Here is a 55,308-nt window from a genome sequence, read left to right as displayed (position 1 = left end):
TGGCGGACACGTCACCCGACGAAATCGTGGGGGCGACTGAAATTGGCTCCATGCAGACGCGGACAAATGGAGGCGCTTCAGGAGCCGCGCTACCTGCGGGGAAAGTCGCAACTAACAGCCAGAGCGCAAAGGGCGCGGACGCGCTTGCCGCGGCGGCGCCCGGAGCCGCGTCGACAAGCGGAATGGAAGCCGCCACTCAGACGCAACGGTCCACGGCGCGCGCCCTCTCGGCACGCGGCACGCGCCTGATTACCAGCGCGGGCGTCTCGAAGCGCCAGGGCGGCGCGTTCATGCCCGGCGTGCCCGATGTCTCCCGCTTCCCGGCGCGCGTATGGACGCGTCTGCACAACAAGTACTGGCGCAGTCTGCGCCCGGACCTGCTGACCTACGCACCCGGCGGCGGCCTCGCGCTGCTTCGCCACGTACTGGCCGACTACCTGCGCACTTCGCGCTCGGTGCGCTGCTCGCCGGAGCAGATCATCATCACGACGGGTATTCATCAGTCCATCGACCTGGCCGTGCGTCTGCTCTCCGATCCCGGCGACACCATCTGGACCGAAGACCCGTGCTACTGGGGCGTACGCAGCGTGCTGCATGTCTCGGGCCTCAACACGCGGCCGATCGCCGTGGACAGCGAAGGGCTCAACCCGTCGGCGGGCGACTTCGCCGCGCCGCCGCCGCGGCTCATGCTCGTCACGCCTTCGCACCAGTACCCGCTCGGCATGGTGATGAGCCTCGCACGCCGGCGCATGTTGCTCGAGTACGCGCGCCAGCATCAGTGCTGGATCATCGAGGATGACTACGACAGCGAGTTCCGTTACGGCAGCCGTCCGCTTGCGTCGTTGCAGGGGCTCGATACGGCGGGGCAGGTGATCTACGTGGGCAGCTTCGGCAAGACGCTGTTTCCGGGCCTGCGCGTGGGTTATCTCGTCGCGCCGGAAGCGCTGGCGGAAAGCTTCGCGACCGCGAGCGCCGAGCTGTATCGCGAGGGGCAATTGCTGCAGCAGGCTGTGCTCGCAGAGTTCATCGCCGAAGGCCATTTCACCTCGCACATCCGCAAGATGCGCGCGCTTTACGGCCAGCGCCGCCAGGTGCTGCTGGACGCCGTTGCGCGCCGCTACGGCGACGCGTTGCCCGCGATGGGCGGCGACGCGGGCCTGCACGTCGTGATGCAGTTGCCCGAAGGCAGCGACGACCGCGCCGTGGCCGAAGCCGCGCTCGCGCGCAATATCGTCGTGCGGCCGCTTTCGGGGTATTACTCGTCGCGCGAGCGTGCGAATTCGGGCTTGCTGATCGGCTACGCCTGCGTGCCCGACGAGGAGATTGCACCGGCGTTCGACACGCTCGCCGAGGCGATCGATACGACGTTGCCCGCGTTCGTATGAGCGAAGCGGTCGCTGCGGCGCAGGCCAATCACAGCCGGATCAGCACCGCCCCGCAAGTCACGAGCGCGAGCCACCATGCGGCGCGCCGTGAGCTTCTCGTTCATGAAGAGCCAGCCGATCAGCACGGCGAAGCGCGGGTCGTCGAGGCCGCAATCGTGTGATTATTCCAGCGTACGCGTATGGCCGCCAGAAATAGGGAAAAGCCGCACGAGCCGTCGTTGTGTTTCTATTCGGCTCGCGCGGCTTTCGAGGGAGCGCGTCAGATCACGCGCGCACGCAGTCTTGCGGAGATCAGATCGATGGCCGTGACCACGACGATCACCATGATGAGCACGGCGCTGGTCTGCTGATAATCGAACGAGCGGATTTCCTCATACAGCACGACGCCGATGCCGCCCGCGCCCACCATGCCCACCACCATCGCCGAGCGCACATTCGACTCGAAGCGGTAGAGCGCATACGAGATCCACAGCGGCATGACCTGGGGCAGCACGCCGTAGACGATCTCGTCGAGCGGCGAGGCGCCCGTCGCGCGCACGCCTTCCACGGGGCGTGGGTCGATGGCTTCCACCGCTTCCGCAAAGAGCTTCGCGAGCACGCCTGTCGTGTGCACCCACAAGGCGAGCACACCGGCGAACGGCCCGAGGCCCACGGCTACGATGAAGAGCATCGCGAACACCATCTCGTTGATGGCGCGGCACGCGTCCATCAAACGGCGCACGGGATGCAGCACCCACGCGGGCGCGAGATTGTGCGCCGACATGAGCCCGAACGGCACTGCGCAGACGATGGCGAGTGCCGTGCCCCACAGCGCCACCGCGATCGTGACCCACATCTCCTGGGCATACGTGCGCCATTCCGTAAAGTCCGGCGGGAAGAAGCCGCGCGCGAACGTGCTCATATTCGCTGAGTCGGAGAAGAGGTCGAGCGGGCGCATGTCGGCGCCGCGCCACGCCACGCCGAGGAGCACGAACACGATGGCCCAAAGCGCGAGCGAGGACCAGCTGCGCTTGCCTGTGAGGCCGCGCGCCGCCAGGGCGGCCGCTTGCGGCGCGGCGGCGACGTTCGGCGTCGCCGCCGGCCCGGCAGCGGGCCTTGCGACTTCTGCCTGCGGCACGGCGCGTGAGCTGTCGAAATCCATCGCGCCCATTACTGCTTCGCAGGTGCGGCGAGCGCGCCGATCTTCGCGTCGATGGCCGCGATCTGGCTCTTGCGGTCGTCGTCGGAGAGATGCGTGTCGGCGGCGATCTTCTCTTTCTGCTGGAACAGCGCGACCTGGCGGATCGGCAGGAGCTGCGCGTCGGTGGCGGGCGCGAAGCCTGCGTAGCCGGTGATATCGGCCATGATCTTCTGCTCGCGCGGATCGGTCTTGGCGTAGTGGTAGAAGAAGTCGCGCAGCTTCTGCTTGGTGGCCTCAGGCAGATCCTTGCGAAACACGAGCGGATCGGACGGAATGAGCGGCGAGGTCCACAGCACGCGCACCTGGGCAAAGCGGTCCGGGTGCTTCTGTTGCAGCGTGGAAAGCTCGATGGTGTTGTTGGTGGCGATGTCCACCTTGTTGTTCACCACGGCGAGCAGGTTCGCTTCGTGGCTCGAAGGCAGCACGGTCTTGAAGTTCGTCGCGTTCACCGAAACGCCGTGCTTCGCGAAGAGGTAATAGCCCGGAATCAGCGTGCCCGAAGTCGAATTGGGGTCGCCCCAGCCGAGCGTCAGATCCTTCGTATTCTTGAACACATCGTCGATCGACTTCACACGGCTGTTCACGTTGGTGATGAGCACCGACTTGTAGCCGGCATCGCCGTTCGCGTAGAGCACCTTCGCGAAGATCTCGCCATTCGAGCGGTCCACGGCTTCCATGGCCGAAGCGTTGCCGAAGTAGCCGATCTGCACCTTGTTGAAGCGCATGGCTTCGATGATGCCCGAGTAGTCCGTAGCAAAGAACGCATTCACATGCAGGCCGGTCTGCTTGTTCAGGTCGTCGATGAACGGTTGCCAGCGTTGCTTGAGCACCGCCGACGAGTCGGTCGAGATGATGCCGAAGCTGAGATCTTCCGCGTGAGCGGCCGCGCTGCCGAGCGAGGCAAACGCGACGGCGCCGGCGGCGCACCAGGAGAGCATGGAGCGGAACAGGTTCATTGGGGCGGTCCGTGGTGAGTAAAAACGTTGCGGGTTGGAAAAGGGTTGGGTTGCGTGATCAGGCCGCGCGAGGCTGCGCGCCGAAGCACGTTGCCGCGGACGGCGCAGCATCGGGTTCGAGCAACTCGCGCGCGGCGTTGCCATAAAGCTGTTGCAGCAGCGCGGGCGTGAGCGCCGACGATGCGCCGTCGTACACCACGCGCCCGTCGCGCAGCGCGATGGTGCGCGGGCAGTACTCCATGGCGATATCCACCTGATGCAGCGAGACGACCACCGTCAAGCCGTGATCGCGATTGAGCATGCGCATCATGTCCATCACGCGGCGCGACGATGCGGGGTCGAGCGAGGCGATGGGTTCGTCGGCGAGAATCAGGCGCGCGCGCTGCACGAGTGCGCGGGCGAGCGCCGCGCGCTGCTGCTGGCCGCCCGAGAGGTTCGAAGCGCGCTCGGCGGCCTTGTGCGCGATGCCGACCTCGCCGAGCGCGGCCAGCATCAGCTCGCGTTCGGCGCGCGGAAAGCGGCCCGTGAGGCGTCGCCACAACGGCAGCCGCGACAGCGCGCCGATCAGCACATTCGTTTCGACCGTGAGGCGATGCACGAGATTGAACTGCTGAAACACGAAGCCGATGTCGCGGCGAATGCGGCGCACTTCGCGCACGATGCGGCCGTCCTGCTGAATAGGACGACCAAGAATCTCGATGCGCGAAGGCTGCGGGTCGGAAGCCGTGAAGCCCGCAATATGGCGGAGCAGGGTCGATTTGCCCGAGCCCGATGCGCCGATCAGCGCGACCATTTCGCCAACGCCTACGCGCAGGTTGATTTCGTCGAGTGCCTTGCGGCCGCTGTCGAAGCTTTTCGAGAGGCGTTCGATGCGTATGGCGTCCATAACAATCCGTCGCTGTGTAGTCGAGGGCTCATTCTAGGAAGGGACTGTGACGGTTGAGTGAAGGTGTCGCGACGTCTAGACGACTACATGTCTTGCGGCCTTCTGGCCGCGAAAAAATCGCGAGAGATGTGACAGCCACATGACGCCAAACATCTGTCATGCTCAATATCATGGGAAGCGGCTATATTGGTGGGCAACGTACGTGCTGTCCCTGGTTTTCCTGACTTATTGCTGACTCATTGTCGACAGAGGTGGCACTCGGAAGGCAGTTGTAGACAAAGCGGCCGCACGCGGCGGCGCGACCTGGGCGGCCCCACCTAGGCGGCCCCATCCAAACAAGCGACGAAACCCGGCGCCATATGCAGGCACTGAGCTTCCTACCCGATAGCTTCGAGGAATACGAGGATCTCAAGATGATCCTCGATGCCGGCGCACGCTGGCTCGACATTCGCAGCGAGGGCGAAGTCGAGGTGCGCGGCCGCACGTTTCCTCTCTACGTGGCGGCCATCGGCTCGCGCGATCCGGCCGCGCCCGGCATTGGTTTTTTCGGGGGCATCCATGGGCTCGAGCGCATTGGCTCGCAGCTCGTGCTCGACTACATGCGCGCGCTCGTGGGGCGTCTTGCCTGGGACGAACTGCTCCTGCGCCAACTCGAGTCCGTGCGCATCGTCTTCGCGCCGATTCTCAATCCCGGCGGCATGTGGCTCGCCACGCGTGCAAATCCGAACGGCGTCGACCTCATGCGCAACGCGCCGCAGGACGCCGACGAGCGCGTGCCCTTTCTTGCGGGCGGCCAGCGCGTCGGCTCGTGGCTGCCGTGGTATCGGGGGCGGCGCGGCGCGGCCATGGAGATCGAGGCGCAGGCGCTCCTGAAGATCGTCGACGAAGAACTCACGCGGCGCCCGCTTTCCTTCGCGCTCGACTGCCATTCCGGTTACGGCTGGACCGACAGCATCTGGTTTCCATACGCACGTACGCGCCGTCTCATCCGCCATCTGCCCGAAATGTACGTACTCAAGACGATGTTCGAGCGCGCGCATCCGCATCACGGCTACACCTTCGAGCCGCAGAGTCACCAGTATTTGCTGCACGGCGACTTGTGGGATTGCGCATACGATCGGGCGCCCGACAGCAACATCTTCCTGCCGCTCACGCTCGAATTGGGCTCGTGGTTGTGGATCAAGAAGAACCCGCGTCAGATCTTTTCGCGCCAGGGCATGTTCAATCCGCTCTTGCAGCATCGCACCGCGCGTGTGTTGCGGCGCCACGCGAATCTGTTCGAGTTCCTCACGCGCGCCGCGTATTCCTCGCAGCGCTGGCTGCCCGAGGGTGTGATCCGCGATGAGGTGCTGAAAAGCGCGATCGGGCACTGGTATCGCAAGCCGGGCACATGAGCGAACCGTGGATCCTGCTGCGCGGCCTCACGCGCGAATCGCGCCACTGGGGCGCGTTCGCCACGCTGCTTGCGGCCCGTGACGGCGTGCTGCCCATCGACCTGCCGGGCAACGGCACGGCGGTGCACGAACGCTCGCCGCTCGCGGTGGACGACTACGTGGACACGCTGCGCGCCCAGGCGCTGCGGTACGGGGCGCGCCCGCCATACCGCGTGCTGGCGATGTCGCTGGGCGGCATGGTGGCGACGGCGTGGGCGCTGCGCTACCCCGACGAAATTGGGCGGCTCGTGCTCGTGAACACGAGCATGCGGCCGTTCAGCCGCGTAGACGAGCGCTTGCGGCCGTCGGCGTGGGCCGCACTCGTGCGCGTGGCGCAGCATTGGGATGGCGGCGACACCGGCGGCATTGCCGAGACGCTGATCCACGGGCTCACCTGTGCGCGCCGCGACACGCTCGCTGCCGACCTCGAAACGTGGCGCGCGATCCGCGCAAGCGCCCAAGTGAGCCGCGCGAACGCGCTGCGCCAGCTCGCCGCCGCCGCACGCTTCAAGGCGCGCGCCGTGCCGCGCTGCGCGGTGCTGGTGGTGTCGTCGCGCGGCGACCGGCTTGTGAACCCCGTTTGCTCCGCGCGGCTCGCGCGGGCCTGGGGCGCGCCGCACGTGGCGCATCCCTGGGCGGGGCACGATCTGCCGCACGACGATCCGCAATGGCTCGTCGATACGCTCCACGCGGGCGACGTCGCCGGGAACGCGGCGGGCCAGGCCGCCGGGCGCGGCTGAGCGGTGCCGCGGCGCGTGCGCGCCGCCCGCATCGCCAGTCCGGCGATTGCCCCATAATACGAAAACTCATCCGGCACTTTCAGGACGATTTCCAGACATGAACGACAAACCCGCCATTGGCGCCGCCGTGCCGCGCCTCACGAGCCTTTCGCACGGCGGCGGCTGCGGCTGCAAGATCGCGCCGGGCGTGCTTTCTGCGCTGCTCGCCCGCAGCACCCCGCTCACCACCGCGTTTCCGAACCTGCTGGTCGGCACCGAGACCGCCGACGACGCCGCCGTCTACAAGCTCAACGACGAGCAGGCCATCGTCGCGACGACGGACTTTTTCATGCCGATCGTCGACGATCCGTACGACTTCGGCCGCATCGCCGCGACCAATGCGCTTTCGGACGTCTACGCCATGGGCGGCAAGCCGATCCTCGCGCTGGCACTCGTGGGTATGCCGATCAACGTGCTGCCGCACGATGTGATCGCGCAGGTGCTGCGCGGAGGCGAGGATGTGTGCGCGGCGGCGGGCATTCCCGTGGCGGGCGGCCATTCGATCGACTCCGTGGAGCCCATTTACGGCCTCGCGGCGCTCGGCGTCGTGCATCCCTCGCGCGTGAAGCGCAACGCATCGGCAAAAGCCGGCGACGTCCTCGTGCTCGGCAAGCCGCTCGGCGTGGGCGTACTTTCCGCCGCGCTCAAGAAGGAAATTCTCGGCGACGCGGGCTACAAGGCGATGGTCGCCGCCGCGACCCTGCTCAACAAGCCGGGCGCAACGCTCGCGGAACTGCCGGGCGTGCACGCCATGACCGACGTAACGGGCTTCGGCCTGCTCGGCCACACGCTCGAAATCGCGCGTGGCGCGAATCTCACCGCGCGCGTGCACTACGCCGAGCTGCCGTGGCTGCCGGGCGTGCAGAAGTTCGTCGACGACGGCGTGTACACGGGCGCCTCGGGCCGCAACTGGGCCTCGTACGGCGACGCCGTCACGCTCGCGCCCAGCCTGCCCGAAAGCGCGCGCACGCTGCTCACCGACCCGCAAACCTCGGGCGGCCTGCTCGTGGCCTGCGCGCCGGAAAGCGTGGACGACGTGCTGGCGATCTTCCGCGCGGAAGGCTTTGGCGACGCCCGTGTGATCGGCGAACTGAGCGAAGGCCCGGCGCGCGTGGACGTCGCGTGAGGGCCGTATGAGCGGAGAATCGCCTAAAGCCATCTTCTACGCGCTCGCTGCGAACTTCGGCATAGCGGTCTGCAAGTACGCTGCCGCGGCGTTCACGGGCTCGGGATCGATGTTCGCGGAGGCGATTCACTCCACGGCCGACTGCGGCAATCAACTGCTTTTGCTGTTCGGCCTGCGCCAGTCGCGCGAGCCGCCCACGCCGCTGCATCCCATGGGCACGGGCCGCGCGATCAACTTCTATTCGCTGCTCGTGGCGCTGCTGCTGTTTTTCGTGGGCGGCGCGTTCTCGGTCTACGAGGGCGTGCATCGGCTGATCGCGCGCGAGCCGTTGCGATTCGTCTATGTGGCGCTCGTCGTGCTCGGCATTTCCGTGGTGCTCGAAGCGTTTTCGCTTTATGGCGCGATGCGTGAAATTCGCAAGGGCGCGCCCACGAAATCGCTGTGGCGCTGGGCGCGCGAAACGCGCGATTCCGACCTGCTCGTCGTGGCGGGTGAAGACATCGCGGCGCTGGCGGGTCTCGCCATTGCGTTCGCCGCCGTGCTGCTCACGGTCATCACGGGCAATCCGGTATGGGATGCGTGCGGCTCGATCGGCGTGGGCATTTTGCTCATGCTGATTGCGTGGTTCATCGCGCGTGAAGTGAAGTCGATGATCGTCGGCGAATCGGCCGGCCCGGAAATGCGGCGCGATATCGAATCGTTCCTGCGCGCGCGGCCCGAAATTCAAAGCATCATCAGCCTCATTACCCTGCAATGGGGCAAGGAGGTGATGGTGGCGGTGCAGTGCGAAATGCTCGAGTACGACCACAGCCGCACCATGGTCGAGGCGATCAACGAGATCGAAGCCGAGCTGCAGGCGCGCTTTCCTCTTGTGCGCTGGGTGTTTTTCGAGCCGGATTTCGTGAACCGGTAGTGCAAGGGCCCGGCGGTTGAAAAAAACGCCGGGCCCTTGCGCATGAGTCACATCTTCACGCGCGCCTCACACTTCAATGCCGAAACGGCGTCCACACGGGCGTGGTGTTGTCCCACTGCTCGAGTTCGGAAGGTACGGTCGGATTCATATTGGACTCCTACGTTTTTTGTCTTGCAATCGAAATGCCGGTGCGTCTTGCGGGCTTATTCGCCCGCCTGCGCAACGCGCTGGGCGCGGTTCGCGCGGCTTTCCTGCAGCGCGATGCGTTGCGCTTGCGTGCGGCCGATCAGGCTTTGCTCGGGGTAGCTCGTCTTGTTAAGCGAGGGCAGCGTGCCGTCGCGATACGCGGCGGCAATTTCCGCCTTCACTTCAGCGCGGGTTTTCGGCGCGCTGTTGTCCTGGGCGAAGACCGAGGCGCTTGCGGCGAGCGAGAGGACGAGCGTGGCGCCAATGGCAGTTGCGAGAGTGCGTTTCATGATCTGCTCCTTTTGTACTGGTGCCACGTGGGTCGCGGCGACAGGAGCAAATGTAGTTGCGCAGCCGTTTGCGATAAACGGCCGGAACGCGAAAGCAATTGTCGAAAATCCGGAACAATCGCTGCGCCGCGCCCGCGAAAGCCTCTGCGGGCGCGGCTTCGAGGGTTGGCGCAGCGCGACGGCGTTACGCCGCTGAGCTTATGCGGCCCATTCCGAAATGACAGGCGTTTCGAGCGCTGGCGCGTTTTCGCGCTCTTCGAGCGTGCGCATCGTGCAGGCCTTGTCGAGCGAGGCGCGGCCGCTCAGCAGTGGGCAGCGGTCGAACACCTCGGCAATCCAGTCCACGAACACGCGCACTTTGGGTGACAGATGGCGGCTGTGCGGATAGACGGCCGAAATCGGCATGGGCAGCGGCTTGTAATCGGGCAGGACCTCGACGAGCGCACCCGACTTCAGGTGCGGCAGCACCATGTAGCGCGGCCCCTGGATCAGGCCGAAGCCTTCGATGCCGCAGGTCACATAAGCGTCCGCGTCGTTTACCGAGACCATGCTCTTGAGCTTGACCTCCACTTCCTTGCCGTCGACGAGAAACGCCCAGTCCATCACGCGCCCCGTACGCGACGAGAAGTAATTCACGGCGCGATGCTCGGCCAGTTCTTCGAGCGTCTGCGGCATGCCGTGGCGCTCCAGATACGACGGCGCCGCGCACGACACGCCTTCGAAAATGCCGATGCGCCGCGCGACCAGCGACGAATCCTGCAGCGCACCCACGCGCACCACGCAGTCCACGCCTTCCTGCAGCAAGTCCACGGGGCGATCGGATAGCCCGAGTTGCAGGTCGATGTCCGGATAGCGCCCGTGGAATTCGCACAGCGACGGAATCACGATGAGCCGCCCGATCGAGCCGGGCATGTCGATGCGCAGCTTGCCGTGCGGTTTGCGGTTGCGATCCTGGAATGTGGTTTCCGTTTCCTCGACGTCCGCGAGAATGCGCACGCAGCGCTCGTAGTACGCGGCGCCATCGGGCGTGAGCGACAGACGGCGCGTGGTGCGGTGCATGAGGCGCACGCCGAGAAACGCTTCGAGATTCTGAATGATCGTCGTGACCGACGCGCGCGGCATGTCGAGCGTTTCGGCAGCACGCGTGAAGCTGTTGGTATCGACGACGCGGGTGAACACCTGCATGGCCTGAAGGCGGTCCATTGCCACTCTCCAAAAAGCTTCGGTCGCACGGCGCGCGGCGTTCGAAACTAACGCCCGCGCAGAAAGAGGAGACAGATTGTTCAGGTGCGCCGAATTGTGTTGCCGGATTATAGGCATTTATTTGCAAGTCTGCCGAACCCACAATTCGCCTCATTCGAATCTACTCTCGCGCATTGCGCCGATTTGACATGGATGTCTTTAAACGCCCAACGTCTTGGACCTCCGCGGAGGAAGCGCCGCTGGCCGAAGTGCCCGCGGCCTTGCCTGCTACCGCGTCCGCCAAGCCTGGCAAGGTGCGCGCGGTGCTCACGACCGACGTGGCGATCGAAGGCTACGCCCAGCAGATTCCGCTGCGGCTGTACCGTCCCGAAGCCGCGAATGGTCTGCCGGTGTTGCTGTATTTCCACGGCGGCGGCTTTGTGCGCGGGTCCATCGAGGAAGCGGATGCGGTGGGGCGGTTTCTCGCAGAACGCTTACCAGCGCTCGTGGTGAGCGTCGGGTATTCGCTCGCGCCCAGGCACCCGTTTCCCGCCGCCCCCGAAGATGCGCATCGCGCGGCGCTGTGGGCGCTTACGCGGGCCCGCGCGTTCGGCGGCAACCCGAAGCGCGTGATCGCGGCGGGCCACGACGCGGGCGGCCAGATCGCCAACGTGCTCGCCTTCATGGGCCGCGATCGCGGCGACGTGAAACTCGCGGCGCAGGCATTGTTTGCGCCGATGCTCGATCCGAGCCTCACGCGTCTTGGCGACGAGGCGCGCCTGGGCTCCGATATCACCGCAAGCGAATGCGCGGCGTGTTATCGCGCGTATCTGCCCGATGCGACGCAGCGCATGCATCCGTACGCGGCGCCGCTCGAATCGCTGCGTCTTGGCGGCTTGCCGCCCACGCTCATCGTGACCGCACAGAACGACGTGCTGCACATCGAAGCGGAGAAGTACGCGAGCCGCCTGATCGACGCGGGCGTGCGCACCCAGGTGGTGCGCTACCCGAGCGTCTCGCACGCGAATCTCGCGGCGCATCCGGCCGCGCTCAGCGAAGCCGTACGGTTTTTCCAATGTTGCTTCGACGCGGGGGCGTCATAGACGAAGCACCCTTGCGGCGGTGCTGCCGAACCAGTGAAGAACAATCAACCATTATTTCTGGAGTCCGACATGTCACTTTTTTCGCAATCCCGAACCCGTATCGCGCTAGCGGTCATTGGCGTGCTGGTGGTCGCGGGCCTCGGCACCCTCGGTGCCATCCGCCTCGACTCGCACCCTGCCGTTGCCGCTGAAGCGCCGCCCGCACCCGAGGTCGACGTCGCACCCGTGCTCAATCGCACGATCACCGACTGGCAGACCTACTCGGGCCGCATGGCCGCCGTCGAGAAAGTGGAGATACGTCCGCAGGTTTCCGGCACGATCGTCTCCGTGAACTTCCGTGACGGCGCGCTCGTGAAGCAGGGCGAGACCCTGTTCGTGATCGACCCGCGCCCGTACCAGGCGGCCGTCGATCAGGCCGCTGCGCAGCTTGCCGCCGCGCAGGCGCGCACGGGCTACGCGCAAAGCGACTGGGAGCGCGCGCAGCGTCTGATTGGCGATAACGCCATCGCCAAGCGCGATTACGACGAGAAGCAGAACGCCTCGCGCGAAGCGAACGCGAATCTCAAGGCCGCGCAGGCCGCCCTCGAAGCCGCGCAGATCAACCTGGGTTACACGCGCATCGTCGCGCCGGTTGCCGGACGTGTGTCGCGCGCCGAGATCACGGTGGGCAACGTCGTATCGGCAGGGGCAAGCGCCGCGCCGCTCACGACGCTCGTTTCCGTTTCGCCCATCTACGCCGAATTCGACGCCGACGAGCAGACCTATCTCGACTACATCAGCCACATGAAGAACGGCTCGAAGGTGCCGGTGGAACTGGGTCTGGCGAACGAATCGGGCTATTCGCGCACGGGCACGATCGAGTCGGTGGACAACCGTCTCGACACCACGTCGGGCACCATCCGCGTGCGCGCGCGCTTCGACAACGCCGACGGCGCGCTGGTGCCGGGGCTCTACGCACGCATCAAGGTGAGCGGCAGCGCTCCGCACCCGGCGCTGCTCGTGGACGACGCCGCCATCGGCACCGACCAGGACAAGAAGTTTGTTTACGTCGTCGATAACAGCGGCAAGATCGCCTACCGCACGGTGCAAACGGGCGGCCAGCAGGGCAACCTGCGCGTGATTCTGGGCGGCCTGAAGGCGGGCGACCACGTGGTGGTGAACGGCACGCAGCGCGTGCGCCCCGGTGAAGCCGTGCGCTCGCACATGGTGCCGATGAATGGCGACCCCGACGCCGATTCGTCCAGCACGGCAGCGAACCCCGGCGCCAAGGCAGCGAAAACGTCCTGACGAGCGGCGGGCGTAGGCGATCGCGGCCTGCGCCTGTGCTTCCGTCAGGATGACTAAGCAGCAAGATTCGCGTCAAATTGAGCGTCATGAACAAGAGCAACCCATGAACATATCGAAATTCTTCATCGACCGGCCGATCTTCGCGGGCGTGCTGTCCGTGCTGATCCTGCTGGCCGGCGTGATCGCGCTGTTCCAGTTGCCGATCTCCGAGTATCCCGAGGTCGTGCCGCCTTCGGTGGTGGTCCACGCGCAGTATCCGGGTGCGAACCCGAAGGTGATCGCCGAGGCCGTCGCCGCGCCGCTCGAAGAGCAGATCAACGGCGTCGAGAACATGCTGTACATGCAGTCGCAAGCCAATAGCGACGGCAATCTCACGCTCACGGTCACGTTTCGCCTCGGCACCGACCCGGACAAGGCCACGCAGCTCGTGCAGAACCGCGTGAACCAGGCGCTGCCGCGCCTGCCGGAAGACGTGCAGCGCCTCGGCATCACGACCATCAAGAGCTCGCCCACGCTCACGATGGTGGTGCACCTGATCTCGCCGGACAACCGGTACGACATGACGTACCTGCGCAACTACGCGCTGCTCAACGTGAAGGACCGACTCTCGAACATCCAGGGCGTGGGCGAGGTGCAGCTGTGGGGCTCGGGCGACTACGCCATGCGCATCTGGCTCGATCCGCAGAAGGTGGCACAGCGCAATCTCACCGCGAACGACGTGGTCAACTCGATTCGCGAGCAGAACGTGCAGGTGGCGGCCGGCGTGATCGGCGCCTCGCCTAGCGTGCCTGGCACGCCGTTCCAGCTCAACGTGAATGCCCAGGGCCGTCTGCGCACGGAAAGCGAGTTCGGCAACATCATCGTCAAGACGAATCCCGATGGCGGCGTGACGTACCTGCGCGATATCGCGCGTATCGAACTGGCGGCCTCCGAATATGGCCTGCGTTCGCTGCTCGACAACAAGCCTGCCGTAGCGCTCGCCATCAACCAGGCGCCGGGGGCGAACTCGCTCGCGATTTCGGACCAGGTGCGCGCGGCGATGAAGGAGCTCAAGCAGGACATGCCCGCGGGCGTGGATTACAAGATTGTCTACGACCCCACGCAGTTCGTGCGCTCCAGTATCGAAGCCGTCGTGCATACGCTGCTCGAAGCGATCGCGCTCGTGGTGATCGTGGTGATCGTGTTCCTGCAAACGTGGCGTGCCTCGATCATTCCGTTGATCGCAGTGCCAGTGTCGATCGTCGGGACGTTCTCCTTGCTGCTTGCGTTTGGGTTCTCGATCAACGCGCTATCGCTGTTCGGGATGGTGCTCGCCATCGGCATCGTGGTTGACGACGCGATCGTGGTCGTCGAAAACGTGGAGCGCAATATCGCCAGTGGGTTATCCGCGCGCGATGCGACCTACAAGGCCATGCAGGAAGTGAGCGGGCCGATCATCGCCATTGCGCTCACGCTCGTGGCCGTGTTCGTGCCGCTCGCGTTCATGAGTGGTCTCACGGGCCAGTTCTACAAGCAGTTCGCCATGACCATCGCGATTTCCACGGTGATCTCGGCGTTCAACTCGCTCACCCTTTCGCCCGCGCTTTCGGCGCTGCTGCTGCGTGGTCACGGCGAGAAGGAAGACTGGCTCACGCGTGGCATGAACCTCGTGCTGGGCGGCTTTTTCCGCCGCTTCAACCGGGTGTTTCATCGCGGCTCGGAAAGCTATGGGCGCGGCGTGAACGGCGTGCTGCGCCACAAGGGCGCGATGCTCGCGGTCTACGTGGTGCTGATCGCCGCCACGGTGCTGATGGCGCGTATCGTGCCGGGCGGCTTCGTGCCCGCGCAGGACAAGGAGTATCTGATCGCGTTCGCGCAATTGCCCAACGGCGCCGCGCTCGACCGCACCGAGAACGTGATTCGCGACATGAGCGCCATTGCGCTCAAACAGCCCGGCGTGGAAAGCGCCGTGGCGTTCCCCGGCCTGTCGGTGAACGGCTTCACGAATAGTTCGAGCGCGGGCATTGTGTTCGTCACGCTCAAGCCGTTCAAGGAACGCAAGGGCAAGGCGCTGTCGGCCGGTGCGATTGCGGGTGCGCTGAACCAGCAGTACGCCAGCATCAAGGATTCGTTCATCGCCGTGTTCCCGCCGCCGCCGGTGCTCGGCCTCGGTACGCTGGGCGGCTTCAAGTTGCAGCTGGAGGACCATGGTGCGCTCGGCTACGAGGCGCTCAACCGCGCGACCCAGGACTTCGTCAAGCGCGCGGCGCAAACGCCGGAGCTGGGCCCGACGTTCACGAACTATCAGATCAACGTACCGCAGCTGAACGTCGATCTCGACCGCACGAAGGCGAAGCAGCTCGGCGTGCCGGTCACCGACGTCTTCGACACGATGCAGATCTATCTGGGTTCGCTCTACGTGAACGACTTCAACCGCTTCGGACGCGTGTATCAGGTGCGCGTGCAGGCCGATGCGCCGTTCCGCCAGCGCGCCGACGACATTCTGCAACTGAAGACGCGCAACGCCGCGGGCGAGATGGTGCCGCTCTCGTCGCTCGTCACGGTGACGCCCACGTACGGCCCCGAGATGGTGGTGCGCTACAACGGCTACACCGCGGCCGACATCAACGGCGGCCCGGCGCCCGGTTATTCGTCGGGCCAGGCACAGGCGGCGGCGGAACGCATTGCGGCTGAAGTGCTGCCGCGCGGCGTGAAGTTCGAATGGACCGACCTCACCTACCAGCAGGTGCTGGCGGGCAATGCGGGCATCTGGGTGTTCCCGATCAGCGTGCTGCTCGTGTTCCTCGTGCTGGCGGCGCTCTATGAGAGCCTGACACTGCCGCTCGCGGTGATCCTGATCGTGCCGATGAGCGTGCTGTGTGCGCTAACGGGCGTGTGGCTCACGCAGGGCGACAACAACATCTTCACGCAGATCGGCCTGATGGTGCTGGTGGGACTCGCTTCGAAGAACGCGATTCTGATCGTCGAGTTTGCGCGCGAGCTGGAGCATGACGGACACACGCCGCTTACCGCTGCCATCGAGGCGAGCCGCTTGCGTCTGCGCCCGATCTTGATGACGTCCATCGCGTTCATCATGGGCGTGGTGCCGCTCGTGCTCTCCAGCGGCGCGGGTTCGGAAATGCGTCACGCGATGGGCGTGGCCGTGTTCTTCGGCATGCTCGGCGTGACCGCGTTCGGCCTGTTGCTGACGCCGGTGTTCTACGTGGTGCTGCGCACACTCGCGGGCGGCAAGATTCACGTCGCGCAGAAGGACAATGCGCGCAAGCCGCAATCGATGGTCGACGCGTAAGGCGACAAGGGAAAATGAACAACATGACTAACGAATCCATCTTGCGCTATCGCGCGAATGCCGCGCCGGGAGGCGGGCATCTCGCGCGTATCACACGAATCGCGGCGAGCGTCGCGCTCTTTGCCTGGCTCGCGGCATGCTCGGTCGAGCCGACCTACAAGGTGCCCGACGCTGCCGTGCCCGCGGCCTACAAGGAAGCGCCGCAGCAAACGCAGAGCACGAATCCGCACGATGTGGGCACGTGGACGCCGGCGCAGCCCGCCGACGGCACCCATCGCGGCGAATGGTGGACGGTGTTCGGCGACCCGACACTCGACAAGCTCGAGCAGCAGGCGCTGGAAGCGAACCAGGACCTCAAGGCGGCGGCCGCGCGCGTGCAGCAGGCGCGCGCCGTGACACAGGCTGCGCGCGCCTCGTGGTTCCCGTCGATCGATGCGGGCTTCGGCCCGACGTATCAGCGCGCCTCGCCGGCTTCGCTGTATTACCCGCAAAATTACAATGTGCCCGCTCAAACGCTGTGGCGCGCACAGGCTACGGCAAGCTATGAAGTCGACTTGTTCGGCCGTGTGAGTTCGAACGTTCACGCGGCGCAGGCGGACGCCCAGCAAAGCGAAGCCCTGTTCCTCTCGGTGCAGCTCGCCTTGCAGGCCGATGTCGCGCAGAACTACTTCCAGCTGCGCCAGTTCGACTCCGATGTCGATCTGTACCGTCGCACGGTGTCGCTGCGCGAAGACGCGCTCAAGCTCGTCGATCGCCGCTTCAAGGAAGGCGACATCAGCGCGCTGGACGTGGCGCAGGCGCGCAACGAACTCGCGAGCGCACGCGCCGACGCGGTGGGCGTCGCACGTCAGCGCGCGGCTTCGGAGCACAGCCTCGCGATCCTGCTCGGCAAGGCGCCCGCGGACTTCACGTTCCCCGAAACGCCGCTCGCACCGGTCGTCGTGCAGGTGCCGCCGGGTTTGCCCTCCACGCTGCTGGAGCGCCGCCCCGACGTGGCCGCCGCCGAGCGCGCCATGGCGGCCGCGAACGCACGCGTGGGGCTCGCGAAGTCGGCGTTCTTCCCGCAGCTCAACATCACGGGTGCAGCGGGCTTCGAGTCGGCCACGCTCGGCGACCTGTTCATGTGGTCGAGCCGCGCGTTCCTGCTCGGGCCGCTCGCGGGTACGGCGCTCACGCTGCCGCTGTTCGACGGCGGCCGGCGCAAGGCGAATCTCGCCCAGTCGCGCGGCAAGTATGAAGAAGATGTTGCGCAATACCGCCAGCAGGTGCTCGTGGCCTTCCGCGAGGTCGAGGACAATCTCTCCGACCTGCGCCTGCTCGACGACCAGATCCGCGAGCAGAACGACGCGGTGAGCGCTTCGCGGCAGTCGGCGCAGCTTTCGCGCACGCAGTACGAGGAAGGCGAGGTCAGCTATCTGAACGTGATCGACAGCGAACGGACGGTGCTCGTGTCGCAGTTGCAGGCCAGCCATCTGCAGGGCTCGCAGGCCGTGGCGACGGTCAACCTGATCCGCGCGCTCGGCGGCGGCTGGGGCGACGCGAAGCCCGGCGACGCTACGCCGCCTCCGCCGGCGCCGCTCGCGGCGCGCTAAGCCGCGCCTTACAGCCCGCATAACTAGCCGCAACGCTCGCCGCCTGTGCATATCGCAGGCGGCGATTTCCTTTGCGCAATCGCTTCGTAGACCCGGCCCCGCCGCCCCCCTATCATCGTCTGGACCCATCTGGAGCCAACGCGATGGGCCCTCATCGCGTCGCTCCTCACTGAACGAAGTCCAACTTCCATCGAGGAACGCGATGATCCGTGCCGTGCGCGCCGTGGGGCGCCCTTCCTTTTTCCAGCGCTTCGGCCTGCTGACGGCAATCGCCGTGTCGCTTGCGGCGGCGGCGCTCGACGCGCACGCCGACACCGCTACGCTCAAAATCGGCATTGCCACCACGCCACAAACGCCCGCGCTCCAGGAAGCGGCGCGCGAGGCGAAGGCGGAGGGCGTGGACGTGAAGATCATCGAATTCACCGACTGGAACACGCCCAACGCCGCGCTGGCGAACAAGGATATCGACGCCAACTACTTCCAGCACAAGCCGTTTCTGGAAAACGCCGAACTGCAGGGCGGCTACAAGTTCGTCGCCATCGCGCCGGGCACGATCATGAAGATCGGCCTGTATTCGAAGAAAGTGAAACGCTTCGAAGATCTGAAGGATGGCGCGACGGTCGCGATCGCGAACGATCCCGTGAACGGCGGCCGCGGCCTCCTGCTGCTGCAGCGCGCGGGCCTCATCAAGCTCAAGCCGGGCGTGGACTATCGCGCCACGACGCTCGACATCGTCTCGAATCCCAAACACCTCAAGATCGTGCAACTCGAAGCGTCGCAACTCGCGCGCTCGCTCGACGACGTCGATCTCGCACAGGGCTACCCGAGCTTCATCAAGCTCGCGGGCACTACCGATCCGAACAGTGCGCTGCTCTTCGACGGCGTCGAGAACAAGGCGTTTGCGATCCAGTTCGTCGTGCGGCCCGAGAGCGTGAACGATCCGCGCATTCGCAAGTTCATCGACATCTACCAGCATTCGCCGGCCGTGCGCAAGGAGCTCGACAAAGCCTTCGGCAACCTCTACGCGGTCGCCTGGTAAAGCGCGCGCAATCTACGCACGAGGAGAGCAGCGATGATGAAATGGTTCGGAGCGGCGCGCTTTATCGAGGCGGGGCCCGCGGCGGGTGAGGCACAGGGCAATGCCGATGCATCGCTGCCTGCGGTGGTGTTCGAAAACGTGGGCAAGACCTACGCGCCAGGCGCGCCGGCGGCGCTCGCGGGCGTCGACTTGCAGGTGGCGCGCGGCGAAGTGTTCGGCATCATCGGGCGCAGCGGCGCGGGCAAGTCCACGCTGCTGCGGCTCGTGAACGGTCTCGAAAAGCCCACGAGCGGCGGCGTGCGAGTGAACGGCGTCGACGTGGGCGGACTCGACGAGCGCGCCCTGGTGGCGCTACGGCGGCGCATCGGCATGGTGTTCCAGCACTTCAATCTGCTTTCCGCCAAGACCGTGCACGACAACATCGCACTGCCGCTGAAAATTGCGGGTGTGCCGAAGGCCGACATCGAGGCGCGCGTGAACGTGCTGCTCGATCTCGTCGGCTTGAGCGAACGACGCGACGCGTGGCCCGCGCGCCTTTCCGGCGGCCAGAAGCAGCGCGTGGGTATTGCACGCGCGCTCGTGCACGAGCCCGACATCCTGCTCTGCGACGAGGCGACTTCGGCGCTCGACCCGGAAACCACGCGCGCCATTCTTGCGCTGCTGCGCGATATCAACCGGCGGCTCGGCGTCACCATCGTGCTCATTACGCACGAGATGGAGGTGATCCGCGACGTTTGCGACACGGTCGCGGTGATCGAGCGCGGCGAGGTGGTGGAACAGGGGCCCGTGTGGCGCGTGTTCGGCGATCCGCGGCACGAAGCGACGCGCGCGCTCTTGCACACGCCCGGCCACGAGTTGCCCGACGATCTGGCGGCGCGTATTCACGCTGAACCGCAAGCAGGCGCGCACGCACTGTTCGACGTGCGCTTCACCGGCGACGAGGCGCAAGAGCCCGACCTCGCCACGCTCGCGCAGGCGTTCGGCGCGCAGGGCGTGCGCTTCGTGCATGGCGGTATCGAGCGTATCCAGGGGCGTGCGCAAGGGCGGCTAGTCGTTTCCGCGCCGGTGCAGAACGCCGCCGAGGCCGCGTCGCTCGCCGAGCGGGCACGTGGTCATGCGAGCCGCGTGGAGGTGCTGGGCTATGTCTGACGTGTGGATCACCGAGCTCCTCGAAGGCATACGCGACACGTTGCTGATGGTCGGCGTTTCGGCGATATTCGCACTCCTGATCGGTATTCCGATCGCGCTGCTGCTCGTCACGACCGCGCGCGGCGGCATTCTGGAGCGACCCGCGCTCAACACCACGCTGGGCGGGCTCGTCAATGCGTTCCGCTCCACGCCTTTCATCATCCTGCTGGTCGCGCTGCTGCCGCTTACGCGCTTCCTTGTGGGTACGACCATCGGCGTGTGGGCCGCCGTGGTGCCGCTTTCCATCGCCGCCATTCCGTTCTTCGCGCGCGTGGCCGAAGTGAGCTTGCGCGAAGTCGATCGCGGTTTGATCGAGGCGGCCCAGGCCATGGGCGCACAGCGCCGCCACATCGTATGGCATGTGCTGCTGCCCGAGGCGCTGCCCGGCATGCTCGGCGGCTTCACGATCACCGTGGTGGCCATGATCGGCTCTTCGGCGATGGCGGGCGCCGTCGGCGCGGGTGGTCTCGGCGATCTCGCGATACGCTACGGCTATCAGCGCTTCGACACGACGGTCATGGTCACCGTGATCGTGCTGCTGATCGCGATCGTCGCGGCGGTGCAGTTCACGGGCGACGCGCTGGTGCGGCGTCTTTTGCGGCGAACCTGAGCGGCGCAAGCCGTTCGACATGACGCGCGCAGCGCCCTTGCTGCGCGCTTCTTTTTTCGGGCATCACATTCGGGAACTATGGGTATGAACGAGGCACAGCGCCCACGCGGGCAGGAACAGGACGCGCGTTTCGCCGCGCTGCTCGAAGCGCTGCGCGCGAGCGCCGCGCAACGCGATCTCGCAGGCGGCCACGCGGCCGCCGAAAAGCAGCGCATAGCCGACGCCGGGCTGCTCACGCTCGCGGTGCCGCGCGAATTCGGCGGGCAGTTCGGCGAGGACGGCGTGCGCTGGAGCGATATCTACGCGACGATCCGCGCGCTCGCGCGCGTCGACAGCGCGCTTGCGCATCTGCTCGGCTTCCAGTGTTTGCAAATAGCGAGCGTCGCATTGTGGGGCAGCGCCGCGCAGCGCACGAACTGGCTGCAAGGCACCGTCGAGCATCGCTGGTGGTGGGGCAATGCCGTGAATCCCATCGACACACGGCTCGTCGCGCAACCGGACAAGGAAGGCGGCTGGCGTCTGCATGGCAGGAAAGGATTCTGCTCGGGCACCTACGGTTCGCAGATGATGACCGTGAGCGCGCACGATCCCGCCACGGGCAGTCCGGTGTTCGCGGTCGTGCCCACCACGCGCGCCGGGATCACGGTGCACGACGACTGGGACCCGATCGGCCAGCGTCAGACCGATAGCGGCACCGTGTCTTTCGAGAACGTGGAGGTCCGCGCCGCCGAAGTATTGCAGCGCCCCGACACACCGCGCGCCACGCTGCGCACACTGGTCTCGCAAGGCGTGCTGACGAATCTCTTCGTGGGGCTCGCCGAAGGCGCGCTCGAAGAGGCGCGCGCCTACGTGCTCGCGAACGGCCGCCCGTGGGTCAATTCGGGCGTGCAGCACGTGGCCGACGACCCGTTCCTGCAGCAGCGCTTCGGCGAAATGCGCGTGCAGTCGCTCGCGGCGGCGGTGCTGGCCGATCGTGCGGGCGCGCTGCTCGACGCCGCGTGGGACGAAGGCGAGGCGTTGAGCGCGGCCACGCGCGCCGGCGTCTCGCTGGCGATTTCGGAGGCGAAGATCGTCGCGCACCGCGCCGCGCTCCAGGGCGGCGAGCAGCTTTTCGAGGCGTGCGGCGCACGCGCCACGGGCGCGGCGCTCGCGCTCGACCGTTTCTGGCGCAATGCGCGCGTGCATACGCTGCACGATCCGCTCGACTACCGTCTGCGCGACGTGGGCCGCTATACGCTCTTGAGAGAAGTGCCGCAGCCGACGCTGTACACTTGAGGGCTCGATCGCGGCACGTGCCGCGACGCGTCAACCCTTGAGGATCGAACCGTTGGAGTTCCGATTACCGACCACGGCAACGGCGCCGTTTTGCCCTTCCGAAGTGCAGGGCAGTATCGAGGTTTCGCCGCGTGCGCCGTTCTGGAAGAAGTTCTGGCAATTCGCTGGTCCTGGCCTGCTGGTGTCGATCGGCTACATGGACCCGGGCAACTGGGCCACCGACATCGAGGCGGGCTCGCGCTTCGGTTACAGCCTGTTGTTCGTGGTCGTCCTCTCGAGCCTCGCGGCGATCGCGCTGCAATGCCTTTCCATGCGTCTTGGCATCGTCACGCAACGCGATCTCGCGGAGCTCTCGCGCGAGCGCTATTCAAGGCCCGTGGCGCTCGGCCAGTGGGTGCTCGCCGAGCTTTCGATCATCGCCTGCGATCTTGCCGAGGTGCTGGGCGGCGCGCTCGCGTTCCACCTGCTGCTGGGCTGCTCGCTGATGGTGGGCGTGGTGCTCACGGCGTTCGACACGCTCATCGTGCTGGGCTTGAAGGGCAAGAACTTCCGCTCGCTCGAGGCGATCATGGCCGGGCTCATCGGCACGATAGGCTTGGGCTACGTGATCCAGCTCGCGCTCGTGAAGCCGCACTGGCCGTCGGTATTCGCGGGCGCGGTGCCTTCGTGGCACGCGATTTCCTCGGCGGAGCCGCTGTATCTGGCGATCGGCATTCTCGGCGCGACCATCATGCCGCACAACCTCTACCTGCATTCGTCGATCGTGCAGACGCGCGCCGTCAAGCGCGACCGTGCGAGCCTCGCTCAGGCCATCGGCCTGTCGCGCCTCGACACGATCGTCTCGCTGCTGATCGCGCTGCTCATCAACGCGGCCATCCTGATTCTGGCTGCGGCAGCCTTTCACGCCAACGGGCACACCCAGGTCACCGATATCGAACAGGCCTACAAGCTGCTCGCACCGATCGTCGGTACGGGCGCGGCGGCGGTGCTGTTCGCGATTACGCTGCTTGCCTCCGGGCAAAGCTCGACGTTCACGGGCACCGTGGCGGGCCAGGTCATCATGGAAGGCTTCCTGCGAATGAAAATTCCGTGCTACCAGCGGCGGCTCATTACGCGCGTGCTCGCGTTGATCCCCGCCTTAGCGGGCGTCGCGCTGCTCGGCAACGGCGCGGTGGGCAAGCTGCTGGTCGCAAGCCAGGTGGTGCTGAGTCTGCAACTGCCGTTCGCACTCTGGCCGCTCATTCGCATGACGAACGATCGTGCGCTGATGGGCGAGTTCGTGAACCGGCTCCCCACGCGGTTGCTGGCGTGGTTCCTGTTCGTCGTGATCTCGGCGGCGAACCTGTGGCTCGTCTGGCAGACGTTCAGCGGAAACTAAAGAAGGGAAAGGTGTAACAGGCGCGCGCCATAGAGGCGGCACGCAGAGGCGGCAAGCAAAAGCGGCAATCGGAAAGCGCTTCGCCGTCCGGTGCGCTCAGGCACCGGACGGGTTCGCGTCTTGGTCTCGCGTCCGGTTAGTCCGGATCTGCTCTCCTACGCTTACGCAGCCTCGGCAATGCCATCCGACGTTACCACTGCCGGAAGGTCGCTCTCGGTCTGCTCGGCGCCCCGTCGCGCTGCAGCCGACTTTTTCGTCTTGCCGGCTCGCGAAGGAGGCTGGCATGCGCCGCACACGACGTTGTGCTGAAGGTCGTGGCGATGCGCGACGAACTTACCGCCGCAACGGCAGCAAGGCGTCAACTGCAGAATATCGGCATCGAAAAATCGCACCAGGGTCCACGCACGCGTGAGGTCGAGCGCCGGCTCGGCCCCGCTGTGGCGGCAGTGTTCCAGATACAGCCGGAACCCCTTGGTGAGCGCGTCGAGATGCGAGCAACGCGCTTCGTTCTTGAGGAACAGGTACGTGTTATAGAACAGCGAGGCGTGGATGTTGGCCAGCCACGTCATGTACCAGTCCGCCGAGAACGGCAGCATACCTTTGGGCGGCGATACGCCACGGATCTCGCGATACAGGCGGATCATGCGGTCGCGCGAGAGCGTGAGTTCGCTTTCGAGCACCTGCATGCGCGCGCCCAGCTCGATCAGTGCGATCGCGCGGAATACTTCCTGAGCGTCTTCGGTGAGGCTGCGCCGCGTAGTCATGGACGTCACCCTCAGGCGAATTGACCAGCCGGCTGTCCCGCAAGCAGGATGGCCGCATGGGTAGCCGCCACGTCGGCATGCTTCGAAGTCTGCGTGAGCGCGGACAACATTGCATGATCGTCGAAGCGGAAAAAACAGAGAAGTTGGTCGGAAGAGGCCAACCTGACGATCTGCGCGAGCGACAGAGCGCCAAGCAGATCGGCCAGTTCCGACGACAGTCCCAGTCGGAACATGCCGACTGGCTTGTCCTCGCGCAGCATGCGCTGTGCGAGCATCAGATACGACAAATTAATTTCGCGGATAGATTCCAGCGTCTCGCTGCTACGGTCCATTTCTCTAGTTTCCGAAGCCCCGAATTTAACCCCCCGGCTTTTTCGCCGTTGTATCTTTTCTGATCTTGTGGTCGATCTTCGCTCGTTGGCTCGATCTGACTCTTTGATACAGGTTGTTACATCTCGTAACAACCTTGGAGGGAATTGTATGAGGGCTTATCTCAGAAATCAATCCCTCGGATCAAAAATAATCGTACTGTTGTAAATTATTTTCGGTAAGTTTTGCTGCAATTTGAAAGCCGGGTGGCGACAAGCCGTCGTGACACTGATCGGGGTGCCAAAACTGGCCGTAGCACCTTGGTTTATCAGGGTTTTCGCCAACGCGCCGCTGCGTGCGCAACGAATCATCGAAGGACAAAAATCGCCCGCCCGGTGGAATAAACGTTTAGAAAGGAGTTGGGTTGACAGGTAAAAAATACGGCTCTTTCGATTAATACCTATGACTATTGAGTTTGTAACAGATGTTTCGACCCCGGCGACCTGTAACAGGGCAATGTGTAACCAGGATGTTACGAGTGCAGACGGTGGGATGCACCGTTGGTTTCCGGAATATATGCAGACTGGATATTGCGCGAAGATCGCACTTGTGAAACGTTTGCGATCGACGGTCGACGCGCAATCCGGGTGGGGCGGTTCTTTTGCCGCTTCAGGTCAGCCAGGGCACTGCTTCGTTGAGGGCGCCGGTCAGTAACAGACCGACCCGACCGACCCGCGCGCCGACGATACGCGGGCGACGAGCGGCCCGCCGATTTCAAAGTCGTTGTCGATAACCATCGCGCCTCCTATACCGTATACAACGACTGTCGATGTGCTGGTTATATCATAACGTGATATAAATAAAAATAAATAAAGCGGCATTGCGGGTACGGCGCGTTCGCCCGCCCGGCACCGGGAATCATCGGGGGAGGGATCATGGCCTCGTTCAACAGGATTCTGCTGTGTTACGACGCAACGCGCGAAGGCCGCCGGGCTTTGCGTGAGGGCGCCGACCTTGCACGCGAATGCCACGCGCAAACGCATTTGCTGGCCGTGCTCGACCAGGCGCCGCTGCAATGGGGGACGGACATCGCGTCCGCCGTGCCGTTCGAAGCCGCGGAAGAAGCGGCGCGCGAGATTCTGCGTGACGGGGTGGCGTGCCTGCAGGACAAGGGGCTCGTGGCGACGGGGCACTTCGTGGTGGGCCGGCCGATCGACGTGATCGCAAGCTACTGCGCGGAACTCCAGCCCGATCTCATCGTGGTGGCGCACCACCGGCGCGGGCCGCTCAAGCGCTGGTGGGATGGTCGCGACGACCGCCTGCTGCTCGACCGCGTGTCGTGCAGCGTGCTGGTCGTTACCGCGGCGGACCCGGAGCCCGCGAAAGCGGCGGCCTGAGCCGCCGCCGCCACGCCCTCCCGCGCCGGAAATGCTATCGGGAGCACCCGGCGCAGCCGCCGACCGCGCGTCACGGCGCCCGGTCGCGCAACGCCTGGGCGGTCTGCGGATCGGCGGGAAAGAACGCTTCGATCGCTAGCTCCGATAGCGTGATGTCGACCGGTGTGCCGAACACGGTGGTCGTGCTATAGAACGCCAGTTCGCCAAGCACGGTGCGCACGCGCAGCGGCACGGCAATGTGATGCGCGATCGGCTCGGCGCTCACGTTCGCGACGCCCGGCGGCGGCGGATACGCCGCGAGTTCCTCGTGCAGCGCGGCGAGCGCGGGGTCGCCGCTCGCGTCGATCTGACGTTGCAGGCGCGTGAGCAGATGCGTTCGCCACGCGTGCCAGTTGACGATGCGCGGCGCCATGCCCTCGGGATGCAGCGATAGACGCAGCGCGTTGATGGGCGCAGCGAGCAGCGCAGGCGAAGCGTCGCCGATGAGCGGCGCGAGCGCGCCGTTCGTCGCGACGATATTCCAGTGGCGGTCCACGGCCACGGCGGGATACGGTTCGTGACCGCGCAGCACCAGATCGACCGCCTCGCGCGCGGCGGCGAGTTGCGGGTCGTCGAGCGCGCGCTCGCGATAGAGCGGTGCATAGCCCGCCGCCACGAGCAGCGCATTGCGCTCGCGCAGCGGCACATCGAGCTGCTCGGCCAGATGCATGACCATCTCGCGGCTCGGCAGCGCGCGGCCCGATTCGACGAAGCTCAGATGGCGCGTCGAAATCTCGGCTTCGGTCGCGAGCAGCAACTGGCTCATGCGCCGGCGCGTGCGCCAGTCGCGCAGCATCTCGCCGACGCTGGGGCGCCCGGCGCCGGACGGCGCGGCGGGGAGGAGGGAAGCGAGTGTGTTCATGCTGCCGATTCTAGCCAAACGCGAGAACAAGGCGATTACGTCTGAGGTAAAGAAGCGGCCGGCAACGGATATATGAAAACCTCGGGTTTACGCCCCTGCTGCATTCGTGGACGACGTTTACCGTGCGCCGCGCTATCGCCTAGAATAAAAATTCTCACGGACTGTGGCCGTCGCGCAGAGGAGACTGCCATGAGGGAAACCGTTGCTGCTTATCTGCTCGGGCCAGGCGTCATGTTGCTGGTATGTGCGGCTATGTGGGCCGTGTCGCGCCGCAGCAGAGGCACGCTCGAAGCGCGCCTGACTCGCTGGCTCGACGCGCATCGGCCGCACGGCATGCATCACAAGCATTGAGCGTGCCAGCGCCGCGTCGGTTTGCGCGTTTGCCCGGCGTTTGCCCGAGAACATCGCGAACGGATCACGACAAGGCGCGGCAGGCAAATTCCATAGCATTCCGAATCAACTCCCGAGTTAGTTCGTTTCGCTCCGGCACGCAGTGCTGCCTTTCCACGTGCCGGCTCGTCTGCCATTGCCGCCTCATGTCGAGGGAACTGAGCGTGCGCTCCGCGGTCATTCCGATACTGCATACCGGAGCCCTCCATGACCCGTCCCGCCGATTCCTTCATCATCTTCATCGCCCGCATCGCGCTCGCCATTCTGTTTCTCTGGGGCGGTGCCATGAAGCTGCTGGGATACGCGGGGTTTGTCGGCTACCTGCATTCGAAGGGCGTGCCGTATGCCTCGTATGGCGCGATCGCGGCAACCGCCGTCGAACTGCTCGGCGGCATTGCGATCGTGCTGGGCGTGCGCACGCGCGCGGTTGCGTTCCTGCTGGCCGTGTACGCTATCGTGACGGCGATACTCGGCCACGACTTCTGGAACATGAGTCAGGCCGCGGCGCAACAGGACGCGGTCATTCATTTCTGGAAGAACGTGGCGATCGCGGGCGGTTTCCTGCTGCTGGCCGTGACGGGCGCGGGACGTGCTTCCATTGATGGTCTGCGCGCGCCGCGCGGCGGCGGCCTGCGAGGCTGACGCCCTCGCGTGGCGAAGCGCGAGTGTCGAATTGCAACCACCGGGCAACCGGGTGTAGAGGGAGCAGGCCTTGATACAGAACTTCGACTTCAACGTGGCAGGCAAGACCGGGCAGTTCTGCGCGAGCCTTGCGGAAGACGGCACGCGGCGCGTGTTCATCAGTGAGGCGGATACCGCGAAGACGCTGGTGATTCTCGACGCCACCGGCCTCATCGGCGCGCTCAAGGCTGAGCTCGAGGAGCCTGACCAGCTGATCGCTCACGCCATCCGTAAGGCGCAGAACGATGGTTTGATCGCCCGCGCGATCGACTCCGGTGCGATCCAGGAGGCGTCGCTGTAGTTCGGCACGCCAGTTCGCTGTCGAATCAGCGAGATTCCGGTTCGTTCACGCGCGCCGGCGCGATGCGGCGCACGTCCGCATGCGCCGGTTCGGTTCTCACGAACCAGGCCAACCCGGCCGCCGTGAGCAGGAGCGCCGTCGAGACCGCGGTTTCCGCACGCAGGCCGGCCACCACCTGCGCCGCGCCCGCCCCGCCCGCAAGCGCGCCGAACGCCGCCACCCCCACTGCACCGCCCGCCTGACGCGCCGTATTGAGCAGCGCCGAGGCCGTCCCCGCGCGCGCCGGCTCCACCGAGGAGAGCACGGCCGTGGTCATCGCCGGCACGGCGAGGCCCATGCCGGAAGGAATCAGCAGGAAGGCGAGCAACATGAAGGCGAGCGGCGTCGCGGCATCCACGCTGACCAGCAATGCGTAGCCGGCTCCCGCAATCAGCGCGCCGATGATCATCGGCCGGCGCGTGCCGTAATGCGCTACCACATGGCCGCTCACGATGTTCGAGAGCAGGAAGCCGGCGGTGAGCGGAATGAACGCGAGTCCCGCCTGCAATGGCGTCTCGCCCCGCGCATGCTGCAGATAGAGCGCGAGCACGAACACGGTGCCGTAATAGGTGAGATTCACGCAGATACCGAACAGCACCGCCGCGCTGAACGTGCGGTTGCGCAGCATGGCGAGCGGCACCATGGGGTCGTGTGCGCGCGCTTCGAGCGAGACGAACGCTAGACCCGCCACGAGCGCGAGCGCAAAGCCGCCCGCCACGGCCCAGTGCGTGAAGCCGAGCGGCCGCCATTCGATGACGGCGCCGGTAAAGGCCGTGAGCGCCACGATGGCGAGCAGCTGGCCGCGCACGTCGAGGCTGCGCACGGCGGGCGCGCCGGCAGCGCTGGCATCGTGCGTATGACGGCGCGGCGCGGGAATCCAGGCGAACGTGGCCCAGAGGCCGGCCGCGCACAGCGGCAGGTTCACGAGGAAAATGCTGCGCCAGCCGAACGCCGCGATCAGCAGGCCGCCCGCCACCGGCCCGGCGGCGATCGAGATGGCGCCGGCGGCGGTCCAGAAACCCACTGCACGCGCTCTGAGCGCCCGGTCGTGGCGGCACGCTTCGTTGAGCAGCGCGAGCGAATTGGGCAGCATGGCCGCCGCGCCCGCGCCCTGCAGCGCGCGGGCGGCGATCAGCATGACCGGATTGGCCGCGAGCCCGCAGGCCAGCGAGGCGAGGGCGAACACCACGAGCCCGATGGCGTAGAGGCGGCGTGCGCCGTAGCGGTCGCCCAGCACGCCGCCCGAGAGCATCAGCACGGCGAAGGCGAGCGTATAGGCGTCGACGATCCATTGCAGGCCCGCGACGTTCGCATGGAGATCGGTTGCGATGCGCGCGAGCGCAATATTGACGATGGTCACGTCGAGCTGCGTGACGACGAACCCGACGCTGACGGTCGCGACGATACGCGTGAGCGCGGGCGTGAAGTGGACGGGGGTGGGGTGTGAGGTATTCATGCGCCCATGGTAGGGCGCTCGCAGGCTTCGACGTTTCAGCGCGAGGTGAATCGTCGAAGCCGGCGAAAAGTGGTGTCCGACCAGTAGCGGCCGCCCAGTGCGCAGTAAGTGCACACTGGGGCGCACTTACTGCTCCCGATGCGCGTCCTTGAAGAACAGCGTCGTGATCGCACCGAGGACGCAGATCGCGGCCACGTAGTAGGTGGGCGCGAGCGGCGCGGACTTCATCAGCAGCGCGACGACGATCGGCGTGAGGCCGCCGAACACGGCGTACGCCACGTTGTACGAGAACGAGATGCCCGAGAAGCGCACCACGGGCGGAAACGCATTCACCATCACATAGGGCACCGCGCCGATCGTGCCGACCAGCAGCCCGCAAAGCGCATAGAGCGGCATGAGCATCGAACTGTCCACGGCGATCTGGCGGAACAGCGTGTAGTAGGCGATCGCGAGAGCGATGCCGCCGATGGCCAGCACGCGGCGCGCGCCGAAGCGGTCCGCGAGCGCGCCCGCGCTCACGCAGCCCACCGTGAGGAAGAGCGTCGCCAGGCAGTTCGCGAGCAGCGACGTGGTGGCGTCGAGATGGAACTGCTTCTGCAGGAGCGGCGGCGTCATCAGGATCACGACGACGATGGCGGCCGAAAGCATCCACGTGAGCAGCATCGAGACGATCACGGCGCGGCCGTGGTCGCGCAGCACGGCCTTGAGCGGGATTTCGTCGGCGAGCGACTTGCGCGCCTTCATCTCCGCGAACACCGGCGTTTCGTGCAGCCACTGGCGCAGATACACCGAGAACATGCCGAACAGCCCGCCAATCAGGAACGGAATGCGCCAGGCATACGCGGCGATGTCGCCCGGGGCGTAGTGATGATTGACCGCCGCGGCGATCAGCGAGCCGAGCAGGATGCCGAACGTGAGGCCCGCCGTGAGCGTGCCGCATGCATAGCCGATATGGCGGCGCGGCACGTGCTCGGAGACGAACACCCACGCCCCCGGCACCTCGCCGCCCACGGCCGCGCCTTGCAGCACGCGCAGCGCGAGCAGCAGCACGGGAGCGAGCACGCCGATCGTCGCGTAGGTGGGCAGGCAGCCCATGGCGAGCGTGGGCAGCGCCATCAGCAGCACGGAGAGCGTGAACATGCGCTTGCGGCCGAGCAGGTCGCCGAAGTGCGCCATGACGATGCCGCCGACCGGCCGCGCGAGGTAGCCCGCCGCGAAGATGCCGAAAGTCTGCAACTGGCGCAGCCAGTCCGGAATCGTTGCGGGGAAGAACAACTGGCCGATAGCCGGCGCGAAGAATACGAAGATGATGAAGTCGTAGAACTCGAGGGCGCCGCCGAGTGCGGCGAGCCCGAGCGTCTTGTAGTCGCTGCGGGTGAGCGCGCGCGCAGCGGCAGGCGTGCGCACGCCAATTTCTGTTGCTTGCATTTCCGAAAAACCAGGGTGTTGTTATGTACGACGTTGTATGTAGCGCGTGCGGAACGCGTGGACGTCCGGGATGGCCAGAATTTGCCTGGTGCGCGCGTGGCGCGGGGGCGGCGGTCGTCGGATAGGCGGGCGCAGGGGTGGGGCACGGCAAAAGCGCGTCCGCGAGGGTGGGCGGACGTGCGACGACTTCAGGCCAGTGCGCGATTCTACAGGAAGCCTGGGAGCTGCCCGATGCGCGGCCCGTCAGGACGCTCCCGCGCCGCTGTGGGAAAACGGCGAAGCGTTCTGGAATTCGGACTCGTCCGATGGGCAGATTTTGCACATATCCACAAAATTGCCCGGTTTCATCATCGATCCATCAGGGGCCCCCACCATGCGCATCGCGATCCTCCAGCTCGACGCTGACCATCGCCAGCAGCTCGAGCGCGTGCTGACGCAATGCGGTCACGCCTGCGTTGCGTCCAGCGACGCACTCCTGCTTGCCAGGACCTTGGCCGCATCGACGGTCGATATGCTCCTGCTCGACTGGCAGGGCTCGCAGATCGCCGGCGCCGAGCTGCTGAGAACCTTGCGGGCCGTGAACGGCAGCCAGCTTCCGGTGCTGTTCGTCTCGGAGGACGCCTCCGACGAGAACGTGGTGCGAGCGTTTTCTATCGGCGCCGACGACTACGTGTGCCTGCCGGTTTGCCCTTCGGTGCTGCGCGCTCGCGTGAACGCGCTCCTGCGCCGCGCGTTTCCCGACCGGTTCGAGAACCTGACGATCGACGCCGGCCCCTATCGCTTCGACTTGCGGCATCAGGCGGTCAGCGTGCACGGCAAGCCTGTGCTGCTCTCGACCACGCAATACCGGCTGGCTGCGCTGTTCTTCTCGAATATCGGGCGCATGCTCTCGCGCGATCACATTTACGCGATGGTGTGGGGGCGCGAGTTGCAGACCTTGACCCGCACGATCGACAGCCACGTGTCGCGGCTGCGTCTGGTGCTGGAGATCGACACGCCGAACGGGTTTCGGCTGCAGCCGGTGTACAAGAGCGGCTACCGGCTGTTGTGCCTGCAGGATGAAAGTGAGGCGCTCGCCGCCGAAGGCGCGGGGCTCGAGTCGGCTTGAGGGGTAGCGCGGCGATTCATTCTGTCGTTCGATAAAAAAAGACGGCGGCACGCATGGCGTGCCGCCGACTTTTTTGGCTGGTGCGTTATGCGCCGCGCGCGGCAACCTCAGCGTGCGAGGCCGAGTCCTTGCAGCACGGCGTTGCCTTCCGTCGTCAGGCGGATGCGCGGGTCCCCGGCGTCGTCCTGGACCTGCTCGACGAGGCCGGCTTCCTTGAGCATCGGAATCTCCGGTTTGGCGTGCGCGTCGATCGGCGCATGCAGCAGCAACAGGAGGGTCGCAAGCTCGTGGTGGCTCAGCAACCGGCGCAACAAGGTGCGGCGAGCGGGCTTCGCGCCGGGCGCGGCCTCGCTGTCGACCTGGTTTGTCGCCTGGATTTGCGGGTCTTGCTGTTTCACGGAACCTCCTGCAGCGCTCGTTTCTTTTGGGTGAAGCGATGATGCGGACGAAGACTTAAGCGATTCTTAAAACGCCCGGCGAAAATGTGTCATCGCGCTACACGGCGCGTATCGATGTAAAAGGCTGTAATTGAAAGGGCGCGAAGGCGCGGCGAAGCGCCGCGCAAAGCGACCCGGCAAAAACGGCCTGTCAAATGTTCAAGGCGCGCAGGTTTTACTCGCGCCTTCGATCCACAGGTTCGAGGCGTGGCGTTTGCCGGCGTAATAACGGTATGTCGTCGCGCCGTTATCGGTGCGAACCTTGATGACGTTCGAGTCGCCGAACTCGAGCATCTGGCCTTGCGGGAGCGGCGAGGTGGTGAAGCTGGCGCCGTGACGCGAGGCTTCGACGGTCAGGCACGAGATGACGTCCTGGACCGACCGGTTGGTTGTGGAATCGATGACCGGCTGACCGGCGTCCGGGTTGCTCTGAAACCACGCGCACGCGCCGAGCGCGAGCGAAAGGGCAAGGGGCACGGCAAGCTTCTTCATATTTCCCGGTATCCAACGAAGTAGCCAATCATTATATCGGGAGCATGTCCCGTGCCACGGCGCCGGCGCAACATGCCGCAAAACTGTCACGCGCCGGGCATCCGTGTTGCGGCAGTGCGACGTGCGTGCGAAGCCCTACATACTGGCGCGCAAGAACGTACGGAGCGAGATAGACTATTTAAGGGGTGCCGTCTGGAAATCTGACGTGACGTCAGGAGAATACGCATGAACCGCCCATCGGTACGCTTTCCTGTTCGCGCCGCTGGCGCTGGCTCACTCTTCAGGTGGGTCAAGTGGGGATTCGTCGTCGCGTTTCTGGCCGCCCTCGTCATCATCGCGCGCATCGTTCAGATCGAAATCGACACGTCGCGCCTGCAGGCGCGCTATCTCTCCGAACTCACGCGCGACATCGGCTTTACGGTCGAGAACGGGCCGAGCCACAACATCCGCTTTCCCACCACGAACGGGCCGTACGACGTGCGGCTCGGTTATGCGCAACTGCCCACCTTCGAGAACCGGCTTGCGGAACGCGGTTTCGCGATCGCCGCGCAGGCGCGCGATTCAGATCGCATGATCGCCGTCGCCGACCAGGGGCTTTTCCTGCCGTTCGAAGAAAAGGACCAGGCCGGCATCGTGCTGCGCGACGCTTCCGGTGCGACGCTTTTCCATACGCGTTATCCGCAGCGCGCGTACGAGAATTTCGACGCGGTGCCGGCCGTGGTGCGCGACTCGCTGCTTTTCATCGAAGACAAATACCTGCTCGCCCAGGACCAGCCGAACCGCAACCCGGCCATCGACTGGGGGCGCTTTAGCCGGGCGCTCGTCGACCAGGGTGCGCGCCTCGTGAACCAGCATCAGCAAACGCCGGGCGGCAGCACGCTCGCCACGCAGATCGAGAAGTTCCGGCACTCGACGGGCGGTCGCACCTCCACGCCGCCGGAGAAGCTGCGCCAGATCGCGTCCGCTTCGCTGCGCGCGTATCTGGACGGCCCGCAGACGATGCCCGCGCGCCAGCAGATTCTCGTGCGCTACCTGAATTCGGTGCCGCTCTCCGCCAAGCCGGGCGTGGGCGAAGTCAACGGTCTCGGCGACGGCCTCGCCGCCTGGTATGGCCGCGACTTCCGCGAAGTCAATCGCATCCTGCGCGCGCCGCTGACGCCTGAGACGCTCGACGCGCAGGCGCTTGCGTTCCGCCAGGTGCTCTCGCTGCTGATCGCCCAGCGCGCGCCTTCGTATTTCCTGCAAAAGAACAACGAGGCGCTCGCGAAGCTGACCGACAGCTATATCCGCCTGCTCGGCGCCGGCGGCGTGATTACGCCGGCGCTGCGCGACGCCGCGCTCGGCACGCAGCTTACGCTCGACCGCTCGAAGCCGTCGCAGCGTGTGCCGGTTTCCTTCGTGGAGCGCAAGGCGGTGCTGACGCTGCGCACCCAGCTCATGCAGGCGCTGGGGCTGAAGACGCTTTACGACCTCGACCGCCTCGATCTGACCGCCACGGCCACGCTCGTCGACAGCGTGCAGCAGGCCGTGAGCGACCGCCTCGCCGATGCCGCGACGAAGGACGGCGCGCGCCAGGCGGGTCTGGTCGGCTTCGAGATGCTGCGCCCGTCCGACGATCCTTCGAAGATCGCCTATAGCTTCACGCTGTTCGAGCGCAGCAGCGGTGAGAACCTCGTGCGCGTGCAAACGGACAGCGTGAACCAGCCGTTCGACATCAATTCGGGCGCGCGCCTGAATCTGGGGTCGACGGCGAAGCTGCGCACGCTCGTGACGTATCTGCAGATCGTGAGCGCGCTGCACGCGCGCTACGCGGCCGACGACACAAAGTCGTTGCGCGCGATGCTGCCGCAAGTCGATCCGAGCGACGCGCTCACGCGCTGGGCGATCGACTATCTCTCGAAGACCTCCGACCGCTCGCTGCATTCCATGCTGGAAGCGGCCGTTGAGCGCAAGTACTCGGCCAGTCCCGGCGAGACGTTCTACACCGGCGGCGGCGCGCAGAGCTTCAACAATTTCGAGTCGAGCGACAACGCGCAGATTCTGACTGTGCATCGCGCGTTCCAGCATTCCGTGAATCTGGTATTCGTGCGGCTCATGCGCGACATCGTTCACTACGAGATGATCCAGACTTCGGGGCCGCCCGCGCAATGGCTCGACGATCCTGTCGTGCGCACGCGTTTTCTCACGCAGTTTGCCGATGGTGAGAGCCAGGTCTACATGAAGCGCTTCTACACGCGCTACGCGGGCAAGAGCAACGACGAAGCGCTCGCGATCTTGCTGCAGCACACGCGCAAGGGCCCGGCGCGCATTGCGACCGTGCTGCGCAGCGTGAAACCCGACGGCAAACTGCCATGGTTCGATGCACAGATGCGCGCGCAACTCAAGAACACGAAGTTCCAATGGCTCGATGACGAAGACCTTGCGCGCTACTACGACAAGTACGCCGTCGACAAATTCAACCTCAACGACCGCGGCTATATCGCGGGCATTCATCCGCTCGAATTGTGGCTGCTGAATTACATGCGCCTGCACCCGGATGCAACGCTTGCGCAGGTCCAGCAGGAGAGCCGCGACACGCGCCTTTACACCTACAGCTGGCTCTTCAAGACGAAGTATCACGCGACCCAGAACCGGCGCATTCGCCACATGATCGAGCTGCGCGCGTATGACGCGATTGGCAAGTCCTGGCGCGCGGTCGGTTATCCGTTCGACAACATTACGCCTTCTTATGGCGCGGCAATCGGTGCTTCGGGCGACCGCCCCGCAGCGCTCGCGCAGCTTATCGGCCTGATTTCGAGCAATGGCGAAAAGCTGCCGACGCATAGCTTCGAATCGCTCGACTTCGCGCGCGGCACGCCTTACGAGACGCACTTCGTTCATGCGTCCGCGCAGCCGCAAGCGCTGATCTCACCGGAAATTTCTCAAGTGGTGCGCGAGTTGCTGACGTCCGTGGTGGAGGGCGGCACGGCCAAGCGCCTCGCCGACGGTATGACGCTCCCCGACGGCAAGACGCTGCCGGTCTACGGCAAGACGGGAACCGGCGACCAGCGCTTCAACGTGTACGCGCCGGGCGCGCGGCTCATCGAATCGCGCAAGGTGAACCGGAGCGCGACCTTCGTGTTCGTGATCGGCAACCGCTTCTACGGCACGCTTACGGCATGGGTGCATGAGCCGTACGCGGCGCGCTATACGTTCACGAGTGCGCTGTCCGTGCAACTGCTGAAGTCGCTCGCGCCGGTGTTGCAGCCGCTGCTCGAATCCAGCTCGGCGACGGACCGCCGTGAGAAGCCCGATCCCGTCCACGCCGCGCAGCAGATGACGCTCATCGACCCGCAGTCGGGCGAAATGCGCCGTGTGGTGTGGAACGGCAACGCGCTCGAATTCGACGACGCGCACTGATTCAGCTTATTCGGAATCCAAAGCAAAACGCGAGGCTGGCGCAATTGCGTCAGCCTCGCGTTCTTCCTAATGCGGTCTATATCCGCTTCAGTATCCGCTCGGCGGCGGAGGCGGCGACCCCGGCGGGGGCGGCGGCAAATAACGCGGTTGCGGCGCTGTCTGGAACTGCTGCTGAGGCGCCTGGAACTGCTGAGGCTGCGACATCGTCATGTTGCCGGGCGCCGGGATGCGGTTGCCGGTGGCGTACATGCATTGCAGATAAGCGTAGTCGTAGCGGCGCTGCACGTCCCATGCGGAACCCTGTGCGTTGCCCATGCCCACCGCGCTGCCCGCCAGCAGGCCCGCGCCCGCGCCGATGGCCGCGCCGTGGCCGCCGCCAAATGCGGCGCCCGCGGCAGCGCCGAGCGCCGTACCGACCACGGCGCTGCCCACGCCGGCACCGGTTGCCGCCTGGTTCGATGTGACGCCGCCTACCTGCTGGAAAGCGAACTGGCGGCAGTTCGCGTCGTCGGCACGGAACTGATCGAAAGTCTTGCCCGTGCCAGGTAGGGCCATCACGCTCGGCCCCGTGGGCGTCACGGCGCATGCGCTCAGCAGCCCCGCTGTGGCGAGTAGCGCGAGATACGTGTATTTCATGTGCGGCTCGATATTTTCAAGGTTTCTAGTTCGACGGCGCCGGCTGGGCGGGAACCGCGCGCCAGCCCGACGAACATTGCTTCACATACGGATAGTAGGTTTTCGACTCGTCGCAGTAATACCAGGTGTCGGCGTTCGCCTGCTGGTCGCCCGCTGCATCGCCAGGCGCTGCGTTGACGGGGCCTTGCTGTGGGTCCATCGCGGGGGCCTGCCCCTGCTCGATGTAGTCGGGCGCCTGCGGCGGCGGCGCGACGATGACGGGCGCCGGCGCGTAATAGTAGGGCGCGGGCGCGACCGGGTAGTAATACGGCACGCCGGCGCCGAAATACACGCCGACACGCGCCGCCTGGGCTACGCCGCACACGCTGAGAAGCGCGGCCGCAGCGGCCCCGAGAAACAGTTTCGACCTTCTCACACACGATCTCCAGAAACGGGCAGGCCGGAGCAACGGCGCGCGCCAGCCGATTATCGAACGCTAAGACATTGCGGGAACCAATGCAATTACGCGAGTTGCACCGATTTTTCGAGTTGTTACAGAAGGCTCGGGGCTGATGGGGCGCGAAGGGTGGTCGTAGTGCGTACGGCGCGCAACGGCTCGCATCGCGCTCCATATTTCACAGAAAAGCGTGCAATGAGGCGCGAGCGCGCGTCGACGGGCTGTAATAATTGGATAGATCGATATCGACTCTTCGCACTTCGCCGTTATCGCACGCCGCCGTGGTCTCGCAATTAATAAGGAATCCGACATGAATAGACATTTTGCTGGTCTTGTCGCGACTTCGCTGCTCATGTCGTGGGCTGCGACCTGACGCTGGCGGCTATGCACCGCCGGGCAAGGGCACGCTGATGCTGCTCGACCCCGCTTCGCTCTGCGCGCGCGTGGCCGAGGAGGCGACCGTCTGATCGACCGCCAGGGCGCGCCGCCTAGCGCGCGGCGCGTTCGCGCTCGAGCCGGCGCACGGCTTCGCCCACGTCCTGGCTGAACTGCGCGAGCGCGGCGAGTTCGAGGTTGGGCGGCTGCAGCGCGGACCAGAGTGCGTCTACGAGGCGTTCTGCCGTAGCGTCGATGTCCGTGCGGCGGTTGGCGAGCGTCGCGTCCCACAGCACATGCTCCATGGGCCCGAATACCAGCGAACGCAGTAGCCGCAGCGGCAGGTCGTTGCGGATCTGTCCGCTTTCCTGGCCGCGCGCCAGCACGCGCATGAGCGGCGCCGTGTAGCGGCGCTGCATTTCCACGAGCGCTTCGCTCAGGTCGTGGTGCCGCGTGCGGCCTTCCGAGAGCACTAGTTCGCAGATACCGGTGCCGCTCTCCAGCATCAACTGCAGATGCATGCGCACGATGAATGCAAACTGCTGGCGCACGGTGCCGTCGCGCGGCAGGCCGCCTTCGATCGCGGCGATCGATTCGTCATACCAGTCGCCGATCACGCGCGCGCACAGCTCCCGTTTGCCCCGGAAGTAGCTGAACACCGTCGCCTCGGACACACCAAGGCGCTGGGCGATCTCGGCCGTGGTGGCGCGTGCGTACCCTTTTTCCGAGAACACTTCGCGCCCCGCCTGCAGGATCTCGCGCACACGCTGCTGCGACTTGCGGCCCGCCGGCTGGCGGCGCGACGCGGGCAGGACGGCTTTCCGGGCAACGGCTTCCATATTGAGCTTGATTCAATTTACGTCAGGATGGAATCGATTATCCGCGAAAAAAACGCCACCAGACAGGGAAATTTCATCGCCATGAAAACTTGAGCGTCACTCAGAAATACCTATTGACGTTAACGTAAATCTGGCGTGAAATGTGCGTCCATGGGGCGAAGCTACGCCCGGTTCGAGATTCCCTGGAGACACACATGAGCAACGTACCCGGTTTGCAGTTCCCGCTTGGCGAGGAAGTCGAAATGCTGCGCGACAGCATCGCTGGCTTCGCGGCGAAGGAAATCGCGCCGCGCGCGGGCGAAATCGACCGCACCGACCAGTTCCCGATGGACCTCTGGCGCAAGTTCGGCGACCTGGGCGTGCTCGGCATGACGGTTTCCGAGGAATACGGCGGCGCGAATATGGGCTACACGGCGCACATGGTCGCGATGGAAGAAATCTCGCGCGCGTCCGCATCGGTCGGCCTTTCGTACGGCGCGCATTCGAACCTGTGCGTGAACCAGATCCACCGCAACGGCACCGAGGCGCAAAAGCGTAAATATCTGCCGAAGCTCGTTTCCGGCGAGCACGTCGGCGCACTCGCCATGAGCGAGCCCAACGCCGGCTCGGACGTCGTGAGCATGAAGCTGCGCGCCGAAAAGAAGGGCGACCGCTACGTGCTCAACGGCACGAAGATGTGGATCACCAACGGCCCGGATTGCGACACGCTGCTCGTCTACGCGAAAACCGATCCTGAAGCGGGTTCGCGCGGCATTACGGCGTTCATCGTCGAGAAGGGCATGAAGGGCTTTTCGGTTGCGCAGAAGCTCGACAAGCTCGGCATGCGCGGTTCGCACACGGGCGAACTGGTGTTCCAGGACGTGGAAGTGCCCGAAGAGAACATCCTCGGCCAGCTCAACGGCGGCGTGAAAGTGCTGATGAGCGGCCTCGACTACGAGCGCGCCGTGCTGGCGGGCGGCCCCACCGGCATCATGGCCGCGGTCATGGACGCGGTCGTGCCGTACATCCACGATCGCAAGCAGTTCGGTCAGGCCATCGGCGAATTCCAGCTCATCCAGGGCAAGGTCGCGGACCTCTATACGACCTACCAGGCGTGCCGCGCCTATCTCTACGCGGTGGGCCGCCAGCTCGACACGCTTGGCCGGGACCACGTGCGCCAGGTGCGCAAGGACTGCGCGGGCGTGATTCTCTACACCGCGGAAAAGGCAACGTGGATGGCCGGCGAAGCGATCCAGATTCTGGGCGGCAATGGCTATATCAACGAGTATCCGGTCGGACGTCTCTGGCGCGACGCGAAGCTCTACGAAATCGGCGCGGGCACGAGCGAGATTCGCCGCATGTTGATCGGCCGCGAGCTGTTCGCGGAAACCATGTAATCCTAAGCAACTCACGGTAACGAAGGGAGGACGGGATGCCGGTCATCGAATCGAAGCTCAATCCGCGTTCGGACGACTTCAAGGCCAATACCGCGGCACTCGAAGCGCTCGTCGCGGACCTGCGCGAGAAGATCCAGAAGCTTGCGCTGGGCGGCGGCGAGGCCGCGCGCGACAAGCACCTCTCGCGCGGCAAGCTGCTGCCGCGCGATCGCATCGCGCAACTGGTCGATCCGGGCACGCCGTTTCTGGAGTTCTCGCAGCTCGCGGCCTACGGCATGTACAACGACGACGCGCCGGGCGCGGGCATCATCACGGGCATCGGGCGCATTGCGGGGCAGGAATGCGTGATTGTCTGCAACGACGCCACGGTAAAGGGCGGCACGTACTATCCGGTCACGGTGAAGAAGCACGTGCGCGCGCAGGAAATCGCCCAGGAAAACAACCTGCCCTGCGTGTATCTCGTCGATTCGGGCGGGGCGAACCTGCCGAATCAGGACGAGGTGTTTCCGGACCGCGATCACTTCGGCCGCATCTTTTACAACCAGGCGAATCTATCTGCGCAGGGTATTCCGCAGATTGCGGTGGTGATGGGCTCGTGCACGGCGGGCGGCGCGTATGTGCCGGCCATGAGCGACGAGTCGATCATCGTGAAGAACCAGGGCACGATTTTCCTCGGCGGCCCGCCGCTCGTGAAGGCGGCGACGGGCGAGGAAGTGAGCGCCGAAGACCTGGGCGGCGGCGATGTCCATACGCGCCTTTCCGGCGTGGTCGACCATCTCGCGCAGAACGATGCGCATGCGTTGGCCATTGCGCGTTCGATCGTCGGCAATCTGAACCGCACGAAAACGCCGCCCGTGGTGCTGCGCGAGCCGCTGCCGCCGCGCTTCGACGCGAAAAGCCTGTACGGCGTGATTCCAATGGATACGCGCAAGCCCTTCGACGTGCGCGAGGTGATCGCCCGCATCGTGGACGACTCGGCGTTCGACGAATTCAAGGCGCGCTACGGCACCACGCTCGTGACCGGTTTTGCGCACATCTGGGGCCACCCGGTCGGCATCATCGCGAACAACGGCATTCTGTTTTCCGAATCGGCGTTGAAGGGCACGCATTTCATCGAGCTGTGCTGCCAGCGCAAGATTCCACTGGTGTTCCTGCAGAACATCACGGGCTTCATGGTCGGCCGCAAGTACGAGAACGAGGGCATTGCGCGCAATGGCGCGAAGATGGTGACGGCCGTGGCCACGGCAAAGGTGCCGAAGTTCACGGTGATCATTGGCGGTTCGTTCGGCGCGGGCAACTACGGCATGTGCGGCCGCGCGTATTCGCCGCGCTTCCTGTGGATGTGGCCGAACGCGCGTATCTCGGTGATGGGCGGCGAGCAGGCCGCATCCGTGCTTGCCACAGTGCGCCGCGACGGCATCGAAACGAAGGGCGGCACGTGGAGCGCCGAAGAAGAAAATGCGTTCAAGCAGCCGATTCGCGATCAATACGAGCTGCAGGGCCATCCGTATTACGCGAGCGCACGCCTGTGGGACGACGGCGTGATCGACCCGGCGCAAACGCGCGACGTACTCGGCCTCGGTCTTTCCGCCACGATGAACGCGCCGATCGAAGAGACGCGCTTCGGCGTGTTCCGCATGTGATGCATTGAGGACCAGACAATGCAATACGAAACGCTCATCGTAGAAGTTGCCGGACACGTGGCCACTGTTACGCTCAATCGCCCTGAAGTCCGCAACGCGTTCAACGAAGCGATGATCGCGGACGTCACGGCCGCGTTCACCGCGCTCGGCGCGCGCGACGACGTGCGTGCGATCGTGCTCGCCGGCAACGGCAAGGCCTTTTGCGCAGGCGCGGACCTGAACTGGATGCGCAAGATGGCCGGCTACTCCGACGCGGAGAATCGCGCGGACGCCATGCGTCTCGCGCAGATGCTCTCAGCGGTCTATCGCTGCCCGAAGCCGGTCGTCGCACGCGTGCACGGCGACGCCTACGCGGGCGGCATGGGCCTCGTGTGTGCGGCGGACATCGTGGTGGCCGTGGAAACTGCGCACTTCTGCCTTTCCGAAGCGCGCCTCGGTCTCATGCCCGCCACGATCGCGCCTTACGTGATCCGCGCGCTGGGCGAGCAAGCTTCGCGCCGCTACTTCGTCACGGCTGAGGCGTTCGACTGCGCCACCGCGCAGCGGCTCGGCCTCGTGAGCGAAGCGGTGAGCGCCGAAGACCTCGACGCCACCGTGCAGCGCATGACCGAAACGCTCTGCGCGAACAGCCCGAATGCCGTACGCGAGTGCAAGCAGCTCGTGCAGGACATCGCCGGCCAGACGATCGACGACGCCTTGATCGAAGACACCGCCGTTCGCATCGCGCGTATTCGCGCGAGCGAAGAAGGGCGCGACGGCGTGTCGTCATTCCTTGAGAAGCGGACGCCGCGCTGGCGCGATCAATAAGGCAAGAAGCAGGAAACGAAGCGAGGACAGCACATGTTCAACAAAATCCTGATCGCCAACCGCGGCGAAATTGCATGCCGGGTCGCGGCAACTTGCAGGCGGCTCGGCGTGAAGAGCGTGGCCGTGTACTCGGACGCCGACGCGAACGCCAAGCACGTCGCGGCCTGTGACGAAGCCGTGCATATCGGCGAAGCGGCCGCGGCGCAAAGCTATTTGCGCTACGAGCGCATCATCGAAGCGGCGCGCGCCACGGGTGCACAGGCCATTCACCCCGGCTACGGTTTTCTTTCCGAGAACGAAGACTTTGCCCGCGCGTGTCAAGCGGCCGGCATCGTCTTCATCGGGCCGCCGGTCGAGGCGATCGCCGCCATGGGCTCGAAGGCGGCCGCGAAGGCGCTGATGCATGCGGCGGCCGTGCCGCTCGTGCCGGGCTACCACGGCGACGAACAGGCCCCCGCACTCCTGCAGCGCGAAGCCGATGCAATGGGCTACCCCGTGCTGCTCAAGGCGAGCGCGGGCGGCGGCGGCAAGGGCATGCGCGTGGTCGAGCGCAGCGAAGACTTTGCGGCGGCGCTCGCTTCGTGCAAGCGCGAGGCGGCCAGCAGCTTCGGCAACGACCGCGTGCTGATCGAGAAGTACCTCACGCGGCCGCGTCACGTCGAAGTCCAGGTGTTCGCCGACAAGCACGGCGGCGCGGTTTACCTGTTCGATCGCGACTGTTCGGTGCAGCGCCGTCACCAGAAAGTGCTCGAAGAGGCGCCCGCGCCGGGCCTCGAAGACGGCGTGCGCCGCGCGATGGGCGAGGCGGCCGTGGCCGCGGCGCGCGCGGTGCATTACGAAGGCGCGGGCACCGTCGAATTCATCATGACGGGCGCCGACTTCTACTTCATGGAGATGAATACGCGCCTGCAGGTCGAGCACCCCGTAACGGAGATGATCACGGGCCTCGATCTCGTCGAATGGCAGTTGCGCGTGGCGGCGGGCGAGCCGCTGCCGCTCGGGCAGTCGGAGCTTTCGATCACGGGCCACGCACTCGAAGCGCGCATTTACGCGGAAAATCCGGCGCGCGGCTTCCTGCCTTCCACGGGCACGCTCAAGCATCTGCGCATGCCGGAGGGCGTCGAGTTCCGGCTCGGCGACGCGGGCCAGCGCGCGAGCGTGCGCATCGACAGCGGCGTGCGCGAAGGCGACACCATCACGCCGTTCTACGATCCGATGATCGCGAAGCTGATCGTACACGGCGCCACGCGCGAGGACGCGCTTGCGCGTATGAAGCGTGCGCTCGAAGCGTGCGAGGTGGTGGGGCCGCATACGAACGTTGAGTTTCTGCAGCGGCTCGTGACCTGTGAGCCATTCGCAAGCGCCGATCTCGACACGGGCCTGATCGAGCGTAACCATGACGCGTTGTTCTCGCCGCAGCAGAAGCCGGTTCGCGAAGCGCTCGCGCTTGCGTGTGCGGCGCTGCTGGGCCGTGAGGGCGGCGCGGCGCATGGCGCGTCACCGTGGCACGCGCTTTCGCACTGGCGCCTGAATAGCGGTTTCGCGCAATCGCTCTCCTGGCGCGACGTCGAAAGCGATACCGCATTCACGGTGGCCCATACGCATGACGGCGGCGAGGAAACCCTCGCCTATGCGGGGCACGCGGCGCGCTACACGTGGTGGCGCGGCGAGGGCGTGGACGAATACGGCGCGACCATCGGCGACAAGCGCGTGACGGGTCGCGTATTCATCGACGGCGATGTGTTTCATGTGTTCTGTCTCGGCACGGCGATGGCGTTCGAGTGGCAGAACCTGCTCGCGCATGCGGCCGACGCGGAGCACGGCGAGGGCCGTCTGACCGCACCCATGCCGGGCAAGGTGATCGCCGTGCTGGTGGAACCGGGCGCCGTCGTCGAGAAGGGCACACCGCTCATCGTCATGGAGGCGATGAAGATGGAACACACCATCGGCGCCCCTGCGGCTGGTAAGGTCACCGAAGTCTTGTATGGCGTAGGCGACCAGGTGGCCGACGGCGCGCAATTGCTCGTGCTCGAGGCTGCTTGATGCCGCTTTAACCCGCCTTAACCCGCTTGAAGCGGTTTGACTTGCAGGGCCGGGCAGTTCCTTCCGGCCTCCCCTGTAGCCGCAGAACGATGTTAGAGTTTTGCCCTGGGGCGCTCTGCTAAAGCGGAGCGCCCTTTTTTTCGCGCTTCGCGGACGAGAACCGCTCAGTGTTCCTTCACATGCGCGGCGAGCAGCTCTCGATGTCGCGCTTCGGTGGCGTCGTCGGCGGGGAACATGCATTCGAGGCGCAATTCCTGGGCGGCGATGTTTTGCGGCGTGCCCACGCTCGTCACCATCGAGAAATAGCGCAGCACACTGCCGTCGTCGATGAAACTGAGCGGAATGACCGGCATGGTGGGCGTGCCGCCCGATCCATGATGCGCTTTCCAGTCGCCCGGCACGCCGGGGAACGCGAGCAATTCGTCCAGCAGCGTGCGTGTTTCGTCGTCGATCACGCGGCCGACCGCTTCGCGATACACGCGTTGCAGAAGGCTTCGCGAAACGTTCTCCCAATCCGCGAGGAATGGGCGCATGCCCTGAGGATCGAACATCAAACGCAGCAAGTTGCGTGGGGCTGGGTGCGCGGCCATATCGAAGAAGTGGCCGAAGAAGCGCGGCGCGGCGTCGTTGGACATCAGCACGTTCCAGTGCCGGTCCATGACGATGGCCGGAAACGGATCGTGCTGTCGAATGACCCGCTCGAGCGCCCGCACGACATGCTGCATTTCCTGCGCATTCCACGGCGCATCCGAATAGACGGGCGCGTAGCCGGCGGCGAGCAACAAGGCGTTGCGTTCGCGCAGAGGCACGTCGAGCGTCTGCGCAAGGGTCAGCAGCGTGTCGCGGCCCGGTACGCTGCGTCCGCTTTCAATGAAACTGATTTGCCGCTGGGAAATCCCCGCGTCCAGCGACAAATCGAGTTGGCTCATGCCGCGCGCATCCCGCCAATAGCGCAGCAGGGTGCCGAGTTCGCTTTGCGGTGCGTTCAGGTCGGGGCGCGTGGGGTTCATCGGTTCTCCCAGGTTGGATGCGGACTCGATCATCAGTGGAGGATAGGCGCTCATGCGCGGCTCACCAATTACATGTGATGTAATCGCCGAGTTGCGCAGGCAGTGCACGCGCCGGGTGCGGCCGCCTTCACTCGCGCGCACTTCGCGCAAAAACAGTGCGATGATTAAGGTTATCTCTTCGGCCGACCTTTCAGGCCCGAACCCTGGGAACGCGTCGCGGAGCGGATTCGCTACATGGTGAGATCCGGGGTCGGAAGGCAAATCCCGCTCCCTTCACCATGGCCGTACCGCCCCTCTACCAGACAGGTGAGGTCATCATGCTTGGTGTTCGTAAAGCTGTGTTCCCGGTGGCCGGAATCGATACGAGCTTTCTGCCGGCAACGAAGGCGAGCCCGAAGGAAATGCTGCCGGTCATCGACAAACCGCTCATTCAATATGCCGTTGAAGAGGCCATCGGTGCAGGCATTACCGAGCTTATCTTTGTGACGGGCCGCGGAAAGCGCGTCATCGAAGATCACTTCGACAGGTCCTACGAGGTCGAACACGTGCTTAGGGCGCGCGGCCGGCAGAATCTCGTCGAACTCGTGCAGAGCATCAAGCCGGCCAATGTGGAGTGCGTCTATGTCCGGCAAGCCGAACCGCTCGGTCTCGGGCACGCCGTGCTTTGCGCGGAAAAGCTGATTGGCGACGAACCGTTTGCGGTCGTGCTCGCCGACGATCTGCTCGACGGCAAGCCTCCGGTTCTCGCGCAAATGGTCCATATCTTCAGCCATTACGATTCCTCGGTTCTTGCGGTGGAAGAATTCGAGTCGTGGGAGTCGACGAGTCATGGCGTGATCGACGGCCGGCATTGGGACGAGCGCGTGATCAGCGTGAGCCGCATCATTGAAAAGCCGACGCCCGAACTGGCGCCGTCGAGCTTCGGAGTGGCCGGACGTTACGTGCTCATGCCGAGCATCTTCCACCATTTGCGCGCGCTGAAACCCGATGCCAACGGCGAAATCGAGCTCACTCCCGCCATTCACTCGATGCGTGAAGAGGAGCAGGTGCTGGCCTATGAGTTCGTTGGCAAGCGCTACGACTGCGGCACCAAGCTCGGCTATGTGCAGGCGACGGTGGACTTCGCCCTGCGGCATGCGGAATTGCAGGAAACCTTCGATGCGTGGCTGCGCGAGCGCATGGGCGCGGCGCAACTGGACGCGTGGGCAGCGGGTTCGATGCTGAGCCAACCGGCGCCGGTCGCGCCCGGGCTCGCACATTGAAGCCATGCCGTTTGCGCAGGAGAGTTGAACGTTACCCGTGAACGGGCAGCCTCGATAGCATGACATCGCTTTGACCGGGCGGGATCTAACGATGCCACCCTTTTCAAGGCGATGCAAGGAAAGGATTGGTAAGAAACCGTGCAAGGTTCCGCCCGTCGCACTGCTTTAAAATCGCGGCATGAACCCCAGCGTCCTCATTGTCGACGACGATCCCGTCGTGCGCGATCTGCTGAGCCGCTTCTTGCGCTCGCATAACTTCGATACCGCCGTGCTGCACGACGGCGTCCACCTCCAGCGCCGCCTCGAGCGCGAACGACCGTCCATTGTGGTGCTGGACATCATGATGCCGGAGACCGACGGCCTCGAAGCCATTGCCGCCTTGCGCGCGGCCGGCGACGACATTCCCGTCATTTTCGTCACTGCGCGCGGCGCCGTGAGCGATCGCATTCGCGGGCTCTCGCTGGGGGCGGACGACTATTTGCCGAAGCCCTTCGATCCGCACGAACTGCTCGTGCGGATCCAGAATATCCTGCGGCGGCGCGGCCCGTCCACCGCGAGCGCGCCTGAGGCACGCCGGCGCTACCGGTTCGGCGACTTCGAACTCGACTTCACGATGCGCACGCTCTCCTGCGGCGACACGCAAATCCCGCTGAGGGAGAGCGAATTCGCGTTGCTGAAGGTATTCGCCACACATCCCTACAAAGTGCTTTCGCGCACGCTGATCCACGATATCGTGCATCGCGACGAGCGCGAATTCCACGAACGCAGCCTCGACGTGCCGATCTGGCGCCTGCGCCGCGTGATCGAGGCCGATCCGTCGAATCCGCGTCATATCCAGACAGTGCGCGGAAAGGGCTATGTATTCGTGCCGGATCCGGCGAATTATTCGGAGGCGCACGGCGCAGCAATTCAGTGAGAAGTCCGTTGAATACGCTGTTCGGGCGCATGGCATTGCTCTCGGCCGCGGTTTTGCTTTCCATGCAGCTGGGCTGGTTTTTGCTGCTTGCCCGCCAGCCGCCGCGCCATGAAGTCGATGGCTTTGCGCGTGGCGTCCTGCTCGCGCTACGCGTGGCGAGCGAAGAGCACGTCGGGGGCGGCACGGTGCCGCCCCCGGTGCATCTCGGCAGTTCGCTCGAGCCGCCGAAGGACCGCGATCTGAGCGACGTGTTGCGCGTGCACCGCGTGCCGGTGTGGAACGTGCCCAAGGACGTTCACTTGCACGAACCGACGCGCAGGCCGCTGGTCGACTTGACGCGCCATCTGCGCGAACAATTGCCGCCCGGCACGCAGTTCGCCGTGGATGACGGGCGCCCGCCGCAGCTGTGGGTGCGCTTTCCGGGCAGCACGTCCTGGGTCGTTGTGCCGGTCGATATTCCGCCGCCGCCGCGCTTTGTCATCGAAGGGATTTCGATGCTGCTGGCGGCGCTCACGCTGTCGTTCCTCGCTGCCTGGCAGATCCAGAAGCCGCTCGCGAGCCTCGCCCAGGCGGCGCGCCGGTTCGGCACGGGCGAGCGCATTGCGCCGCTCGAGGGCAAGGGGCCGCGCGAACTGCGCGACGTGAGCGCGTCGTTCAACGACATGATGCGCTGCGTGAACGAGGCCGAAGACGATCGCGTGGTGATGCTGAGCGGCATCGCACACGATCTGAAGACGCCGCTCACGCGGCTCAAGCTGCGCGCGACCCTGATGGCAGAGGAGGCGGAGCGCAACGGCATGCTGCGCGACGTCGATTCGCTCACCCACATCGTCCAGCAGTTTCTGGAGTTCGCGCAGCAGTCGCCCGACGCGGGCAGGCTATTGAGTGTCGACGGCTTTCTGCAAAGCCAGTTTGGCAATCCTGACGAAATCGAGGGCGGCAACGGGCCGCTGTTCGTGCTCGATCTGCGTGCCGGTTCGCGGTTCAAGCTGCCCCATGTCTCGCTGGACCGGCTCGTCACGAATCTCGTCGATAACGCACTCGAGTATGGCGCGCCGCCAATCGAAATCTCGACGGCGATCGAAGACGGATCGTTCCTGATACGCGTACGCGATCACGGCGCCGGCATCGAGCCCGAGCGCATTCCCGCCGCGATGAGGCCGTTCGTACGCCTGAATGCGGCGCGCGGCGGCGAAGGCCACTGCGGCCTCGGGCTGGCCATCGTCGCGCGGCTCGTGCGCGATAGCGGCGGCCAATGCGACGTCAAAAACCACCCCGATGGCGGCCTGCTCGTGCAGCTCAGCTTTCCTGTCGCTCACGGCTGATACGCCACAACAAAAAACGCGCCGAGCCCTCGCGGACCGGCGCGCAAACGTGCCGACGCTTGAAAAAGCGGGCGCTCGTGGACGTCGTGGTCAGGCCGTCGTGCTGACGAACAGGCCGCTCGCGGCGCCCGAGCCCTGCTGCTGCAGGTTGCTCGCGAGCGTCGTGAGGAATTGCTGAAGCTCGGACGTCGTGCCGCTCGACGAACTGCTCGATGAGGCGCCCATTGCCGTCAAAAGGTTCTGGAAGTCAGACGTCAATTCGCTATCCGAACTGCTGCTGCTCGACGAACTGCTTGCCGTGCTCGAATCGGAGGACGTGCTGCTCGAAGCCGACGAGAGCGACTGCGCGAGGTTCGAGATCGCCGAAGCGAGATCGCTGCCGTAACCGCCTGCCGACGAGGGCGGCGGAGGCGGCGGGGGCATCATCGCTGCGGCAGTGGTCGTCGTGCTCGAATCGCTCGATGTGGACGACGTGCTGGAGCTGGAAGCCGTAGTCGCAGACGTTGCGCTTGCCGACGAAACCGCGCTGCTGCTGTCGCTGCTATCGCCCGTGGCCGTCGTGGTGACGCCGCTCTGTTGCGCGGCGACCTGAAACAGCGCGCCGAGGAATTGCTGGAGCGCGGCGGCAAGCGCATCGGGCGACGTGGACGATGTGCTCGACGTCGAACCGGTGGAACTCGACGAGGAATCAGAACCGGTGGTGCTCGCGGACGCGGTGGCCGTGCTGTCCGTGGTGAAGCCGAGCGACGAGAGCGCCGAGGCGATGGCGGCGGCAAGCGGATTGACGTTGTTCGAGTCCGACGAGGCGTCCGAAGCCATGGGCATGCCCGACATCTGGCTGGTGCTCGTGGATTGCCCTTCTGCCTGGTAAGCAGCCCAGGTCGAATACAGTGAGTTTGAGCTGGATAACGCGCTTATCGACATGTTTAACCCCCCGGTGAATGTGCGATATGGTCGATTCCCGACCGAGACGGCTGGTCAGGCCACTCAGTCGGCGCAATCGTATGTCGTCTTTCGCCGCGGGGGGCGGCTTTGTAATTCGAGGAAAGAGTTCAGGTAAGGAATTAGTGCCATCCTTACTTTTCCTTTCCTCAGGCTGCTGCGTCGCGCACCGGCGGCGCGAAGCGCAGCGCTACCGCAATGCGGTTCCACGCATTGATATTCGCCACGGCGGCGGTCAAGAATGCCATCTGCTCGCCGGGAAACTGGCGCGCCACGTCCTCGTAGAGCACGTCGCTCACACCGTCATGGAGCTTCGCGGTCAGCGCTTCCGTGTAAGCCAGCGCGGCGCGTTCACGCTCACTGAAGTATTCCGGCGCCTCGTGCCATGCGGTCACGAGATCGAGCTTGACGCGCGGCACGGCTTTCTCGCGCGCAATGTTGAGGTGGTACTGAATGCAGAACGCACAGCCGTTGATTTGCGAGGCGCGGATTTTCAGCAGCTCGGTGAGCGGCTTTTCGAGCCCCGAGGCATCGACCGCCTTGCTCATGGCGGAGAGCGCGGCGGCCACCGGGGCGGCGTCGCGCGCGAAGGTTTCGTAAGCAATGCGGATAGACGTGCTGGACATGACTGGACCTCGCGAAGTCTGGGCGTTAATATCAGAGCACGAACATCATATTCGAACTCTGACATCATGCGCAAGACAGTGAAGAAAGACCCGGTTTCGGAAAGGGGCGAACCCACGAGCGCTATTCCGGCGGTCGGCGAGGGCAAGCGCGGCGAGGCGGGCTATTTCGGCTACCTGCTGCGCCAGGCGGGCGCGGCGCACCGCTTGCGCATGGAACGCGCACTCGACGATCTGGGCATTACGCCGCCGCAATTCGTCGTGCTGACCATGCTGGCCGCCTACCCCGGCATTTCGGGCGCCGATCTCGCGAGGCTCGCGGCGCTCACGCCGCAAACGGTGAGCGTGATCGTCGCGAATCTGGAGCGCGGTGGCGCGATCGTGCGTCGCCCGCACGCAATGCATGGGCGCATTCAGCAGATCGACGTGACCGATGAGGGCGAAGCGCTGCTCAGGCAGTGCCGCACGCGCGTGAAGAAGCTAGAGGCGCGCATGGCCGCGGGCTTCACGGCCGAAGAAGAGCAGGTGATACGCCGCTGGCTGGTGAGCGTCGCGCGCGAGGATGACGTGGGCTGAATGCAGCCGCGCTCGACCGCGCGTTACTGCGAAGCACTCTTCGCTTGCGCGAGGCTGCACGAATGGTCGAGCAGGCCTTCCGCCGTGCCGGTCCCGCCATCGACATCGAGCCCGCTGTTCACGACGAGCCAGCCGTCGTGCTTTGCATCGGGGCCGGCGCCCGTCACGAGTATCGTCTGCACGGCCATGGTCTGTTGCGGGCCGAGATCGCGCTCGACCACGCGAAAAGGATTGTTGTTGTCCGAGAGGCTCGTCACACGCGTGACGCGGTAGCGCGATCCGTCGAGCGTGGTCCAGCGCCACGTGCCCGGCGCGATGTCGGCATACGGCGCGAGCGCTTTGGTGATGTCGGGGCGCATGCAATCGACGTGGATATGCAGTTGATTCTGCGTGCGGCGCTCCGAGGAGTTGATCTCGAGGCCGAGCTGGTTGCCGGCGAGCGGCATGCCGAGCTTCGCTTCCACGAAACGTCCCGCGCCCCATGCGCCGACCCAGTACTCAGGCGCGCCGCCGTAGAGAATCTCGGGGCTCTCGATGCCGGCCACGCGGTCGGTGGGAATCACGAGATACTGCGCACGCCCTGCGATGTCCTTGAGCACGGCATAGCGCTTCTGGAAGTCGACGGTGGTGCAGGGGCCGGGCTTGCCCTTGTCGCGCATATTCGGCACGCACTGGCCGCCGACGACTTGCCAGAGACCGTTGGAGTCGACCGCGGAGAGGCGCACGCACGCGCCGGTGGCGGCGAGCGCAACGACCGCCGCCGTGGCGACGGCAAGCCGGGACATCCGCATGAAAGGGGCAAGGCGCAGGGATCGCATCGGCACGAAGTGTCTGGGTTGAGTCGATCAAACGCGCCGCCCTGCGAAGTCTGCACGCGTTGCGGCGCAACGCTGCGCGCAGTGTAGCGCAATGCCCGTGACAGTCGCTTGTGCGCGGTTGCCGAGGCTTATTTGCGGCGCGGATGAAACGTGACCGGTTGCGCGTTCGAGGCGTCCGTTGCCGCAGGCGTCGGTCCGCACGTGCCGCAGGTGCCGCAGCCGTCGCCGCAATCGCCGGTTGCGCCTTTGGGCTGCACGAAGCGCCCGAGGCGCTGCGCGAATGCACTACGTTGCGGGCGCAACAGTGCGGCGGCCACGGCGGCCTGCGCGCGCGTGGCCGTTTTCGGTGCAAGCTTGCGCAGCGTATAGACGAAGCTAGCGGTCACGAGCAGCGCGATCACCGCATATTGCGCGACGAGTCCGGCGCTCATACGAAGTGCCTCGCGACCTGATACGTGACGAACGAGGCCGCATAGGCCACGACGAACATGTAGCCGAACGAGACCACGACGGCGCGCCACGAGCGCGTTTCGCGGCGAATCACGGCGAGCGTGGACATGCATTGCGGCGCGAATGCGAACCACACCATCAGCGAGAGGGCGCTGGCGAGCGAGAAGTTCTGCGCGAGCGTGTGGCCGAGCGCGGCGGTGTCCGCGTCGCCGCCCGCCACGGAGTACACGGTGGCGAGCGCGGCCACCGCCGTTTCGCGTGCGGCGAAAGCGGGGATCAGCGAAAGGCTCATTTGCCAGTTGAAGCCGAGCGGCGCGAACGGCCATTGCAGCGCGCGGCCAAGATAGCCGGCGATGGAGTAATCGATGGCGGGCAGTGTTGCGCCGGCGGGCGGCGAGGGGAACGTGGAGATGAACCACATCAGCACCGTGAGCGCGAGGATGATGCCCGTCAGGCGCTTGAGGAAGATCGCGCCGCGCTCCCACAGGCCGATGGCGACGTCGCGTGGGCGCGGCAGCCGGTACGAGGGCAACTCCATCAGCAGCGCGTGTTCACGGTGGTCGCGGCGGAGTTTCTTCATGACCCAGCCCACCGCCATCGCGCCGGCAATGCCGGCGGCGTAAAGCGCGAAGAGCACCAGGCCCTGCATGTTGAATACGCCGAAGATCATGCGGTGCGGAATGAAGGCGCCGATCAGCAGCGCATACACTGGCAAGCGCGCCGAACACGTCATGAGCGGCGCGACGAGGATCGTGGCGAGCCGGTCGCGCGGGTCGGAGATGCTGCGCGTGCCCATCACGCCGGGAATCGCGCACGCGAAGCTCGACAGTAGCGGAATGAACGAGCGCCCGGTGAGCCCCACCGCTACCATCATGCGATCGAGCAGGAAGGCCGCGCGCGGCAGATAGCCCGACTCCTCCAGTACGAGGATGAAGAAGAACAGCACCAGAATCTCGGGCAAAAAGCCGAGCACGGTGCCGACGCCGCCGAACAGCGCGTCCGTCACGAGGCTGCGCAGCGGGCCCTCGGGCAGTGCCGTACCGGCGGCCGCGCCGAGCCAGGTGAAGCCGTCGCCGATGGCATCGGTGAGCGGCTTGCCGAGCGAATACACGGCCTGGAACACGAGGAACATCACGAACGCGAGGATCAGCGGGCCGAGCACGGGGTGCAGTGCGAAGCGGTCGATGGCGTCGTCGCGCGCGTCGGTGGCGCGCGGCATCGTCACGGCGCTCGCGAGGATGGCGCGCACCGTGCCGTGCAGGTCGTCGGCCGCCGCTGCTGCTTGCGCCTGCGGTTTTTCAGGCGTCGTGTGGTCGATCAGCTCGATGAGCGCTTGCGCGCCGCCGCGCCGCACGGCCACGGTTTCGACCACGGGCATGCCGAGCTGGCGCGCAAGCTCGCCCACATTTACCTCGACGCCGCGGCGCTTTGCTGCGTCCATCATGTTCAGCGCGAGCACCATCGGGCGCCCCATGCGCTGTACTTCAAGCACGAAGCGCAGATGCAGGCGCAGATTCGTCGCATCGGCCACGCAGACGATGAGATCCGGCGCGGCCTCGCCCGGGTAGCGGCCGAGCAGCACGTCGTGCGTCACGCGCTCGTCGGGGCTTGTCGAGTCGAGGCTGTAAGCGCCCGGCAGATCGAGCAGTTGCACCTTGCGGCCCGAGGGCGTGGCGAAGCGCCCTTCCTTGCGCTCGACCGTCACGCCCGCGTAATTGGCGACCTTCTGGCGCGCGCCGGTCAGCAGATTGAAGAGCGCGGTCTTGCCGCAGTTGGGATTGCCGACGAGCGCCACGCGCAGCGGCGCAACCGGAGCCAGGCTCATTGCGCGGCCTCCCCGTCCGTCGTCACGCTCACGCGCTGCGCTTCCGCGCGGCGCAATGCAAAGCGGGTCGAGCCGATCTGCACGAGCAGCGGGTCCGCGCCCCAGGCTGCGCGCGCAACCACGCGCACGGGCTCGCCGGGAACAAAGCCGAGGTCGCGCAGACGCTGCGCGATCGGGTCGGGGGCACGGATATCCTCGACACGCTCCACGAGGGCGGTCGCTCCTTTGGACAGGTCGGTCAGACGCATAGGTGGGGGGCTTGCTTATAACGAATGAGAACCGTTCTCATTGTAGCGCAGCGCCGGCATTGTGGCGGTAAATGCGCCTCGGCTCCGTCGATGCGGGCGGGGAACCCGCGGCCGAGGCGGGGTAGCGGTGCCGTGTGCGCTCAAATTTCCGGCGCAGGCAGCGTCCCGAGAATCGCTTCGAATGCGAGACCGATCGCGAGCAGCCTGCGGTCGCCGCCGACCGGTCCGTCGAGTTCGAGCCCGACGGGCAAGCGCGCGTCGACAAGACCCACGGGCAGCGCGAGACCTGGAATGCCGGCATTGCTCGCGGGATCGGTGTTGCGCAGATACGCCTCCATCTCGTCGATCGGCGCCGCGCCGTCGATCGACACGCGAGACGATCCATTCAGCTCGTCGATCGGCACGGCGGCGAGCCGCGTCGTAGGAAAGAGCAGCGCGTCGAGTCCGCTGGCCGCGAAAGTCTGCGCATAGAGCTGCTGCAGACGCGGCCGCCACACCGTCATTGCGCTGTGATAGTCGCCGCCGCGCGCGTCGGCGAGCACGGCGTCGTAGGCCGCGCGCACATCGGGACTCGCAATGCGCACGGCGACTTCGGCCACGGTTTGTGCCGGTGCGTGGTTCGCAACGAGCCATGCTGTGAGATCGTCGATGGGCTCGTGCAGCGCGATCGCGTAGCTCACGCGGTCGTTCAGCGCGAGCAGCTCGCTCATTTCGACCGGTACGAACGTGACGCCCGCGGCTTCGAGCTTCGCGAGCGCGGCGCGCGCCACGTCTTCGAGCGCGGCTTCGAGGCCTTCCCACAGCGGCGCGGGCAGGCCAATGCGCAGATTCGTCACGGCGGCCGGCGAGAGCGGCCCGTGCCCGGTAATCACGGCGTCGAGCAGCGCGACATCGGCAACCGTGCGCCCCATCGGCCCGACCGTATCGCGCGTATGGCTGATCGGCACGACGGCCTGCGGGTCGTGATAGCGGCGTTGCG

The 55,308-nt window shown here is 65.5% G+C and carries 54 protein-coding genes (1 of these 54 only partly in view); 31 read left to right on the top strand and 23 right to left on the bottom strand.

The window, feature by feature from the left end:
* A protein-coding gene (locus AB4Y43_RS13725; RefSeq protein WP_368728011.1) for a PLP-dependent aminotransferase family protein crosses the window boundary here: on the top strand, nucleotides 1-1,385 show its 3' portion. The gene continues 253 nt to the left of window position 1, outside the view; only the last 1,385 of its 1,638 coding nucleotides appear in the window; its start codon lies beyond the left edge, outside the window; its stop codon occupies nucleotides 1,383-1,385.
* Entirely contained in the window at nucleotides 1,382-1,546 is a 165-nt protein-coding gene (locus tag AB4Y43_RS13720) for a hypothetical protein (protein ID WP_368728010.1), read from the top strand. Before AB4Y43_RS13725 ends, AB4Y43_RS13720 begins: the two co-directional genes overlap by 4 nt.
* Before the next feature lie 98 nt (nucleotides 1,547-1,644).
* Here AB4Y43_RS13720 and phnE read toward each other — a convergent pair whose 3' ends face one another.
* The 3 genes from phnE to phnC are packed head-to-tail and all read right to left on the bottom strand — an operon-like array spanning nucleotide 1,645 to nucleotide 4,407.
* Nucleotides 1,645-2,535, bottom strand: a complete 891-nt coding sequence (gene phnE, locus AB4Y43_RS13715) for a phosphonate ABC transporter, permease protein PhnE (RefSeq protein WP_342946762.1) — start codon at nucleotides 2,533-2,535, stop codon at nucleotides 1,645-1,647.
* The gene (gene phnD, locus AB4Y43_RS13710) at nucleotides 2,535-3,521 is read right to left on the bottom strand and encodes a phosphonate ABC transporter substrate-binding protein (RefSeq protein ID WP_368728009.1); all 987 of its coding nucleotides are present in this window, start codon (nucleotides 3,519-3,521) and stop codon (nucleotides 2,535-2,537) included. Before phnD ends, phnE begins: the two co-directional genes overlap by 1 nt.
* Before the next feature lie 58 nt (nucleotides 3,522-3,579).
* Nucleotides 3,580-4,407, bottom strand: a complete 828-nt coding sequence (gene phnC, locus AB4Y43_RS13705) for a phosphonate ABC transporter ATP-binding protein (RefSeq protein ID WP_069261678.1) — start codon at nucleotides 4,405-4,407, stop codon at nucleotides 3,580-3,582.
* A 359-nt stretch (nucleotides 4,408-4,766) separates the two neighbouring features.
* Here phnC and AB4Y43_RS13700 point away from each other — a divergent pair, with 359 nt between their 5' ends.
* The 4 genes from AB4Y43_RS13700 to AB4Y43_RS13685 all read left to right on the top strand — a co-directional run bounded on the left by AB4Y43_RS13700 (nucleotide 4,767) and on the right by AB4Y43_RS13685 (nucleotide 8,658).
* On the top strand, nucleotides 4,767-5,801 hold the full coding sequence (locus tag AB4Y43_RS13700) for a M14 family zinc carboxypeptidase (protein ID WP_069261679.1): 1,035 nt from the start codon (nucleotides 4,767-4,769) through the stop codon (nucleotides 5,799-5,801).
* Nucleotides 5,798-6,580, top strand: a complete 783-nt coding sequence (locus AB4Y43_RS13695; RefSeq protein ID WP_368605462.1) for an alpha/beta fold hydrolase — start codon at nucleotides 5,798-5,800, stop codon at nucleotides 6,578-6,580. Before AB4Y43_RS13700 ends, AB4Y43_RS13695 begins: the two co-directional genes overlap by 4 nt.
* Nucleotides 6,581-6,677: 97 nt before the next feature.
* The gene (gene selD / locus AB4Y43_RS13690; RefSeq protein WP_368682509.1) at nucleotides 6,678-7,745 is read left to right on the top strand and encodes a selenide, water dikinase SelD; all 1,068 of its coding nucleotides are present in this window, start codon (nucleotides 6,678-6,680) and stop codon (nucleotides 7,743-7,745) included.
* A gap of 7 nt (nucleotides 7,746-7,752) precedes the next feature.
* Nucleotides 7,753-8,658 (top strand): cation diffusion facilitator family transporter, encoded by a 906-nt coding sequence (locus AB4Y43_RS13685; protein WP_368728008.1) that lies wholly within the window; start codon nucleotides 7,753-7,755, stop codon nucleotides 8,656-8,658.
* A 203-nt stretch (nucleotides 8,659-8,861) separates the two neighbouring features.
* On the opposite strand, the gene AB4Y43_RS13680 is transcribed toward AB4Y43_RS13685, so the two are convergent.
* On the bottom strand, nucleotides 8,862-9,134 hold the full coding sequence (locus AB4Y43_RS13680) for a DUF4148 domain-containing protein (protein ID WP_083245000.1): 273 nt from the start codon (nucleotides 9,132-9,134) through the stop codon (nucleotides 8,862-8,864).
* A gap of 198 nt (nucleotides 9,135-9,332) precedes the next feature.
* Nucleotides 9,333-10,337 carry a LysR family transcriptional regulator gene (locus AB4Y43_RS13675; protein ID WP_069261683.1) on the bottom strand — a complete coding sequence of 335 codons (1,005 nt, stop codon included), beginning with the start codon at nucleotides 10,335-10,337 and terminating at the stop codon, nucleotides 9,333-9,335.
* A gap of 188 nt (nucleotides 10,338-10,525) precedes the next feature.
* On the opposite strand from AB4Y43_RS13675, the gene AB4Y43_RS13670 reads away from it, so the two are divergent.
* The 9 genes from AB4Y43_RS13670 (at nucleotide 10,526) to AB4Y43_RS13630 (ending at nucleotide 23,077) form a co-directional block, all read left to right on the top strand.
* A complete protein-coding gene (locus AB4Y43_RS13670; protein WP_083245001.1) occupies nucleotides 10,526-11,419 on the top strand; it encodes an alpha/beta hydrolase in 894 nt (297 codons plus the stop codon).
* Between the two features lie 69 nt (nucleotides 11,420-11,488).
* Nucleotides 11,489-12,706, top strand: a complete 1,218-nt coding sequence (locus tag AB4Y43_RS13665; RefSeq protein WP_069261684.1) for an efflux RND transporter periplasmic adaptor subunit — start codon at nucleotides 11,489-11,491, stop codon at nucleotides 12,704-12,706.
* Between the two features lie 103 nt (nucleotides 12,707-12,809).
* On the top strand, nucleotides 12,810-15,995 hold the full coding sequence (locus AB4Y43_RS13660; RefSeq protein WP_368728007.1) for an efflux RND transporter permease subunit: 3,186 nt from the start codon (nucleotides 12,810-12,812) through the stop codon (nucleotides 15,993-15,995).
* Nucleotides 15,996-16,018: 23 nt separating this feature from the next.
* Complete coding sequence (locus AB4Y43_RS13655) at nucleotides 16,019-17,587, top strand: efflux transporter outer membrane subunit (protein WP_368728006.1); 1,569 nt, start codon at nucleotides 16,019-16,021, stop codon at nucleotides 17,585-17,587.
* A 202-nt stretch (nucleotides 17,588-17,789) separates the two neighbouring features.
* A complete protein-coding gene (locus tag AB4Y43_RS13650) occupies nucleotides 17,790-18,626 on the top strand; it encodes a MetQ/NlpA family ABC transporter substrate-binding protein (protein WP_368728005.1) in 837 nt (278 codons plus the stop codon).
* 33 nt (nucleotides 18,627-18,659) lie between these two features.
* The gene (locus AB4Y43_RS13645) at nucleotides 18,660-19,775 is read left to right on the top strand and encodes a methionine ABC transporter ATP-binding protein (RefSeq protein ID WP_368728004.1); all 1,116 of its coding nucleotides are present in this window, start codon (nucleotides 18,660-18,662) and stop codon (nucleotides 19,773-19,775) included.
* Entirely contained in the window at nucleotides 19,768-20,424 is a 657-nt protein-coding gene (locus AB4Y43_RS13640) for a methionine ABC transporter permease (protein ID WP_368728003.1), read from the top strand. The genes AB4Y43_RS13645 and AB4Y43_RS13640 overlap by 8 nt, the downstream gene beginning before the upstream one ends.
* Nucleotides 20,425-20,508: 84 nt before the next feature.
* Nucleotides 20,509-21,699, top strand: coding sequence for an acyl-CoA dehydrogenase family protein (locus AB4Y43_RS13635; protein WP_368605469.1), 1,191 nt, complete (start codon nucleotides 20,509-20,511; stop codon nucleotides 21,697-21,699).
* Nucleotides 21,700-21,751: 52 nt separating this feature from the next.
* Nucleotides 21,752-23,077 carry an Nramp family divalent metal transporter gene (locus AB4Y43_RS13630; RefSeq protein WP_368728002.1) on the top strand — a complete coding sequence of 442 codons (1,326 nt, stop codon included), beginning with the start codon at nucleotides 21,752-21,754 and terminating at the stop codon, nucleotides 23,075-23,077.
* A gap of 161 nt (nucleotides 23,078-23,238) precedes the next feature.
* Here the strand turns inward: AB4Y43_RS13630 and flhC are convergent, their stop codons facing one another.
* Entirely contained in the window at nucleotides 23,239-23,841 is a 603-nt protein-coding gene (gene flhC, locus AB4Y43_RS13625; RefSeq protein ID WP_368728001.1) for a flagellar transcriptional regulator FlhC, read from the bottom strand.
* A gap of 11 nt (nucleotides 23,842-23,852) precedes the next feature.
* Complete coding sequence (gene flhD / locus AB4Y43_RS13620; RefSeq protein ID WP_028202636.1) at nucleotides 23,853-24,173, bottom strand: flagellar transcriptional regulator FlhD; 321 nt, start codon at nucleotides 24,171-24,173, stop codon at nucleotides 23,853-23,855.
* A gap of 912 nt (nucleotides 24,174-25,085) precedes the next feature.
* Here flhD and AB4Y43_RS13615 point away from each other — a divergent pair.
* The gene (locus AB4Y43_RS13615; RefSeq protein ID WP_133187752.1) at nucleotides 25,086-25,547 is read left to right on the top strand and encodes a universal stress protein; all 462 of its coding nucleotides are present in this window, start codon (nucleotides 25,086-25,088) and stop codon (nucleotides 25,545-25,547) included.
* 70 nt (nucleotides 25,548-25,617) lie between these two features.
* On the opposite strand, the gene AB4Y43_RS13610 is transcribed toward AB4Y43_RS13615, so the two are convergent.
* A complete protein-coding gene (locus AB4Y43_RS13610) occupies nucleotides 25,618-26,448 on the bottom strand; it encodes a helix-turn-helix transcriptional regulator (RefSeq protein ID WP_342946752.1) in 831 nt (276 codons plus the stop codon).
* A 189-nt stretch (nucleotides 26,449-26,637) separates the two neighbouring features.
* On the opposite strand from AB4Y43_RS13610, the gene AB4Y43_RS13605 reads away from it, so the two are divergent.
* The 3 genes from AB4Y43_RS13605 to AB4Y43_RS13595 all read left to right on the top strand — a co-directional run bounded on the left by AB4Y43_RS13605 (nucleotide 26,638) and on the right by AB4Y43_RS13595 (nucleotide 27,820).
* A complete protein-coding gene (locus AB4Y43_RS13605; protein ID WP_165979491.1) occupies nucleotides 26,638-26,799 on the top strand; it encodes a hypothetical protein in 162 nt (53 codons plus the stop codon).
* Between the two features lie 246 nt (nucleotides 26,800-27,045).
* Complete coding sequence (locus tag AB4Y43_RS13600; RefSeq protein WP_368728000.1) at nucleotides 27,046-27,480, top strand: DoxX family protein; 435 nt, start codon at nucleotides 27,046-27,048, stop codon at nucleotides 27,478-27,480.
* Between the two features lie 70 nt (nucleotides 27,481-27,550).
* Nucleotides 27,551-27,820, top strand: coding sequence for a hypothetical protein (locus AB4Y43_RS13595; RefSeq protein ID WP_069261695.1), 270 nt, complete (start codon nucleotides 27,551-27,553; stop codon nucleotides 27,818-27,820).
* A 25-nt stretch (nucleotides 27,821-27,845) separates the two neighbouring features.
* On the opposite strand, the gene AB4Y43_RS13590 is transcribed toward AB4Y43_RS13595, so the two are convergent.
* Nucleotides 27,846-29,315 carry an MFS transporter gene (locus AB4Y43_RS13590; protein WP_342946750.1) on the bottom strand — a complete coding sequence of 490 codons (1,470 nt, stop codon included), beginning with the start codon at nucleotides 29,313-29,315 and terminating at the stop codon, nucleotides 27,846-27,848.
* Nucleotides 29,316-29,441: 126 nt separating this feature from the next.
* On the bottom strand, nucleotides 29,442-30,743 hold the full coding sequence (locus AB4Y43_RS13585) for an MFS transporter (protein ID WP_368727999.1): 1,302 nt from the start codon (nucleotides 30,741-30,743) through the stop codon (nucleotides 29,442-29,444).
* A gap of 373 nt (nucleotides 30,744-31,116) precedes the next feature.
* Here AB4Y43_RS13585 and AB4Y43_RS13580 point away from each other — a divergent pair, with 373 nt between their 5' ends.
* On the top strand, nucleotides 31,117-31,851 hold the full coding sequence (locus tag AB4Y43_RS13580) for a response regulator transcription factor (protein ID WP_069261698.1): 735 nt from the start codon (nucleotides 31,117-31,119) through the stop codon (nucleotides 31,849-31,851).
* 107 nt (nucleotides 31,852-31,958) lie between these two features.
* On the opposite strand, the gene AB4Y43_RS13575 is transcribed toward AB4Y43_RS13580, so the two are convergent.
* Together AB4Y43_RS13575 and AB4Y43_RS13570 are read right to left on the bottom strand one after the other, a co-directional pair.
* Entirely contained in the window at nucleotides 31,959-32,228 is a 270-nt protein-coding gene (locus AB4Y43_RS13575) for a hypothetical protein (RefSeq protein WP_368616731.1), read from the bottom strand.
* 219 nt (nucleotides 32,229-32,447) lie between these two features.
* The gene (locus AB4Y43_RS13570; protein ID WP_069261699.1) at nucleotides 32,448-32,780 is read right to left on the bottom strand and encodes a hypothetical protein; all 333 of its coding nucleotides are present in this window, start codon (nucleotides 32,778-32,780) and stop codon (nucleotides 32,448-32,450) included.
* Between the two features lie 225 nt (nucleotides 32,781-33,005).
* Between AB4Y43_RS13570 and AB4Y43_RS13565 the strand changes: the two genes are divergently transcribed.
* A complete protein-coding gene (locus AB4Y43_RS13565; protein WP_368616642.1) occupies nucleotides 33,006-36,179 on the top strand; it encodes a transglycosylase domain-containing protein in 3,174 nt (1,057 codons plus the stop codon).
* Nucleotides 36,180-36,266: 87 nt separating this feature from the next.
* On the opposite strand, the gene AB4Y43_RS13560 is transcribed toward AB4Y43_RS13565, so the two are convergent.
* From AB4Y43_RS13560 to AB4Y43_RS13550, 3 genes are all read right to left on the bottom strand, one after another.
* A complete protein-coding gene (locus tag AB4Y43_RS13560) occupies nucleotides 36,267-36,815 on the bottom strand; it encodes a glycine zipper family protein (RefSeq protein WP_069261700.1) in 549 nt (182 codons plus the stop codon).
* Between the two features lie 25 nt (nucleotides 36,816-36,840).
* Nucleotides 36,841-37,230, bottom strand: coding sequence for a hypothetical protein (locus AB4Y43_RS13555; protein ID WP_069261701.1), 390 nt, complete (start codon nucleotides 37,228-37,230; stop codon nucleotides 36,841-36,843).
* A 509-nt stretch (nucleotides 37,231-37,739) separates the two neighbouring features.
* Nucleotides 37,740-38,465 (bottom strand): TetR/AcrR family transcriptional regulator, encoded by a 726-nt coding sequence (locus AB4Y43_RS13550; protein WP_069261702.1) that lies wholly within the window; start codon nucleotides 38,463-38,465, stop codon nucleotides 37,740-37,742.
* Nucleotides 38,466-38,659: 194 nt separating this feature from the next.
* Between AB4Y43_RS13550 and AB4Y43_RS13545 the strand changes: the two genes are divergently transcribed.
* From AB4Y43_RS13545 to AB4Y43_RS13530, 4 genes are read left to right on the top strand one after another with little or no spacing between them, the layout of a single operon-like run.
* Nucleotides 38,660-39,841 carry an isovaleryl-CoA dehydrogenase gene (locus AB4Y43_RS13545; protein ID WP_368727998.1) on the top strand — a complete coding sequence of 394 codons (1,182 nt, stop codon included), beginning with the start codon at nucleotides 38,660-38,662 and terminating at the stop codon, nucleotides 39,839-39,841.
* 35 nt (nucleotides 39,842-39,876) lie between these two features.
* Nucleotides 39,877-41,484, top strand: coding sequence for a carboxyl transferase domain-containing protein (locus AB4Y43_RS13540; protein WP_368727997.1), 1,608 nt, complete (start codon nucleotides 39,877-39,879; stop codon nucleotides 41,482-41,484).
* Between the two features lie 18 nt (nucleotides 41,485-41,502).
* The gene (locus AB4Y43_RS13535; protein WP_368727996.1) at nucleotides 41,503-42,291 is read left to right on the top strand and encodes an enoyl-CoA hydratase/isomerase family protein; all 789 of its coding nucleotides are present in this window, start codon (nucleotides 41,503-41,505) and stop codon (nucleotides 42,289-42,291) included.
* Nucleotides 42,292-42,324: 33 nt separating this feature from the next.
* Complete coding sequence (locus AB4Y43_RS13530) at nucleotides 42,325-44,334, top strand: acetyl-CoA carboxylase biotin carboxylase subunit (RefSeq protein WP_368727995.1); 2,010 nt, start codon at nucleotides 42,325-42,327, stop codon at nucleotides 44,332-44,334.
* 164 nt (nucleotides 44,335-44,498) lie between these two features.
* Here AB4Y43_RS13530 and AB4Y43_RS13525 read toward each other — a convergent pair whose 3' ends face one another.
* Nucleotides 44,499-45,344 (bottom strand): helix-turn-helix domain-containing protein, encoded by an 846-nt coding sequence (locus AB4Y43_RS13525; protein WP_368728043.1) that lies wholly within the window; start codon nucleotides 45,342-45,344, stop codon nucleotides 44,499-44,501.
* Nucleotides 45,345-45,661: 317 nt separating this feature from the next.
* On the opposite strand from AB4Y43_RS13525, the gene galU reads away from it, so the two are divergent.
* The 3 genes from galU to AB4Y43_RS13510 all read left to right on the top strand — a co-directional run bounded on the left by galU (nucleotide 45,662) and on the right by AB4Y43_RS13510 (nucleotide 48,847).
* Nucleotides 45,662-46,606 carry a UTP--glucose-1-phosphate uridylyltransferase GalU gene (galU, locus tag AB4Y43_RS13520; RefSeq protein ID WP_368605481.1) on the top strand — a complete coding sequence of 315 codons (945 nt, stop codon included), beginning with the start codon at nucleotides 45,662-45,664 and terminating at the stop codon, nucleotides 46,604-46,606.
* Nucleotides 46,607-46,784: 178 nt separating this feature from the next.
* Nucleotides 46,785-47,522, top strand: coding sequence for a response regulator (locus AB4Y43_RS13515; protein ID WP_028202613.1), 738 nt, complete (start codon nucleotides 46,785-46,787; stop codon nucleotides 47,520-47,522).
* Nucleotides 47,519-48,847, top strand: a complete 1,329-nt coding sequence (locus AB4Y43_RS13510) for an ATP-binding protein (protein WP_368616648.1) — start codon at nucleotides 47,519-47,521, stop codon at nucleotides 48,845-48,847. Before AB4Y43_RS13515 ends, AB4Y43_RS13510 begins: the two co-directional genes overlap by 4 nt.
* Nucleotides 48,848-48,937: 90 nt before the next feature.
* On the opposite strand, the gene AB4Y43_RS13505 is transcribed toward AB4Y43_RS13510, so the two are convergent.
* Nucleotides 48,938-49,270, bottom strand: coding sequence for a hypothetical protein (locus AB4Y43_RS13505; RefSeq protein ID WP_368616649.1), 333 nt, complete (start codon nucleotides 49,268-49,270; stop codon nucleotides 48,938-48,940).
* Nucleotides 49,271-49,292: 22 nt separating this feature from the next.
* Between AB4Y43_RS13505 and AB4Y43_RS13500 the strand changes: the two genes are divergently transcribed.
* A complete protein-coding gene (locus AB4Y43_RS13500) occupies nucleotides 49,293-49,439 on the top strand; it encodes a hypothetical protein (protein ID WP_342946738.1) in 147 nt (48 codons plus the stop codon).
* 51 nt (nucleotides 49,440-49,490) lie between these two features.
* The gene (locus AB4Y43_RS13495; RefSeq protein WP_368616650.1) at nucleotides 49,491-49,718 is read left to right on the top strand and encodes a hypothetical protein; all 228 of its coding nucleotides are present in this window, start codon (nucleotides 49,491-49,493) and stop codon (nucleotides 49,716-49,718) included.
* Nucleotides 49,719-49,938: 220 nt separating this feature from the next.
* On the opposite strand, the gene AB4Y43_RS13490 is transcribed toward AB4Y43_RS13495, so the two are convergent.
* Nucleotides 49,939-50,415 (bottom strand): carboxymuconolactone decarboxylase family protein, encoded by a 477-nt coding sequence (locus AB4Y43_RS13490; protein ID WP_368616651.1) that lies wholly within the window; start codon nucleotides 50,413-50,415, stop codon nucleotides 49,939-49,941.
* A 66-nt stretch (nucleotides 50,416-50,481) separates the two neighbouring features.
* Here AB4Y43_RS13490 and AB4Y43_RS13485 point away from each other — a divergent pair, with 66 nt between their 5' ends.
* Nucleotides 50,482-50,988 (top strand): MarR family winged helix-turn-helix transcriptional regulator, encoded by a 507-nt coding sequence (locus AB4Y43_RS13485; protein WP_368616652.1) that lies wholly within the window; start codon nucleotides 50,482-50,484, stop codon nucleotides 50,986-50,988.
* 23 nt (nucleotides 50,989-51,011) lie between these two features.
* Here the strand turns inward: AB4Y43_RS13485 and AB4Y43_RS13480 are convergent, their stop codons facing one another.
* The 5 genes from AB4Y43_RS13480 to AB4Y43_RS13460 all read right to left on the bottom strand — a co-directional run.
* A complete protein-coding gene (locus AB4Y43_RS13480) occupies nucleotides 51,012-51,806 on the bottom strand; it encodes a CDP-diacylglycerol diphosphatase (protein ID WP_368616733.1) in 795 nt (264 codons plus the stop codon).
* A gap of 128 nt (nucleotides 51,807-51,934) precedes the next feature.
* Nucleotides 51,935-52,237 carry a DUF6587 family protein gene (locus tag AB4Y43_RS13475; protein WP_368616653.1) on the bottom strand — a complete coding sequence of 101 codons (303 nt, stop codon included), beginning with the start codon at nucleotides 52,235-52,237 and terminating at the stop codon, nucleotides 51,935-51,937.
* Nucleotides 52,234-54,081: a ferrous iron transporter B gene (locus AB4Y43_RS13470; RefSeq protein ID WP_368616654.1), complete on the bottom strand. Its 1,848-nt coding sequence runs from the start codon at nucleotides 54,079-54,081 to the stop codon at nucleotides 52,234-52,236. Before AB4Y43_RS13470 ends, AB4Y43_RS13475 begins: the two co-directional genes overlap by 4 nt.
* Entirely contained in the window at nucleotides 54,078-54,329 is a 252-nt protein-coding gene (locus AB4Y43_RS13465) for a ferrous iron transport protein A (protein ID WP_368616655.1), read from the bottom strand. The genes AB4Y43_RS13470 and AB4Y43_RS13465 overlap by 4 nt, the downstream gene beginning before the upstream one ends.
* Before the next feature lie 140 nt (nucleotides 54,330-54,469).
* The coding region (locus AB4Y43_RS13460) for an amidase family protein (protein WP_368727994.1) at nucleotides 54,470-55,308 on the bottom strand (839 nt) is incomplete at its 5' end.

Source organism: Paraburkholderia sp. BR10872, from assembly GCF_040965835.1.
GTDB classification, from domain to species: domain Bacteria; phylum Pseudomonadota; class Gammaproteobacteria; order Burkholderiales; family Burkholderiaceae; genus Paraburkholderia; species Paraburkholderia nodosa_A.
The sequence above is the reverse complement of the archived record's forward strand: the minus strand, read 5'-3'. Positions and strand labels throughout refer to the sequence as shown.

Bases quoted from the DNA above. Each gene is read 5' to 3' on its own strand.
- AB4Y43_RS13505 (WP_368616649.1), bottom strand. From the start codon at position 49,270: ATGCCCCCGCCGCCTCCGCCGCCCTCGTCGGCAGGCGGTTACGGCAGC.
- AB4Y43_RS13580 (WP_069261698.1), top strand. From the start codon at position 31,117: ATGCGCATCGCGATCCTCCAGCTCGACGCTGACCATCGCCAGCAGCTC.
- AB4Y43_RS13665 (WP_069261684.1), top strand. From the start codon at position 11,489: ATGTCACTTTTTTCGCAATCCCGAACCCGTATCGCGCTAGCGGTCATT.
- AB4Y43_RS13720 (WP_368728010.1), top strand. From the start codon at position 1,382: ATGAGCGAAGCGGTCGCTGCGGCGCAGGCCAATCACAGCCGGATCAGC.
- AB4Y43_RS13600 (WP_368728000.1), top strand. From the start codon at position 27,046: ATGACCCGTCCCGCCGATTCCTTCATCATCTTCATCGCCCGCATCGCG.
- AB4Y43_RS13640 (WP_368728003.1), top strand. From the start codon at position 19,768: ATGTCTGACGTGTGGATCACCGAGCTCCTCGAAGGCATACGCGACACG.
- phnD (WP_368728009.1), bottom strand. From the start codon at position 3,521: ATGAACCTGTTCCGCTCCATGCTCTCCTGGTGCGCCGCCGGCGCCGTC.
- AB4Y43_RS13545 (WP_368727998.1), top strand. From the start codon at position 38,660: ATGAGCAACGTACCCGGTTTGCAGTTCCCGCTTGGCGAGGAAGTCGAA.
- AB4Y43_RS13610 (WP_342946752.1), bottom strand. From the start codon at position 26,448: ATGAACACACTCGCTTCCCTCCTCCCCGCCGCGCCGTCCGGCGCCGGG.
- AB4Y43_RS13650 (WP_368728005.1), top strand. From the start codon at position 17,790: ATGATCCGTGCCGTGCGCGCCGTGGGGCGCCCTTCCTTTTTCCAGCGC.
- AB4Y43_RS13540 (WP_368727997.1), top strand. From the start codon at position 39,877: ATGCCGGTCATCGAATCGAAGCTCAATCCGCGTTCGGACGACTTCAAG.
- AB4Y43_RS13655 (WP_368728006.1), top strand. From the start codon at position 16,019: ATGACTAACGAATCCATCTTGCGCTATCGCGCGAATGCCGCGCCGGGA.
- AB4Y43_RS13645 (WP_368728004.1), top strand. From the start codon at position 18,660: ATGATGAAATGGTTCGGAGCGGCGCGCTTTATCGAGGCGGGGCCCGCG.
- AB4Y43_RS13570 (WP_069261699.1), bottom strand. From the start codon at position 32,780: ATGAAGAAGCTTGCCGTGCCCCTTGCCCTTTCGCTCGCGCTCGGCGCG.
- AB4Y43_RS13560 (WP_069261700.1), bottom strand. From the start codon at position 36,815: ATGAAATACACGTATCTCGCGCTACTCGCCACAGCGGGGCTGCTGAGC.
- AB4Y43_RS13525 (WP_368728043.1), bottom strand. From the start codon at position 45,344: ATGAACCCCACGCGCCCCGACCTGAACGCACCGCAAAGCGAACTCGGC.
- selD (WP_368682509.1), top strand. From the start codon at position 6,678: ATGAACGACAAACCCGCCATTGGCGCCGCCGTGCCGCGCCTCACGAGC.
- AB4Y43_RS13700 (WP_069261679.1), top strand. From the start codon at position 4,767: ATGCAGGCACTGAGCTTCCTACCCGATAGCTTCGAGGAATACGAGGAT.
- flhD (WP_028202636.1), bottom strand. From the start codon at position 24,173: ATGGACCGTAGCAGCGAGACGCTGGAATCTATCCGCGAAATTAATTTG.
- AB4Y43_RS13680 (WP_083245000.1), bottom strand. From the start codon at position 9,134: ATGAAACGCACTCTCGCAACTGCCATTGGCGCCACGCTCGTCCTCTCG.
- AB4Y43_RS13480 (WP_368616733.1), bottom strand. From the start codon at position 51,806: ATGCGATCCCTGCGCCTTGCCCCTTTCATGCGGATGTCCCGGCTTGCC.
- AB4Y43_RS13550 (WP_069261702.1), bottom strand. From the start codon at position 38,465: ATGGAAGCCGTTGCCCGGAAAGCCGTCCTGCCCGCGTCGCGCCGCCAG.
- AB4Y43_RS13670 (WP_083245001.1), top strand. From the start codon at position 10,526: ATGGATGTCTTTAAACGCCCAACGTCTTGGACCTCCGCGGAGGAAGCG.
- AB4Y43_RS13530 (WP_368727995.1), top strand. From the start codon at position 42,325: ATGTTCAACAAAATCCTGATCGCCAACCGCGGCGAAATTGCATGCCGG.
- phnE (WP_342946762.1), bottom strand. From the start codon at position 2,535: ATGGGCGCGATGGATTTCGACAGCTCACGCGCCGTGCCGCAGGCAGAA.
- phnC (WP_069261678.1), bottom strand. From the start codon at position 4,407: ATGGACGCCATACGCATCGAACGCCTCTCGAAAAGCTTCGACAGCGGC.
- AB4Y43_RS13585 (WP_368727999.1), bottom strand. From the start codon at position 30,743: ATGCAAGCAACAGAAATTGGCGTGCGCACGCCTGCCGCTGCGCGCGCG.
- AB4Y43_RS13465 (WP_368616655.1), bottom strand. From the start codon at position 54,329: ATGCGTCTGACCGACCTGTCCAAAGGAGCGACCGCCCTCGTGGAGCGT.
- AB4Y43_RS13470 (WP_368616654.1), bottom strand. From the start codon at position 54,081: ATGAGCCTGGCTCCGGTTGCGCCGCTGCGCGTGGCGCTCGTCGGCAAT.
- AB4Y43_RS13515 (WP_028202613.1), top strand. From the start codon at position 46,785: ATGAACCCCAGCGTCCTCATTGTCGACGACGATCCCGTCGTGCGCGAT.
- AB4Y43_RS13635 (WP_368605469.1), top strand. From the start codon at position 20,509: ATGAACGAGGCACAGCGCCCACGCGGGCAGGAACAGGACGCGCGTTTC.
- AB4Y43_RS13615 (WP_133187752.1), top strand. From the start codon at position 25,086: ATGGCCTCGTTCAACAGGATTCTGCTGTGTTACGACGCAACGCGCGAA.
- flhC (WP_368728001.1), bottom strand. From the start codon at position 23,841: ATGACTACGCGGCGCAGCCTCACCGAAGACGCTCAGGAAGTATTCCGC.
- AB4Y43_RS13485 (WP_368616652.1), top strand. From the start codon at position 50,482: ATGCGCAAGACAGTGAAGAAAGACCCGGTTTCGGAAAGGGGCGAACCC.
- AB4Y43_RS13535 (WP_368727996.1), top strand. From the start codon at position 41,503: ATGCAATACGAAACGCTCATCGTAGAAGTTGCCGGACACGTGGCCACT.
- AB4Y43_RS13590 (WP_342946750.1), bottom strand. From the start codon at position 29,315: ATGAATACCTCACACCCCACCCCCGTCCACTTCACGCCCGCGCTCACG.
- AB4Y43_RS13605 (WP_165979491.1), top strand. From the start codon at position 26,638: ATGAGGGAAACCGTTGCTGCTTATCTGCTCGGGCCAGGCGTCATGTTG.
- AB4Y43_RS13675 (WP_069261683.1), bottom strand. From the start codon at position 10,337: ATGGACCGCCTTCAGGCCATGCAGGTGTTCACCCGCGTCGTCGATACC.
- AB4Y43_RS13490 (WP_368616651.1), bottom strand. From the start codon at position 50,415: ATGTCCAGCACGTCTATCCGCATTGCTTACGAAACCTTCGCGCGCGAC.
- AB4Y43_RS13475 (WP_368616653.1), bottom strand. From the start codon at position 52,237: ATGAGCGCCGGACTCGTCGCGCAATATGCGGTGATCGCGCTGCTCGTG.
- AB4Y43_RS13695 (WP_368605462.1), top strand. From the start codon at position 5,798: ATGAGCGAACCGTGGATCCTGCTGCGCGGCCTCACGCGCGAATCGCGC.
- galU (WP_368605481.1), top strand. From the start codon at position 45,662: ATGCTTGGTGTTCGTAAAGCTGTGTTCCCGGTGGCCGGAATCGATACG.
- AB4Y43_RS13660 (WP_368728007.1), top strand. From the start codon at position 12,810: ATGAACATATCGAAATTCTTCATCGACCGGCCGATCTTCGCGGGCGTG.
- AB4Y43_RS13685 (WP_368728008.1), top strand. From the start codon at position 7,753: ATGAGCGGAGAATCGCCTAAAGCCATCTTCTACGCGCTCGCTGCGAAC.
- AB4Y43_RS13565 (WP_368616642.1), top strand. From the start codon at position 33,006: ATGAACCGCCCATCGGTACGCTTTCCTGTTCGCGCCGCTGGCGCTGGC.